At 44.0% G+C, this 43,955-nt stretch carries 43 protein-coding genes; 21 read left to right on the top strand and 22 right to left on the bottom strand.

Annotated elements, in window-relative coordinates; genetic code table 11:
* Positions 1–151 precede the first annotated feature (151 nt).
* Positions 152–1,360, top strand: coding sequence for a hypothetical protein (locus JHD69_RS09625; protein WP_233165829.1), 1,209 nt, complete (start codon positions 152–154; stop codon positions 1,358–1,360).
* 78 nt (positions 1,361–1,438) lie between these two features.
* On the opposite strand, the gene JHD69_RS09630 is transcribed toward JHD69_RS09625, so the two are convergent.
* From JHD69_RS09630 to rpsT, 14 genes are all read right to left on the bottom strand, one after another.
* Complete coding sequence (locus tag JHD69_RS09630; RefSeq protein WP_199139728.1) at positions 1,439–2,881, bottom strand: hypothetical protein; 1,443 nt, start codon at positions 2,879–2,881, stop codon at positions 1,439–1,441.
* 85 nt (positions 2,882–2,966) lie between these two features.
* Positions 2,967–5,759, bottom strand: coding sequence for a TonB-dependent receptor (locus tag JHD69_RS09635; RefSeq protein WP_233165831.1), 2,793 nt, complete (start codon positions 5,757–5,759; stop codon positions 2,967–2,969).
* 112 nt (positions 5,760–5,871) lie between these two features.
* Positions 5,872–6,372: an Mpo1 family 2-hydroxy fatty acid dioxygenase gene (locus tag JHD69_RS09640; protein WP_199139730.1), complete on the bottom strand. Its 501-nt coding sequence runs from the start codon at positions 6,370–6,372 to the stop codon at positions 5,872–5,874.
* 161 nt (positions 6,373–6,533) lie between these two features.
* Positions 6,534–8,096 carry a ribonuclease Y gene (gene rny, locus JHD69_RS09645; protein WP_199139732.1) on the bottom strand — a complete coding sequence of 521 codons (1,563 nt, stop codon included), beginning with the start codon at positions 8,094–8,096 and terminating at the stop codon, positions 6,534–6,536.
* Positions 8,097–8,348: 252 nt separating this feature from the next.
* Positions 8,349–8,639, bottom strand: a complete 291-nt coding sequence (locus tag JHD69_RS09650) for a cell division protein ZapA (protein WP_173272232.1) — start codon at positions 8,637–8,639, stop codon at positions 8,349–8,351.
* A gap of 31 nt (positions 8,640–8,670) precedes the next feature.
* Positions 8,671–8,961, bottom strand: coding sequence for a hypothetical protein (locus JHD69_RS09655; protein ID WP_199139734.1), 291 nt, complete (start codon positions 8,959–8,961; stop codon positions 8,671–8,673).
* 120 nt (positions 8,962–9,081) lie between these two features.
* Positions 9,082–11,478 carry a phenylalanine--tRNA ligase subunit beta gene (gene pheT, locus JHD69_RS09660; protein ID WP_199139736.1) on the bottom strand — a complete coding sequence of 799 codons (2,397 nt, stop codon included), beginning with the start codon at positions 11,476–11,478 and terminating at the stop codon, positions 9,082–9,084.
* A 149-nt stretch (positions 11,479–11,627) separates the two neighbouring features.
* A complete protein-coding gene (locus JHD69_RS09665) occupies positions 11,628–11,837 on the bottom strand; it encodes a hypothetical protein (protein ID WP_199139738.1) in 210 nt (69 codons plus the stop codon).
* A 9-nt stretch (positions 11,838–11,846) separates the two neighbouring features.
* Complete coding sequence (locus JHD69_RS09670; RefSeq protein ID WP_199139740.1) at positions 11,847–13,238, bottom strand: radical SAM protein; 1,392 nt, start codon at positions 13,236–13,238, stop codon at positions 11,847–11,849.
* On the bottom strand, positions 13,235–14,011 hold the full coding sequence (locus JHD69_RS09675; RefSeq protein WP_199139742.1) for a prolipoprotein diacylglyceryl transferase: 777 nt from the start codon (positions 14,009–14,011) through the stop codon (positions 13,235–13,237). The genes JHD69_RS09670 and JHD69_RS09675 overlap by 4 nt, the downstream gene beginning before the upstream one ends.
* A gap of 9 nt (positions 14,012–14,020) precedes the next feature.
* Entirely contained in the window at positions 14,021–14,857 is an 837-nt protein-coding gene (locus JHD69_RS09680) for an endonuclease/exonuclease/phosphatase family protein (protein WP_199139743.1), read from the bottom strand.
* Between the two features lie 184 nt (positions 14,858–15,041).
* The gene (gene radC / locus JHD69_RS09685) at positions 15,042–15,740 is read right to left on the bottom strand and encodes a RadC family protein (RefSeq protein ID WP_199139744.1); all 699 of its coding nucleotides are present in this window, start codon (positions 15,738–15,740) and stop codon (positions 15,042–15,044) included.
* A gap of 5 nt (positions 15,741–15,745) precedes the next feature.
* Positions 15,746–16,792, bottom strand: a complete 1,047-nt coding sequence (locus JHD69_RS09690) for a TlpA disulfide reductase family protein (protein WP_199139745.1) — start codon at positions 16,790–16,792, stop codon at positions 15,746–15,748.
* A gap of 55 nt (positions 16,793–16,847) precedes the next feature.
* Positions 16,848–17,102 carry a 30S ribosomal protein S20 gene (gene rpsT, locus JHD69_RS09695; RefSeq protein ID WP_199139746.1) on the bottom strand — a complete coding sequence of 85 codons (255 nt, stop codon included), beginning with the start codon at positions 17,100–17,102 and terminating at the stop codon, positions 16,848–16,850.
* Between the two features lie 365 nt (positions 17,103–17,467).
* Between rpsT and purN the strand changes: the two genes are divergently transcribed.
* From purN to rodA, 10 genes are all read left to right on the top strand, one after another.
* The gene (purN, locus tag JHD69_RS09700) at positions 17,468–18,046 is read left to right on the top strand and encodes a phosphoribosylglycinamide formyltransferase (protein WP_199139747.1); all 579 of its coding nucleotides are present in this window, start codon (positions 17,468–17,470) and stop codon (positions 18,044–18,046) included.
* 35 nt (positions 18,047–18,081) lie between these two features.
* Entirely contained in the window at positions 18,082–18,375 is a 294-nt protein-coding gene (locus JHD69_RS09705) for a hypothetical protein (protein ID WP_199139748.1), read from the top strand.
* Positions 18,372–19,037 carry an ATP-binding cassette domain-containing protein gene (locus JHD69_RS09710; RefSeq protein ID WP_199139756.1) on the top strand — a complete coding sequence of 222 codons (666 nt, stop codon included), beginning with the start codon at positions 18,372–18,374 and terminating at the stop codon, positions 19,035–19,037. The genes JHD69_RS09705 and JHD69_RS09710 overlap by 4 nt, the downstream gene beginning before the upstream one ends.
* A gap of 100 nt (positions 19,038–19,137) precedes the next feature.
* A complete protein-coding gene (gene purH, locus JHD69_RS09715; protein ID WP_199139758.1) occupies positions 19,138–20,664 on the top strand; it encodes a bifunctional phosphoribosylaminoimidazolecarboxamide formyltransferase/IMP cyclohydrolase in 1,527 nt (508 codons plus the stop codon).
* A gap of 198 nt (positions 20,665–20,862) precedes the next feature.
* On the top strand, positions 20,863–21,885 hold the full coding sequence (locus JHD69_RS09720; RefSeq protein WP_055132282.1) for a rod shape-determining protein: 1,023 nt from the start codon (positions 20,863–20,865) through the stop codon (positions 21,883–21,885).
* Positions 21,886–21,921: 36 nt separating this feature from the next.
* Positions 21,922–22,290, top strand: a complete 369-nt coding sequence (locus tag JHD69_RS09725) for a four helix bundle protein (protein WP_199139760.1) — start codon at positions 21,922–21,924, stop codon at positions 22,288–22,290.
* Between the two features lie 34 nt (positions 22,291–22,324).
* Entirely contained in the window at positions 22,325–23,164 is an 840-nt protein-coding gene (gene mreC, locus JHD69_RS09730; RefSeq protein WP_199139762.1) for a rod shape-determining protein MreC, read from the top strand.
* Positions 23,154–23,669 carry a rod shape-determining protein MreD gene (locus JHD69_RS09735; protein WP_199139764.1) on the top strand — a complete coding sequence of 172 codons (516 nt, stop codon included), beginning with the start codon at positions 23,154–23,156 and terminating at the stop codon, positions 23,667–23,669. Before mreC ends, JHD69_RS09735 begins: the two co-directional genes overlap by 11 nt.
* Positions 23,669–25,660 carry a penicillin-binding protein 2 gene (gene mrdA / locus JHD69_RS09740; RefSeq protein ID WP_199139766.1) on the top strand — a complete coding sequence of 664 codons (1,992 nt, stop codon included), beginning with the start codon at positions 23,669–23,671 and terminating at the stop codon, positions 25,658–25,660. Before JHD69_RS09735 ends, mrdA begins: the two co-directional genes overlap by 1 nt.
* The gene (gene rodA, locus JHD69_RS09745) at positions 25,644–26,906 is read left to right on the top strand and encodes a rod shape-determining protein RodA (RefSeq protein ID WP_199139768.1); all 1,263 of its coding nucleotides are present in this window, start codon (positions 25,644–25,646) and stop codon (positions 26,904–26,906) included. Before mrdA ends, rodA begins: the two co-directional genes overlap by 17 nt.
* A gap of 173 nt (positions 26,907–27,079) precedes the next feature.
* On the opposite strand, the gene JHD69_RS09750 is transcribed toward rodA, so the two are convergent.
* Positions 27,080–28,162, bottom strand: a complete 1,083-nt coding sequence (locus JHD69_RS09750) for a hypothetical protein (RefSeq protein ID WP_199139770.1) — start codon at positions 28,160–28,162, stop codon at positions 27,080–27,082.
* 97 nt (positions 28,163–28,259) lie between these two features.
* Here JHD69_RS09750 and JHD69_RS09755 point away from each other — a divergent pair, with 97 nt between their 5' ends.
* The 3 genes from JHD69_RS09755 to JHD69_RS09765 all read left to right on the top strand — a co-directional run bounded on the left by JHD69_RS09755 (position 28,260) and on the right by JHD69_RS09765 (position 30,057).
* The gene (locus JHD69_RS09755) at positions 28,260–28,835 is read left to right on the top strand and encodes a thymidine kinase (protein WP_199139772.1); all 576 of its coding nucleotides are present in this window, start codon (positions 28,260–28,262) and stop codon (positions 28,833–28,835) included.
* A 181-nt stretch (positions 28,836–29,016) separates the two neighbouring features.
* Positions 29,017–29,430 (top strand): VOC family protein, encoded by a 414-nt coding sequence (locus JHD69_RS09760; protein ID WP_199139774.1) that lies wholly within the window; start codon positions 29,017–29,019, stop codon positions 29,428–29,430.
* A 180-nt stretch (positions 29,431–29,610) separates the two neighbouring features.
* Positions 29,611–30,057, top strand: coding sequence for an SRPBCC family protein (locus JHD69_RS09765; RefSeq protein ID WP_199139776.1), 447 nt, complete (start codon positions 29,611–29,613; stop codon positions 30,055–30,057).
* A gap of 17 nt (positions 30,058–30,074) precedes the next feature.
* On the opposite strand, the gene JHD69_RS09770 is transcribed toward JHD69_RS09765, so the two are convergent.
* Positions 30,075–31,346 (bottom strand): hypothetical protein, encoded by a 1,272-nt coding sequence (locus JHD69_RS09770; RefSeq protein ID WP_199139778.1) that lies wholly within the window; start codon positions 31,344–31,346, stop codon positions 30,075–30,077.
* A 154-nt stretch (positions 31,347–31,500) separates the two neighbouring features.
* Here JHD69_RS09770 and JHD69_RS09775 point away from each other — a divergent pair, with 154 nt between their 5' ends.
* Entirely contained in the window at positions 31,501–31,866 is a 366-nt protein-coding gene (locus JHD69_RS09775) for a hypothetical protein (RefSeq protein WP_199139780.1), read from the top strand.
* A 97-nt stretch (positions 31,867–31,963) separates the two neighbouring features.
* Positions 31,964–32,494, top strand: a complete 531-nt coding sequence (locus JHD69_RS09780) for a ferritin (RefSeq protein ID WP_199139782.1) — start codon at positions 31,964–31,966, stop codon at positions 32,492–32,494.
* A 126-nt stretch (positions 32,495–32,620) separates the two neighbouring features.
* On the opposite strand, the gene JHD69_RS09785 is transcribed toward JHD69_RS09780, so the two are convergent.
* Positions 32,621–32,890, bottom strand: coding sequence for a hypothetical protein (locus JHD69_RS09785; protein WP_199139784.1), 270 nt, complete (start codon positions 32,888–32,890; stop codon positions 32,621–32,623).
* A 382-nt stretch (positions 32,891–33,272) separates the two neighbouring features.
* On the opposite strand from JHD69_RS09785, the gene JHD69_RS09790 reads away from it, so the two are divergent.
* Genes JHD69_RS09790 through JHD69_RS09810 form a run of 5 tightly spaced genes read left to right on the top strand, consistent with a single transcriptional unit; the run spans position 33,273 to position 37,999 of the window.
* The gene (locus tag JHD69_RS09790) at positions 33,273–34,763 is read left to right on the top strand and encodes a L,D-transpeptidase family protein (protein WP_199139786.1); all 1,491 of its coding nucleotides are present in this window, start codon (positions 33,273–33,275) and stop codon (positions 34,761–34,763) included.
* Between the two features lie 11 nt (positions 34,764–34,774).
* On the top strand, positions 34,775–35,647 hold the full coding sequence (locus JHD69_RS09795; RefSeq protein WP_199139788.1) for a universal stress protein: 873 nt from the start codon (positions 34,775–34,777) through the stop codon (positions 35,645–35,647).
* Positions 35,648–35,672: 25 nt separating this feature from the next.
* Positions 35,673–36,458, top strand: a complete 786-nt coding sequence (locus tag JHD69_RS09800; protein WP_199139790.1) for a DUF6920 family protein — start codon at positions 35,673–35,675, stop codon at positions 36,456–36,458.
* Positions 36,459–36,465: 7 nt separating this feature from the next.
* The gene (locus JHD69_RS09805) at positions 36,466–37,245 is read left to right on the top strand and encodes a TIGR00730 family Rossman fold protein (RefSeq protein ID WP_199139792.1); all 780 of its coding nucleotides are present in this window, start codon (positions 36,466–36,468) and stop codon (positions 37,243–37,245) included.
* A 1-nt stretch (position 37,246) separates the two neighbouring features.
* Positions 37,247–37,999, top strand: coding sequence for a sulfite exporter TauE/SafE family protein (locus JHD69_RS09810; protein WP_199139794.1), 753 nt, complete (start codon positions 37,247–37,249; stop codon positions 37,997–37,999).
* Between the two features lie 134 nt (positions 38,000–38,133).
* Here JHD69_RS09810 and JHD69_RS09815 read toward each other — a convergent pair whose 3' ends face one another.
* From JHD69_RS09815 to adhP, 5 genes are all read right to left on the bottom strand, one after another.
* On the bottom strand, positions 38,134–38,802 hold the full coding sequence (locus tag JHD69_RS09815; protein ID WP_199139796.1) for a BON domain-containing protein: 669 nt from the start codon (positions 38,800–38,802) through the stop codon (positions 38,134–38,136).
* Positions 38,803–38,916: 114 nt separating this feature from the next.
* The gene (locus JHD69_RS09820; RefSeq protein WP_199139798.1) at positions 38,917–40,365 is read right to left on the bottom strand and encodes an MBL fold metallo-hydrolase RNA specificity domain-containing protein; all 1,449 of its coding nucleotides are present in this window, start codon (positions 40,363–40,365) and stop codon (positions 38,917–38,919) included.
* A 62-nt stretch (positions 40,366–40,427) separates the two neighbouring features.
* Positions 40,428–41,000, bottom strand: a complete 573-nt coding sequence (locus JHD69_RS09825) for an HdeD family acid-resistance protein (RefSeq protein WP_199139800.1) — start codon at positions 40,998–41,000, stop codon at positions 40,428–40,430.
* A gap of 27 nt (positions 41,001–41,027) precedes the next feature.
* Entirely contained in the window at positions 41,028–41,891 is an 864-nt protein-coding gene (locus tag JHD69_RS09830) for a universal stress protein (protein WP_199139801.1), read from the bottom strand.
* A 4-nt stretch (positions 41,892–41,895) separates the two neighbouring features.
* Complete coding sequence (gene adhP, locus JHD69_RS09835; RefSeq protein ID WP_199139802.1) at positions 41,896–42,930, bottom strand: alcohol dehydrogenase AdhP; 1,035 nt, start codon at positions 42,928–42,930, stop codon at positions 41,896–41,898.
* Positions 42,931–43,955 lie beyond the last annotated feature (1,025 nt).

The following is a 43,955-nucleotide window of genomic DNA, read 5'->3' on the forward strand; positions in this document are numbered from 1 at the left end:
ACTGTCTCGTGGGCTCGGAGATGTGTATAAGAGACAGATATAGGAATCGGCAAAAAATGATTTTTTGTCAGATTTAACATTTTTTGGACAATAAATGCTAGGCTGGTAGGTTAAATTTATATATATTTAATATTATCACTATGTTAAGGCATTGAAAAGCAGAGTCCAACATATCGCCTATAAGCTTCTCATCATCATCGGATTAGCGTTTTCTTTTGCAAGTGCAAGAGCCCAGCGCCATAGCTTTGAATTTTATGAGGGCACTTTCAATTTTGAAGCTGATTCTACCGTCGATATTGCTTTTCAATTGCCACTTACCAATCAGTCGGTTAAAGATTTTTACAACAAGGTAAATTCTGGGCATTACCAGGCGCTTGTACAGGCCTTGCTCGATTACCGCGACAATTACAAGCTGAACGACTGGCTCTATTACCAACTGGTTAGAAAAACAGCGCAGGAAATTAGTCCGAAGGCCGAAAACTATGGTCGTTATACCTTGTATAAATGGTTTTTAATGACCAAATCGGGCTACGATGCCAAGGTGGCGGTGGGCAACGACCAGATTATTTTCTACATCCGCAACAACGAAGACATTGCCGATATCCCGTTCTTTATGGTCGACGACAAAAAATATACCTGTCTCAACTACCACGACTACGGCAAGTTATTTAAGCGCGAAGACACCTACAAGCCGGTAAATATTGCGATTGCGGAAGCCAAGAACGCTTTCAGTTATAAGGTAACCCGCATGCCCGAGTTCAAGCCTGAAGATTATACCGAGAAGCAACTGGCTTTTAACTACAAGCACAAAGCCTACCACTTTAAGGTAAAGCTGAACAATGAGGTAGATAAGATTTTTGCCAACTATCCGGGCGTAGATTTCGGGACTTATTTTAATATTCCGCTGAGCAGGGAAACCTATCAATCGCTTATTCCGATATTAAAGGAGAACCTTAAAGGCATGAGCACCAAAAACGGCGTGGATTACCTCATGCGCTTTACCCGCTATGCTTTTCTTTACGAAAACGACGAAGATAATTTTGGCAAGGAAAAGCGCCTATCGCCAGAACAAACCCTATTGAATAAGTACAGCGACTGCGACGACCGCGCGGCCTTGTTTTTCTTTTTGGTAAAGGAAATCTACAACCTGCCCATGATTGCCATGCTCTACCCTACGCATATTACCATGGCCGTACAGTTCGATAAGCCCATTGGCAATGCCATTATCTACAACGGCAAATCGTACACCGTTTGCGAACCTACGCCACAGCAGCAGAACCTCAAACTGGGCGAACTATCGGCCAGCCTGAAAAACAAGCCTTACGAGGTGGTATACCATTACGACCCGCTCAACAAATAATCCTCCCATATTTGAGGGCATAAAAAAACCGTCCCGAAGCTAATCGGAACGGTTCGAAATAAACAATTTAATATCTTATTATTTTACAGCACCCGGCGTGGTGTAAGCCAATGATTGTGCATCAACTTCTGCCCAACCAGCTGCCCAGTTATCCGTACCAAAAGCGCCTTTGTAAGCAACAGGCGTGAAGAACGAACCCGATACTTTTGCGTTGGTGAATGAAGCACCAGTTGCGGCAACCGAACCCGCAGCCAAAGTAAAGTTAGCTGTGCCTAGGGTTGCACCCGATCCGAAATCAGTTGCATATAAATAAGGGTTTACAAACAAGTTAGCTGCAAAAAGACCGTTGGCAAAAACGTTATCGGTACGAAGCTTAGCTTCAACAGTTGCCAAGGCACCAGTGTTGCTCATTTTAACTTCTTGTGTTCTTGTACCATAAATCAAGTTGTTGGCAATAACCATCGAACCTGAGTTGAAGTTTGCGGTAGTAGAATTTGCCGTTTGAACGGTTGTATCGTCAATGTACAAACCAATTGGATAACCAGCGATAACCGAGTTCAGGATGCTGATCGAAGAGTTACGACGGATTTGTGCACCATTTTGGAAATTGGCATTGAAAGAACCTGTAGCGGCTTTGCATGGACCAATGATGGTTACGTTTGAGAAAACAGCCGAAGTTTTAGGTGTTTGGTCGGTACCTGTTGCATTGTTATCTGATTCGAAACCGTTTGAACCTGATTGGTCGGCCACAGTAGATACACGTTGAGCCAAAGCAAACTGAACATTGCCTGAATAACCGAAATCTGTATCGAAATCATCATCCCAAGTACCGATAGCCAATAAGTGTTTTGCATTTACTGTACCGCCGAACCACTCGAAAGCATCGTCGCCAGAACGATAAACTTGGATATAATCCAAAGTAGTACCATTACCAACACCGCCCATGGTCAATCCGTTGATTTCGTTATCAACTGAATAAGCGATACCGGCAAACTCGATACGTACATATTTCATTGTACCAGAGTTGTCTGCTGGATCTGTACCGCCGTAAAAAATATAGGCTTTTTCGTCTTTACCAGTAGGCTGTACCAAACCACCTTCTATTTTAACATCGGTACCTTGGTTTACAGGGGCCTTACCCAAAAGGATTACACCGCCCCAATCGCCTTGGCTACGTGCGCCAGCTGCCAAAGCAGAAGTAAATACAATTGGTTTATCAACAGTACCAGTAGCATTGATCTTGGCGCCGCGGGTGATGATCAAAGTACCTTTAGTTGCTTTATCGCCTTTAACGATTGTTCCAGGCTCGATAGTTAAGGTAGCACCATTGCTTACATAAACAAAGCCTTTTAACAAATAGATCTTGCTTGCAGACCAAGTTGTGTTGGCAGAAATCTCGCCGCTAACCTCTACTACATTTCCTGCAGCAGGAGTTGGCTCGTCATCAACAACGCTGTTCTTCTTGCATGAGGTTGCGAACAAAACAACCGATAATGCTAATAATAAAATTTTGATTTTCATTTTTCTTGTTTTCTTTTTGAATAGTGCAAATAGATTGATTTAAGTTTGCTTTACCGTTAACCTCACATTAACAATATGTTAAGTATTAAAACGAATAACTAAATGACAATGAGACATTTGTACCTGGCTTATACGACATAATCGTCTCGTCGCCACCGGTATTGGTATCGTATTTTTTGTTCTTGTTGTAATCGAAGTAAATGGTATTGCGCTGGTTTAGGATATCGCCTACGTTCAGTTTGATTTCGCCTCTCGACTTGATTACTTTATAACCAGCCTGAAAATCGATCACGTCGCGCGGGGCCTCCCAAGTGCTTGGGAAAGTAATGCCGCTGGCTTGGATAATCCTTCTGCCAATTCTGTTGTAAAGTACGTTGAGGCTCAATTTGTTGTTCAGTGCCGTATGCTGCAAACCTGCATTCACTACATAAGGCGATTGGCCAACCATCGGGCGGGTTTTATCGATGTAGTTCTGGTCTTCAGGGTTTTTGATTTTCGACTTCACCAAAGAAACGTTGGCATAGGCCGTAGTGTTTTTAAGAAACTGGCCCCCACCGATAAAACCGAGGTTTTTCCTCACTTCAAATTCCAAACCATAGCTGTAGGCTTTTGCGGTATTGAAATAAGAGATGTCTGGTGTTGACAACACATCGTAGCGGTACGATTCGATCGCATTGTTAAAGTTCTTGTAGAAAGCCGATACCGATAGGATCTCGCCTGCACCCGGATAGATTTCGTATCTTAAATCGGCATTATCGATCAAGGTCCTCTTCAGGTTGGGGTTACCCGATTGGTTGGCCAGCAATTCGTAATCATAGTATGAAGACAAAGTCAGCTCCCTGAATTCTGGCCTGGCCAAGGTACGGTAGTAAGAAGCCCTCAAATTGCTTTTTGCCGTTAGGCTGTAGGTTAAGTTAACCGAGGGCAAAACGTCGAGTTGGGTATCGTCAACATAGGTTTTTTTCACATTCGATAATTGGACATTATAGTTTTCTACCCGCACGCCATACACCGCACGGAATTTCTCGCCGAATTTCTGGTCTAACATGGCATAACCATAATTGGTAAACGAATTGGCATCGTAGCTGTCAACATCGCTTCCGATTTCGTTGAGCTTGTAAACGCCCGATTGAATAAGCGAAGGCGAGAAAATCTGGTTAACTGGCAGCGCCCTGATGCGTTGCATTTCGTCGGCATCGTTAGAGTGCAGTTCTGCACCAATAAACCTGGCGTTAAACGTACGCTCGCGGTATTGCGAACCCAAGCCTGCCTTAAAGGTGCTTGAGGCGTTGAACAATTTAACCGGGGTGCTGTAGTTTACATCACCTGCATAAATATTTTCGTTCAGGTTAGAAAACAAGCGGGTGTTTTCTTTACCTAATGAAGTAATATTGGCTTGATAAGGCACACTTGGATCGTTTTGCGAAGCCAAGGCCTTTGCATAGTTTATTTTCAACTGGTTAGGCTGATCGTTGGTTACGTTACTGAACGAGGCCGACCATTTTAACTTGCTGCTTTTACCACCAATCTGGTGCTCGCCTTCCAAGGTAGACTTGAACAGCGACTTTTGCATAACATCGTAGGCATAAAACCTGTTGATGGTTGTCGACCCTTGGTTGATACCGGTACGCTCGGTATAGTTGTCGTCGTAGTTTTTATTGTAGATGTTCTTGAAGCTGATCTTGTTTTTGCCAAAGCTGTAGGCAAAGTTGGCCAAGGCGCCCAAGTTGGTCGAGAACTTATATTGGTTATCGTTATAATCATACACATAAAATGCACGTTTCACATCTTCGCCAATATTTTGCGAGTTGCGGTAGGTTAAAGAAACCAAGGCACCAAAACGGCTATCGTCTTTAAAGTGTTTTACCCTGCCCATGCTAAACTGGTAGTTCTGGCTAGGCAAAGCCGAATTGTTGTTGATGGTGAAATCGTTTGGCAATGACTTTAAGGCGCCTACGTTTCTGGCCGGTGTCAACCCGCTCAGGATTTTGTTTCTCGAAGGAAAATTATCGGCCAGTTGTTTAGAACCATCGTCAAAGCCCAAATAGTTCAGGGCATTTTTGCTGGTGGCCAAAAAGTCTTTGAAAGTTGATTGGCTGTTGTAGCCATAGCCTACGCCAAAAGAGATAAAGTTATCGTCTGGAATATCTTTGGTGGTAATCTGAACGGCTCCGCCAGCAAAATCGGCAGGAAGGTCTGGAGTGGCGGTTTTGCTGATGGTAATTTTGTCTACCAAGTTGGCCGGCACAATATCGAACGAGAAGGCCTTCCGGTTAGGCTCGGTGCTCGGCAACGTAGAATTGTCTAAGGTAGCTGTATTGTAACGATCGCTCAAGCCCCTTACCACAACAAACTTATTGTCTTGGATGGTAGCGCCGCTTACACGCCTCAAGGCTTCTGAAGTATTCTTATCTGGCGATTTCTTGATCTGATCGCTCGAAATACCATCAGAAATTACAGAACTGTTTTTTTGCTGTGCATAAAGCGAGTTAACCGATTCCTGTTTAAAGTTGGCGGTAATCACCACCTGTTTTAGGGTTTGCGAGCTGGCTTCTTCCATTACCACGTTTAAGGAAGTGGTAACGCCGCTTTTAACTTCCACATCGGTAATCCTTTTGGTGGCATAGCCTACGTAAGAAATCTCGATGATATGCTTGCCTTCGGTAAGTCCCGGAAGCACATATTTGCCGTCAACATCGGTACCTACACCTTTGGTGGTACCTGCCAATTTAACGGAAACGCCGATCAGTGTTTCGCCTGTTTTCTTGTCTGATACGGTTCCTGAAATTTTGCCTGTCCCCTGTGCGAAAACAGCCGCTCCCATCACCAAGAATAGCAATGTAAAAAGCGCTTTTTTAAGAGTTAATTGTGAGTTCAATTTGCCTGATTATTTGTTTAGGCAAAACTATTACCACAATGTTAGCTCTATGTTAGCGCCAAATTACCATTCGTTTATGCAAAGGTTAACTAATTGTTAAATGGCCGCCATATCAATATTTTAGCCCTACTTTTTTGCAAACAAAATGCAACAACCAAATCGGGCCGATTAACAAAAACTTAACATCATCTAAAAATGAGGGCTTTTTGCCTTCTATTTTATGGCCAATAAACTGCCCAATCCAGGCTACCACGAAAATGATGGCGAATACCAGCCAGGCTGCCGGTCCGCCCGCCGTTTGCCAATGCTCCAGCTTTACAATGCCATAGCTCATCAGTCCGATAATCCAGATCATTAAAAAGAACAGCACCGGCGACAAGGTGAAGTAATAATACATGGCAAAGGCAATCAGAAAAGAGGCCCAATTGAAATAGCCGTTATACTGGCCCAGAAAATCCAGATGCGGAAAGGGGATTTGCCATACCAAGCCCAATAGGCTGAATACAATTAAGGGAACACAGATCCAGTGGATTAGTTCGTTGGTATGGTTTTGATGGCTCTCGCCATATTTATCAAAATAGATGTCGACCGGACGTTTAGCTAGTTTTTCCATGTTGCTTATTTTTTCAACCAAGGCTTATGATTAAGCCTGCTACAGCCATAAGACCTAGCCAGCTCAATTTTTCGATGGTTTTAGTCTATAAAAATAAAAAAAGCGGTAGACAAATCTACCGCTTTTTAAATAATTTAGCTTGCTCAGCTACCAATGCACTGTTATTTGGCAAAGGCTACCGAGCGGGTTTCCCTGATTACCGTAACCTTGATCTGGCCCGGATAGGTCATTTCGGTTTGGATGCGGTTAGAGATATCGGCCGCCAACAGTTCGGCTTGCTGATCGGTTACCCTTTCGCTTTCTACCACTACCCTTAGCTCTCTACCTGCCTGGATGGCAAAGGTTTTTTCTACGCCTGGGTAAGAAAGCGCCAGTTCTTCCAGTTCTTTTAAACGTTTGATATAGCTTTCCACTACTTCGCGACGTGCGCCCGGACGTGCACCCGAAATCGAGTCGCAGGCCTGGATGATCGGCGAAATCATAGAAGTCATCTCGATCTCGTCGTGGTGGGCGCCAATGGCGTTGCACACCTCTGGGTGTTCCTTATATTTTTCGGCCAGTTGCATACCCAAAATAGCGTGTGGCAATTCCGGATTATCATCAGGCACTTTACCTATATCGTGCAATAAGCCGGCACGTTTGGCCAACTTGGCATTCAAGCCCAACTCTGCCGCCATGGTGGCACAGAAATTAGCCACTTCGCGCGAGTGGTGCAACAGGTTTTGTCCGTACGAAGAACGGTAACGCATGCGGCCTACCATCCTGATCAGCTCAGGGTGCAAACCATGGATGCCCAAATCAATTACCGTACGCTCGCCGATTTCTACGATTTCGTCTTCGATTTGTTTCTTGGTTTTGGCTACGACCTCTTCAATACGGGCCGGATGTATACGGCCGTCGGTTACCAAGCGGTGTAGCGCCAATCGGGCAATCTCTCTTCTTACCGGATCAAATCCAGATAGGATAATGGCTTCTGGGGTATCATCAACAATAATTTCGATCCCGGTTGCCGCTTCTAAGGCGCGGATGTTCCTGCCTTCTCTACCAATTACACGACCTTTGATTTCGTCGTTGTCGATGTGGAAAATAGATACCGAGTTCTCGATGGCCGCCTCGGCAGCTGTACGCTGAATAGTTTGGATAACCACTTTCTTAGCTTCTTTGCTGGCGGTGAGCTTGGCTTCGTCTACGATATCTTTTACCTGCATCAGGGCCTGCGAACGGGCTTCTGATTTCATATTTTCTACCAGTTGGTTTTTGGCTTCTTCGGCGCTTAAACCGGCAATGGTTTCTAGTTGCTTTACGTGTTGTTGCTTCAACACATCTACTTCTTCCTGTTTTTTAAGAGCCAAGGCCGTTTGTTTTTCCAGGTTGTTACGTTGGTTATCAAGCTCCTGCTCTTTGCGGTTGGCGTTTTCGAGCTTTTGGTTTAACGATTGTTCTTTTTGCTTGATGCCGTTTTCGCGTTGGTTTACCTCGTTATTTCGTGCATTTACCTGTTGTTCGTGTTCTGCCTTCAGCTGCAGGAATTTTTCCTTGGCCTCCAGCAGTCGGTCTTTCTTCATGATTTCGGCTTGGCTCTCTGCATCTTTCAGTATTTTCTTCGCTTTGCTTTGCGCGGCTACCTCTTGTTGTTTAAGCAGGTTCCGCAACAGGTATCTGCCAATTGCTATACCAACAATCAAGCTGGCCAGCACGCATCCTGTTATCCCTAGTATTTCCATTGTTTATGTTTAGTTTTTAATTGGTGATGGAGCCATCCTTTAAGCTTCATGATTCCATCGTTTTTTGTTTATAAAAAAACCGTAACTTAATTATTATGTCCGTGCATGCCTGCTTTCATCTGCCGGCAAAAGCCGAAAAAAGATAGCCAGGAAACATTGAAACATAAAAATTTAGCTACGGCCAAATTCTATTAGCTTATACGGCTCCCGCTTGAAGTTGTAGCTTCAATTAAGGCCGTTATAAGAACGTTTTTATTTAGCGAAAAATCCGTTTAGCAAACTATCCAACTCCTCCACCTTCTCGGCAACGGCAGTATCTTGATTCTGGACTTTATGTTCTGTTCTCAACACCGCCGTTGCATAATGCAACACCGCCATCGAAAGCAGATCTTGTTTATCTCTAACCGCATAATTTTCTTGGTAGTCTTTTATGCGCTCGTTGATAATCTTAGCAGCCCGCCTCACGATCTCTTCTTCTTCCATGTTTACCTTTAGGGGGTAAATACGGTCGGAAATAGTTATTTTAATCGAGATTTCTCCCATTTTTTAAGCTTTGTTTCAATTTTTTGCGCCGCTATTTTTTTAGCAACACCACACACTTATCAATTTCACGCACAAATTCGTTAATTTTTTGCTTTATATCAAGTGTCTTTTCACTTGTGCCTTCAATACTCTTCGCTAATTTGAGCACGCGCAGCTTTTCGGTAAGGTCGGCTTCGTTAATTTTAGCTCGGTCTAACGTGGCCTTTACGTGCTTGTTTTCTAACTTTAAAAGTTCATTTTCTTCTTGCAGGGCATTGCAGAGCTCGATAAGGCGAGCTGTTTTGAGCAATACGTTATTTAATTGGTCGGCAACTGAAGACATGCTTTTAAGTTTTAATTATTGAATGAAAGAATTTCGAGTGATTGAATGTGGACGTTCCGATTAAAAAACTTAGCTCCCCATTCTTTCATTCCTTCATGCGATCATTCCATCATTTCTTTATTATCTAATTTCTGCTTTTGCGTTTTGGACTAAGTTAGCTATAATCTTTTGCATCACCGCATCGATTTGCTTATCGGTTAAGGTTTGCTCCTCGTCTTGCAGCGTAAAGTTCAGGGCGTACGACTTTTTGCCTTCCGGAAGCTTGTCGCCTTCGTACACGTCAAATACCTGCACCTGCTTGATCAATTTCTTCTCTGTTTTAAAGGCAATCGTCTTTAACTCGTCGAAAGTAACCTTTTTGTCGACCAACATCGACAAATCCCTTCTTACCGATGGGTATTTCGGAACTTCTTTGTTGATGATCTTGTTTTTGCGAACCGCATCCAACAATCCAGCCCAATCAAAATCGGCATAAAACACTTCCTTGTCGGTTCCGGCTTGTTTTCTATCGGCCAGCGTGGCTGCGCCAAACGAAACCAGGGTTTGTGCGCCTCTGAAATATTTCAGTCCGTAAGCAAAATTTTCGTCGCTAATTTCTTCCGATTGGAAATTGGCAATGCCCAAACGGCCAATAATGGCATCTACGGCTGCCTTCAAGTTGTAAAAAGTAGAAGGACCATCGTTTTGGTTCCATTGTTCGCTTTGCTTGCTGCCAGTAACCAATACCAGCAAACGCGGACGCTCTATATACTCGCCATGAATTAAATGATAGGTTTTGCCAAACTCGTAGCATTTCAGATCGGCATTTCTGCGGTTCTGATTGTACACCACGCTTTCCAAAGCCGGCTGCAACAAACTTTGACGCATGACGTTCAAGTCGGAGCTCAACGGATTTAAAATCTGTACGGCTTCTTCTGGCTTTTTAGAAAAGGCCGAACGGGTAAGCGAATTGCACCAGATTTCTAAAAAGCCGTTTGCAGTAAGCATATCGGCAATCAGGTTCTGGATATTTTCTTTATTTGGCTTGGCGGTATAGGCTAATGAGGCATTTACCTTGGTAGGGATAACAATATTGTCGTAGCCATAAATACGCAATACCTCTTCGGTAATGTCGCATTCGCGGGTTACGTCTACCTTGTAGGCCGGCACTTTTAGGCTCAGGCCTTTTTCGGTTTCTGCCGCAACGGTAATGCCCAGGGCCACAAGGATGGCTTTGATTTCGGTGTTCGGAATGTCCTGTCCGATCAAAGCAATGATGCCTTCATAAGTCATCTCTACATCGAATGGCTGTGCAGGAGCGGGATAAATATCAGCAATGGCCGAAGAAATCTCTCCACCAGCCACTTCCTTGATCAGCAAGGCCGCACGCTTAAGCGCCGTTACTGTAATTTCTGGATCTGTACCGCGCTCGAAACGGAAAGAAGCATCGGTTTTTAAGCCATGTCTTTTTGAAGTTTTACGAACCGATACCGAATTGAAATAAGCACTTTCTAAGAAGATATTGGTGGTTTGCTCGCTTACGCCAGAGTTCTTGCCGCCAAATACGCCGGCAATGCACATCGGCTTGGTGGCGCTGCAGATCATCAGGTCTTCGGCCGAAAGCTTGCGCTCCACATCATCAAGCGTTACAAACGGCGTGCCTTCAGGGCATTGTTTTACGATGACTTGCTTGCCGTCAATTTGGTCGGCATCAAAGGCGTGCAAAGGCTGGCCCAACTCGTGCAGCACATAATTGGTAACGTCTACGATATTATTGATCGGTCGGATACCGATTACTTTTAATTTGTCTTTTAGCCAATCGGGCGATGCCTTAACGGTTACGCCGCTAATGGTAACGCTGCTGTAACGCGGACAAGCTTCGGTATCCTCTACCGTAACCTCGATCTTTAACGATTCGTTGTCGGTTTTAAAGGCCGAAACATCAGGCATTTGGTAAGAAGTACGCAAATAAGCCGCCAAATCCCTGGCCACGCCCAAATGCGAAGCGGCATCGGCGCGGTTTGGCGTTAATCCGATTTCGAACATGAAATCATCTTCCATCTTGAAATACGACTTGGCAGCGATCCCTATTGCAGTATCTTCTGGCAATACCATGATACCGGCATGTGAAGCGCCCAAACCGATCTCGTCTTCGGCACAAATCATACCGGCCGACTCTTCGCCCCTGATTTTAGATTTGTTGATTTTAAAAGGCTCGCCTTCGTTGGGATAAACGGTTGTGCCCACCGTAGCTACTACTACCTTTTGTCCGGCTGCCACATTTGGCGCACCACATACAATTTGCAGCCATTCGCCGGTACCGACGTCAACCTTGGTTACGCGCAAACGATCGGCGTTGGGATGCTGGACGCATTCAACTACCTGGCCAATGACCAAACCCTCTAAGCCGCCCAAAACAGGCTGCACTTTTTCAAGGCTCTCTACTTCTAAACCAATATTGGTTAAAATAAGCGAGATTTCCTGTGGCGTTTTATCGGTTTGTATAAATTGCTTGAGCCAGTTGTATGATATTTTCATGTTTCAGTATCGAGTATGGCGCATTGCATGTAGCGTGAGGTTTTTCGCACCTCTCAATTCTCGCTATGCAATACTTTGCTATTAAAACGCAAAGATATTATTTAATGCCGAAAGCAGAAAGGCAGGCGAATAGTTTGACAAAGAAAAAATCAATGCATGCCGCCACCAATGCCACTGAGAATGGCTGCACAGGCACCGGCGCCAACCACTACCATAATTACGGAAATGATGATGAGCCTCAAACCCGGCTTAACGGGCTGACTGCTGGAAGATTTTGCAATGACCATGATCAAACCAACCAGGAAAAGTATCCCTGTGAAGGCCCAATACAGTAAGGATAATACAATTATTCCGTCCATAGCTTAAAGTTAATCAATTGGTGTCAATTTTTGCCTGATCGCATCAATTTTATGATCGCGGTAAAAAATATTCATGGTTTCGAAAGGCACCATCTTGTATTTATCGCTCACAATGTGGACACAGGATTTCTTTACGGCGCGCACATCAAAATCCAATGGATCCATAAAATTCATGATGATGATTCGAAACAGGTTGTCGTACTTTAAGCCATCGGCCTGCACCCTTGGCAAACAGCACATCAGTTCGCCAAACGTACCTTCGGCACAATCGACCGAAACACCGGTACTGAACAAATTGATCATGTGTTCTTTCAGTTTCTCATCATGCTCAAACACGATTGTATTTTTCGAATTGTTGAGCAAGTCTTCCGGGTTGATCAGGTTGGTCATCGGGATAACATCATCATCTATTTTTAAGGCATAGGCCATACACAGCGCATCAGGGTTACAAGGTACCGGAATCAGGTCTTGAGGGGTAAAAATAGACTGTTCGTAAATTTTGCGGCGTACTTCGGTTAAGGTAATCCGACCGGCCTGATCGTTGTAATTGTCGTTACGACCGGCAACCTGGGTAGGCTGAAAAGTGACGCCCCTTACGCATTTTTGTTTGAGGGCGTAAGCCAGAATATCACCAATTTCGTGATCGTTAAGGCCTTTTTGCAAAGTAACCACCAAGGTAGTAGACACATTGAATTGGTTGAGGTGGTCGATGGCCTTTCTTCTCACCTCGGTCAGGTCTTCGCCCCTTAATTGCGTAAGCACTTCGGGACTGAAACTATCAAACTGCAGATAGATTTCGAAATCGGGCATATAGCTGGCCAGCTTCTCTACAAAACCAATGTCTTTGGCTAGGCGGATTCCGTTGGTGTTGACCATCAGGTGTTTGATGGGCTTGGTTTTGGCCAGATCGAGGATGGCAAAAAAATCGGGATGCACGGTGGGCTCGCCGCCCGAAAGCTGCACCACATCGGGCTCGCCTTCATTGGCCACCACTACATCGAGCATTTTGTCGATTTCTGCCAAAGTACGGTGCCTGCCGTAATGTGGCGATGACATGGCATAACAGGTTGGACAGCTCAGGTTGCATCGGTCGGTTACCTCAACAACGGTCAGGCACGAATGCTGTTCGTGGTCGGTACACAACCCGCAATCGTAGGGGCAGCCATAATGCACTTTGGTGTTAAACTTCAAAGGCATTTCCGACTGCTTGTTATAGTTCCTGATCTGCTTGTAATATTCCACATCATCGGCAATCATGACCTTGCTTTCGCCATGCGTGCGACAGTTTTTAAGCATATAAACCTTCGCATCCTGAAAAATGATCTTGGCATCGCAAAGCATCAGGCATTCGGGGCAAAGGCTTTTCGTATAGTCGTAATAGATGTAATCTCTTGTTTTCATGGGCTAATCGGTTTCTCGGCAAAAGCTGCCTTGCACATTCGGATCAAAAACTTATAGTAATATAGGAATATAAATAGAGCCGACCAATGAATGCTGCTCAATTCTAAAAACAAGGGCTGATAGGGTTTTAAAAACTCGACCAGAAATCGATACAGGAAATAAAGCACCATGAAGAGTTTAAATCTATCGCCATTGCGCATTTCTTTATGACGTATACTTAGGAACAAAGCGAACAACAGCACCAAATAGATCATTTCATAAAGTGCCACCGGATGTCTTTTGATTCCGTCGCCCAAATCCATTCCCATCCAAAACCGGGTCTCTATGCCATAGGTAGGTTCGGCTACGCCCATTAAAAAACAGCCAATGCGACCAATAAACAGGGCTGTTAAAATCGGGATTACATATAAATCGCCAGAGGCAACTCGTACCCCGATAAACTTTTTGATGAGCTCTACGCCCAAAAGTCCGCCCAACAAGCCACCCGCAATGGTTTTGCTGGCATACAAAATGCTAAAGGTAAGGTGAGGCAGTTGGTCTGGGGTTTCCAAAATGGCAATCAGCCTTGAGCCCACTAGCGCCCCAAGCATTGCGCCCAGCATAATCCACAGGCGGTTCTCATCCGAAATCGGGTCTTTTACGCCTTTCCGCAGGTAATAATAAACCCGAATACCGACTATAAAAGCCAGTGTTTCGAGCAGGTAATGCCAGTGATAGAGCCTACCGCCTAATGCGAACTGGACCGGAAAGCCAAGCCATAAGAATCTGCCCAAAACCAGCACCTAAAAATAAAGCCTTACAAAAACAGGCAAGTGATCTGAGTAATAACGTTGGTCTTTGCTGTCGGATAATACCGCAAACTTTTGCACCTTGAAAGCCTTGTTTACAAATACGTAATCTATTTTGTCTTTTAGAGGGCTATCCCATTTAAACGCGTTGAAGGTACCGGTTGGCCCATAAGGTGGCTCAACGGAAATGTCTTTGGTATCTGTTAAAAACGATTTGATGGTAGCGATGGCTTCTGTTTCGGGCGTTACGTTCAAGTCGCCGGTAAAAACCACAGGCAGCGTTGGCGCAATTTCCTGTATTTTCTTCTTGAGCAGCTTAGCCGATTCTATCCTCGCCTGCACGCCCACATGGTCGTAATGCGTGTTGAAAACCAGAAATTCTTTTTTATTGGCCTTATCGTACAGTTTTACCCACGAACAGATTCGGTTCAGGGCGGCATCCCAGCCTTTGCTTGGCACATCGGGCGTGGTTGACAGCCAAAAAGTACCGCCGTCTTTTTTCACGAAACGGTTTTTGTTAAAATATACTGCCGAAAACTCGCCTTTGCGCTTGCCATCGTCGCGACCTACACCTACCGCATCAAAATTGGAATTGGCCAACAAATCGTCGAACTGCTCGGGTAGCGCCTCTTGTACGCAAAGAATATCGGTATCGTAAAAACGAACCAGGGCTTTTACATTGTCTTTTCGGTTGGGCCATGCGTTAATGCCATCAGAAGCTAAATTGAGCCTGATGTTATAGGTAATGATATTGATCGGCTGATTTTTCTGGGCAAAAGTTGCCGTAGCCACACACAGGCCAACAAACAACACGGCTAAGGTTTTTCTCATCATGCCCCTAAATTACGAATACTATGTTAAATTAGTGTTGCGCGGCGATAGTCAATGGTTGATAGTTGATAAACTACAGGTTGAGTTGAAGCTTTTTCGAGCAACATAAAAACAAGCTGTCGATTAAGAAAAGAAACCCATAAGCTACTCATCTAACGCCTAACCACCTAATTCAGCCAACGAACTACATATAACCTTCGTCGGCTAAGCTCATGAAAGAATTATCGGCTATGATCAGGTGATCAATAACCGGCAGTTCAAGCACCAAGCCTGCGGCAACTAGCTTCTGGGTAATTTCAATATCCGATGCACTCGGCTTGAGATTGCCCGAAGGATGGTTATGGGCCAGAATTATGGAAGAGGCCTTATGTTCAAAAGCAATCTTGAAAACCACTTTCGGATCGACCACCGTACCCGAAAAACCTCCTTTGCTCACTAATTGAGTGCCAATGACAAAATGGGCACGGTTAAGCAGCAAAATCCAAAATTCTTCGTGTGGCAGATCCGACAGTTCGCCCTGCATTACGGCAAAGGCATCTTGGGAAGAAACAACCTTTCTTGGCCTATCGGCTACGGCTTCCTTGCGCCGCCTGCCCAATTCGAGCGCTGCAATAATGGCAATAGCTTTGGCCTCGCCAATGCCATTAAACCTGGACAGTTCTTTGATTTCAACTTTTGCCAATCGGGCCAGGTCGTTGTGGTAAAACCTGAGAATGCGCTTGCTCAGGTCGACAGCCGTTTCGGTTTTGTTGCCCGATCCAACCAGGATGGCAATCAATTCGGCATCTGTTAATTGCTTACGGCCTTTGGCCGCGAGCTTCTCTCTGGGGCGATCGGCTTCTGCCCAGGCTTTGATGCCTAGTTTTTGCTCATTCTTTTTCATGACACCTATTTCGTTCCGCCAAAAACTTCCGCCAGTTTTTTGTCGAGTTCTTCTCCGCGGAGGTTGGTGGCCAAAACTATCCCGTTACCGTCTATCAAGATGTTGCTCGGAACGCTCCGTATGTTGAACATCCTCGAAACCGTATTTTCCCAGCCCCCCAAATCAGAAACATGTGTCCATTTTAAACCATCGGCTTTGATAGCCTTAAGCCATGCCTTTTTGTTGTCGTCCAAAGAAACACTTAAAATTTCAAATCCACGATTTTTATATTGCTGGTAGGCCTTCACTACCGTTGGGTTTTCTTGTCTGCAAGGCACGCACCACGATGCCCAAAAATCAACCAGCAGGTACTTGCTCTTAAAATCGCTAACCGAAACCGGATGTCCAAACTGGTTGCGCTGTTCAAAATCGGCTATTTTCTGGCCCACAACCACATCAACGGGCTTGATGTTATTGTTCTTGATCGCCAAGGCATAACTGGTTGTTTTTAGTGTTGGACTTAACGAAGCATAGACCTGCTGCAGTTCGTCGTTATCAAAATATTGCTGATATCCGCTCAAAATATAAAGCGAAATCATAGAATTAGGGTATTGACTCAACAGTTCGGCTACGCCCTGTCGGATGTTCTTTTTCTTTTCGTCGTCGGCAATTGGCGACTGGATGATTTTAGAAAACTGCTTCGTAACCGAATCGATCACTTGGTGGGCATGCCCAGCCTGAATGATTTTTCCTTTTACATCCAATCCGCTAAACCTGTTGTTTTTAAAAGAGGCCGTATCCAATTGGAGGATAGTTTGGCCAGCATCGATCCAAAAAGGCGTAAGGCCTACCGGTTTAGCAAAGGGAACAGCAATATAGGCATAGGTAGGAATGCTTACCTTTCCCTTAAACAGGAAGCTTCCGTTTGTGGTATATACCGAATCTTTTTTGCCGTAGTAGAGGTAAACCTTACCGGCGTAGTTGTTGATTTTGCCCCGAACGGAAAAACGGTGCTGGGCATTGAGTTGGCTAAATAGGGATAGAAAAAAAACGAAAGCGAAGATTTTTTTCATAAAAAAAGCGGTATAGCATAGGCTACACCGCTCTAATATAGTTAAAAAAAAGCGACTATTTTAAACCGTTAACGAATTTCGTTAATTTGGATTTATTGTTAGAAGCCTTGTTTTTGTGGATTACATTTTTCTTGGCCAAACGATCTAGCATAGATACTACCTTAGGTAATAACTCTAAACCAGTTTTTTTATCTTCAGCAGCACGCAATCTTTTGATGAAAGTACGTGTAGTTTTTGCTTGATATCTGTTACGTAGACGTTTTGCTGCGTTTGCTCTAATTCTCTTTAAAGACGATTTATGATTTGCCATTCTTTTTCAGCCTTTTTGCTATTTTTATTATTTCGGACTGCAAATATAGAGTTATTGTTTTAAAATTCCAAAATGGTTTTGAAAATATTTTTTATTTAAACTCCTACTTTTTAATCACTTGCCAAAAACAAGCCTGGGAACGCATTTATATTACCCTAAAGTTAAGCCATTTAAAAAAAACGACAAAACTATTTCTTTAAAGGGGTAAAATGCTATTTTTGGAAAAACATCGGGATTTCGGGGCAAAAATCAGCAAACCGACCAGGTTTGGTTTAGTTTTTGTTCGGCGAATGTTAAAAAACTAAGGAACCGGCTAGGGCATATCCCCAAAACCCTGCCGTTTATTAAACGACTTCAAACATTAAATGAAAAAAAGGATCGCAATTTTTGCTTCGGGTTCAGGATCGAATGCGCAAAAGATAATGGAGCACTTTAAGCGCAATACGGAAGTGGAAGTTGCCTTGGTATTGACCAACAATCCGGATGCCTATGTATTGCAGCGCGCCGACAGCTTTGAAATACCTTCGCATATTTTCGACAAGCAAGAGTTTTACAAAACCGACAATATCCTCGACCTGCTCAAAAACCTCGATATCGACCTGATTGTGCTGGCTGGCTTTTTATGGCTCATCCCCAAAAACCTATTGCAGGAATATCCGGGCAGGATCATCAATATCCATCCCGCCATTTTGCCAAAGTTTGGCGGAAAAGGCATGTATGGCGACCACGTACACCAAGCCGTAATGGAAGCCAAGGAAACCGAAGGAGGCATCACCGTCCACTACGTGAACGAGCACTACGACGAAGGCGAATATATTTACCAGGCCAAATACCGCATCGATAAGGACGACAACCTCGAAATGATCAAGTTCAAAGGCCAGCAACTGGAACACCTGCATTATCCGCGCATTGTAGAAAGCATCATCAAAAAGATCAAAAAATGATTTGCCAACCAGGCAAATCATCATTATCTTGACCTATGTTCAAAACCATCAGGTCGCTCTATACTTTTTACCTCAGCCATTTCTTTGCGGGGCTGCTCATCAGCCTGAGCTGCATGTACCTTTACCATGCCTTAGGCAACCGGGCCATTCCGGCCATTTGCTGGTACAAGGTCCTTACCATGGCCATTTTCTTCTACGCCGTTAATATCCGCAAAAGAAAGGAATTTGTTTATTACCAAAATTTGGGCATTTCAAAAAAACTGCTCTGGAGCGTTACCTTGGGCTTCGATTTCTTGTGGTTTGTAGCCCTAATGACATTAGCCAAATGATGCACAAACTGGAAGCCGATGGCATAGAACTCTCTTTTGGCACCCGAAAAATACTGCGGAGCGTTTACCTTAACTGCGAAACCAATAGGGTTACCGGCCTGCTGGGCCGTAACGGCGAGGGCAAATCCTGCCTGATGAACATCATCTACGGATCGCTCAAAGCCGATATCCGTTCGGTAAGATTTAACGGCAAGAGCATGCCGCAAGCTTTTAAAAGACCCGACCTTCTCACCTATTTGCCCCAATTCAACTTTGTGCCCGCTTCCCTCGCTTTAAAAAGGGTATTTAACGACTTTGGACTGGCATTTGCCGATTTCGAAGCGGCTTTCCCTGAATTTGTTGGCAGGAATGGCGCCAAAGTAGGCCAGCTTTCCGGAGGCCAGCGGCGCCTGCTGGAAGTGTACCTCATTGTACAATCCGAATCGCAGTTCTCTATGCTCGACGAGCCTTTTTCGAACGTCATGCCTTTGCACATCGAAAAGATAAAGGAACTGATCCTAGCCGCGAAACCACGCAAGGGCTTTATCATTACCGACCATTATTACCAGCACATTGTAGAACTCGGCGACCAGCTTTACCTGCTGAGGGAAGGTCAAACCCACCTCTGCCAAAGCCATGCCGATCTAGAATGGTTTGGCTATGTAAGCCAACTGACTCAATAGCGCTAAAAACGTCTTTTTACGGCTTCTCAATTTTATTCAAAAACACCTTCAAAAAACACCCAAGTTTTCTTAACTTTGCGGCTTAAAACAATACCCTTCAATGAGCCAGCCAGTAAAGATCAAAAACGCTTTAATTTCAGTATATTATAAAGATGGTTTAGCGCCATTAGTTCAACATTTAGCCGAGCAGGGCGTTACCTTATTTTCTACAGGTGGCACCGAGCAATTTATCAAGGATCTGGGATTGCCGGTAACGGCGGTAGAAGACCTGACCAGCTACCCTTCTATTTTGGGTGGCCGCGTAAAAACCCTGCACCCGAAGGTATTTGGGGGCATCTTAAACCGCAGGGGCCTAACTGCCGACCAAGAACAGATTACCCAATACGAAATTCCGGAAATAGATTTGGTCATTGTTGACCTTTACCCTTTTGAGGAAACCGTAAAAGCTGGCGGAACCGACGAAGAAATTATCGAGAAAATCGATATCGGTGGCATTTCGCTGATCCGCGCGGCGGCCAAAAACTTCAACGATGTGGTAATCATTGCCTCGAAGGCAGATTACGGCACCTTATTGCAGCAATTACAGGAACAAAACAACAGCACTACCTTGGCGCAGCGTAAGGCTTATGCCAAAAAGGCTTTCCATACTTCTTCGCATTACGATACAGCCATCTTCAACTATTTCAACAACGAGGAGCCTTTAAACGTGTTTAAACAGAGCATTGCACAGGCCCAAACTTTGCGCTACGGCGAAAACCCGCATCAGCAAGGTACTTTTTACGGCAATCTGGAAGAAATGTTTACCAAGCTGAACGGCAAGGAACTGAGCTACAACAACCTGGTTGACGTGGATGCCGCAGTAAGCTTAATCGACGAATTTACCGAGCCTACTTTCGCCATTTTAAAACACACCAATGCCTGTGGCGTGGCTTCGCGACCAACCATTTTACAGGCCTGGATCGATGCACTGGCCTGCGATCCGGTTTCGGCCTTTGGCGGCGTACTGATTGCCAACCGCGAAATAGACCTGGCTACCGCTACGGCCATCAACAACCTGTTCTTCGAAGTGCTGATTGCCCCTTCTTACCAGCCCGAAGCTGTAGAACTGTTCAGGGAAAAGAAAAACAGGGTGATTTTGCAAAGAAACGAGGTTGAATTGAGCAACAAGCAATTCAAAACCTTATTGAACGGCGTTATTGAGCAAGACAAAGACCTGAGCTTGGAAGGTGCCGAGCAAATGACTACCGTTACCGAAAAAGTGCCTAGCGCCGAATCGATCCAGGATTTGATCTTTGCCAACAAAATTGTAAAGCATACCAAATCGAACACCATCGTTTTCGTTAAAAACAATGTGCTTTTGGCGAGTGGCGTTGGACAGACCTCGAGGGTGGATGCCTTGAAGCAGGCCGTTGTAAAAGCCAATTCATTTGGCTTCGATTTGAATGGTGCCGTAATGGCCTCGGATGCCTTCTTCCCTTTCCCAGACTGCGTAGAATTAGCAGCCGAAGCCGGAATTGTTGCCGTATTGCAACCAGGCGGTTCAATCAAAGACAAGGATTCGGTGGAGATGGCCAACCAAAAAGGCATTGCCATGGTAACAACGGGCGTAAGGCACTTTAAACATTAACCAATACAACACTTGCGAAGTCTTCTATGCTTCGCAAGCGCCTTTTTAATCCCTGAACACAGGATATTGATTTTCAAACGATTTTGAACAAAATAAATACCTGGTGTCAAGGATTTTTTAGATTAAAATATAATAAAAAGACTATTTTTACATTTGAAATAGTATACATTAACAAGCATAAGATAATATACGACATAAATGGGTTTATTTAATTGGTTTACACAAGAGGTAGCTATAGATTTAGGCACCGCAAACACCCTCATCATACATAACGACAAAGTAGTAGTTGACGAACCTTCTATCGTTGCCTTCGACAGGCAGACTAACAAAATCATCGCCATTGGCAGACAAGCCATGCAGATGGAAGGCAAAACCCACGACAACATCAGAACGGTAAGACCTTTAAAGGACGGTGTAATTGCCGACTTTAATGCGGCAGAAGCCATGATCAAAGGCATGATACGCATGTTGAACGGCGGCAAAGGCTGGATGTTCCCTTCGCTAAGAATGGTGATCTGTATTCCGTCGGGCATTACCGAGGTAGAAAAACGGGCGGTTAGAGACAGTGCCGAAATTGCAGGCGCCAAAGAAGTTTACCTGATTCACGAACCGATGGCTGCCGCGGTGGGTATCGGCATTGACGTAGAAGAACCCATGGGCAACATGATCATCGATATCGGTGGCGGAACAACCGAAATTGCAGTTATTGCGCTTTCGGGTATCGTTTGCGACCAGTCTATCCGCGTTGCGGGAGACAACTTCGACTCTGACATTGTGAATTACATCCGTCGCCAGCACAACATCATGATCGGCGATCGTACCGCGGAAAAAATCAAGATCGAAGTTGGCGCTGCCTTGCCAGAGCTTTCCGACCCGCCGGCAGATTTTGCCGTTCAGGGCAGAGATTTGATGACCGGCGTACCTAAACAGATTACCGTTTCGTATACCGAAATTGCGCACTGTTTGGATAAATCGATTTCGAAAATAGAAGAAGCGATTTTAAAGGCCCTGGAGATTACGCCACCTGAGCTTTCGGCCGATATTTACCAAACCGGCATCTATTTAACCGGTGGTGGTGCCCTTTTGCGTGGCCTGGACAAACGTGTGGCAGCCAAAACCAAACTGCCGGTACACGTAGCCGAAGATCCGCTTCGTGCCGTAGTACGCGGCACCGGCATTGCCCTGAAAAACATTGGCAACTTTAAATTCTTAATGCAATAAAGTTAATTTAGATCGTAGATTTACGATTTTAGATTAATGAATAGCGAGATTTTAAAAAAACGGACAAAGACCTATGCAATATCAATCGGCAAATTGATTATTGATTTGCCTAATAATGTATTAAATAAAAACTATTCAAATCAACTGGTTAGAAGCTCAAGCTCTGTTGGCGCAAACTACAGAGCGGCCTGCAGGGCCAAATCGACAGCAGATTTTTTGAATAAATTAAAAATTGTTGAAGAAGAATTAGATGAAACGATGTTCTTTCTAGAATTGCTGGAAGAATTCAATCCTGAAAAGAAGTCCATAATACAAGAAAACTGGAAGGAAGCGAATGAGCTGCTGGCCATCATGGTGGCATCAATAGTGACTATTCGTAAGAACCTGGAAAATCGTAAATCTTAATTTGTCAATCGTCATTCTAAAATCGTAAACCAAGATGCGTAACCTTTGGCTTTTTATCAGTAAATACAACGCATTCTTCTTTTTCATTATTTTCTTTGCGGCGGGCATCGTATTAACCCTAAAAAACAATGCCTACCAACGAAGTATTGCGCTTAATTCTACAAACGAAGTGGTTGGCAGCGCCTACGAGCGTTTAAACGTACTGAAAAGATACCTGAACCTTGGACAGGTAAACGATAGTCTGGCGCAGGAAAACGCCAAGCTCAGAACCGAGCTGATTGCCCTCAAAAACATCGACAGCAGCCAAACCACCAAGGTTAAAGACAGTGCCAACAACGAGCAATATACTTTGGTAGCGGCCAAAGTGATCAAAAATTCCATTACCAGCCGCAATAACATCATTACCATTAACCGGGGCAGCTTAAGCGGCATTGAAAAGGATATGGCTGTTATTTCGCCCAACAAGGGTGTGGTTGGTTTCGTACAGGATGTTTCGCCAAACTTTGCCACTATCCGTTCCTTATTGCACAAAGGCACTTCGATTAGCGTAACCTTAAAGAAAAACAACGTATTTGGTTCTTTGGTATGGGGCGATGGCAATTTTGATTTTAGAAAAGCCTATGTGAAGGAAATCCCTAACCACATCAAGGTAAACCTGCGCGACACCATTATTACTTCGGGTGCCGGCGATTTCCCCAGGGGCATAGAAGTAGGCCGCATCAGCAAAACACGCGTGGCCAGTGGCGACAGCTTTATGCCGTTAGAGATCGTACTCTTTAATGATTTCAGTACGTTGCAATATGTTTACGTTGTGAAAGACCGCTTGGCCAAAGAACAAAAAACCTTAGAAAGCAATTTGCCCAATGAACAGTAGAACCATATTCATTAACATTTTCAGATGGTTTGTACTTTTGTTCGTACAGATTTTCCTGTTGCGCAACATGGGTTTTTACAACCTTTCTACCCCATTCGTTTATGTCTTGTTTTTATTGGTATTGCCATTTGGCATCCCCAACTTCCTGCTGTTTTTGATCGCTTTTGGCACCGGATTAACCCTCGATGCTTTTTATGATACGCTTGGCGTACACACCTCGGCCTGTGTGGCCTTGGCTTTTGTGCGCATCCTCTTTATATCGGTCAGTGTTACCCGCGATGCCTTTGACGAACCCGAGCCTTCTTTGGGCAATATGGGCTTCAAATGGTTCAGCATTTACGCCATCCTGTGTATTTTGGCACATCACCTGGTTGTATTTTTCCTAGAGGCTTTTAAGCTGAACGAAATTTCATACACCCTGGTGCGTTGCCTGATCAGTGTGGCTTTTACGCTTTTTTTGGTGCTGTTGGTCGAATTTATTTTCCATAACAGAAAGGCAAACTAATGGAGCAACTGTTTAACCGAAAATATACTATCCAAGGCCTTTTTATCGTGCTGGCCTTGATCTTGCTTGGCAACCTGTTCTATATCCAGGTAGGAACCGACAAATATTTTACAAGCGCCAATAACAATGCCTTGCGCAGGTTTTATGTGTATCCGGCAAGAGGAGTGATTATGGACCGCAACAATAAGGTATTGGCGCAAAACCAACCCACCTACGATCTTTTGGTGACGCCCAATGAAGTCAAAGACTTCGATACACTCTCGCTTTGCAATGTAATTGGCATCAGCATGGAGGATTTCAGGAAGAAATTCCACAAAGCGGTAGTCCAATCCAGGTACCAAGCTTCCATTTTCCAGAAATTGCTATCTGTAGAAACCTATGCTTCGCTACAGGAAAAGATTTATAATTATCCAGGATTTTATGTGCAACAACGCACCATCAGGTACTATCCTGATAGCATAGCCGCACAGTTTTTGGGTTATTTGCGAGAGGTAAACCCAAAAGACATCGAACGTTATGGTGGCTACTATCGTTCGGGCGATTACATCGGCAAGAGCGGCATTGAACGTGAGTACGAACCCGTACTAAGAGGTACTAAAGGCGTAAAGAATATCCTTTATAATGCCAAAAATATACCCCAAGGCAGCTATGCCAATGGCAAGCTTGATTCAATGGCAGTATCTGGCGACCAATTGATATCGACCATCGATAGCCGGATACAAAAACTGGGCGAGCAGCTATTGGCCAATAAGGTAGGCAGCGTAGTAGCCATCGAGCCTAGCACAGGCGAAGTGCTGGCTTTTGTAAGCAGTCCAGGCTACGATCCGAACAAGCTTGTGGGAGGTAATTTTAGTCCTAATTACCTTGAGCTCTATGCAAACCCTTACCGGCCTTTTATCATCAGGCCGCTTCAGGGCAAGTATTCTCCGGGTTCGGCCTTTAAGCCCCTAGACGCCCTGATTGCCTTGAGCCAAGGTGTAGTAGATATTAATACCACTTTCAATTGTCCGGGTTATTACTGGGCAGGTGACCGTAAATTCAAATGCGAACACGTGGATGGCAACATTAGCCTCAAAAGGGGAATTGCCCGCTCTTGCAACACCTATTTCTACAGTATTTTTGCCAAACTCATGACCAAAAACGGGTCTTCGAGCGCCAGTCAGCAAGCTACCTACGAAAAATGGCAGAACATGGTACGCAAATTTGGCATTGGAGATACTTTAGGCATCGATCTTCCGGCAGAAAAAGCCTACAAGCTTTTCAGAAGAGAGGATTATACCAAAATGCACGGCAAATACTGGGGCAATACCACTATTTTATCGGTGGCTATTGGCCAGGGCGAAATTACCACTACCCCCCTACAAATGGCCAACATCATGGCTATTATTGCCAACCGGGGCTATTACATCAAGCCACATGTGGTCAAAGGCATCGGCAGCGACAGACATATCGACCCTAAATACAAGGAAAAACACTATGTTGACATTGATGCGAGGTATTTTGATCCGGTAATCGATGGCATGCAAGACGCGGTAAACAGCTCATGGGGAACTGCCACCGAATCGCGCCTGCAGAATATCATCATGTGCGGCAAAACGGGTACCGTTCAAAACAACCGTGGCAAAAACCACTCTGTATTTATTGGCTTTGCCCCGCGCGACAATCCGAAAATTGCCATTGCTGTTATTGTTGAAAATGGAGGTTACGGCGGCGCCTATGCCGCGCCAATTGCCAGTTACATTACCGAAAAGTACCTAACCGATACGTTAACAGGGCGAAGGATTAACGGCAGCACCATCGACATGTACAAGGCTACTAATTTGTTGCCAGAACTCAAGGCCGCAAAACCTGCCACTAAAATAATCAATAAAACCGATAGCCTGCACCAGGCAGACAGCCTGAAAAAAGCGGCACCAAAACAAGCTATACTCCATAACAGCCCATTTAACAAAACAGCCATTAAGCCGAAGAACAATGCAGCAACAAAGTAACCGCTTCTTTTTTAATGTAGACTGGGTAACCATCCTCATTTATATGGCTTTGTGCATCATTGGCTGCGTAAGCATCTATGCCAGCGTTTATGACCCGGCCAGACCAATGGATTTTAGCTTTGCCACCATTTATGGCAAGCAATTGTATTTTGTGATTGCCGGTTTGGTGGTAGGCTTCTCTATCCTGTTATTTGATGCCAAGTTTTTCAGTGTATTTGCACCCATTATTTACGGGGTAACCATGATTTTGTTGCTCGTGGTATTGGGTGTTGGCCGTAACGTTGGCGGCAATCAAGCCTGGATTCCAATCGGTTCGTTTCGTTTGCAACCTTCCGAATTTGCCAAATTTGGTACGGCTTTGCTCCTGGCACGGTATATCAGCACTTTTAACGTCAAGCTCAATTCGCTTAGGCCGATTATGATCTGCGCGGCCATTATTGTATTGCCTATGGCCCTCATCATGCTGCAACCCGATGCGGGCTCTACCCTGGTTTTCCTGTCGTTTATGTTCCCGTTGTACCGCGAAGGCCTGCCTGGCTATTTGTTGATCATTTTTTGGGGAATGGTGTTGCTCTTTATCCTGAATCTGTTTTTAAGTCCGGCTTTGTTAATTGGCGGCATCCTGGCCTTGGGTGGCCTATTTATCTACTACAACAGAAAGCGCCAGCAAAAAATCATCAGCATTGCCGTTATCACCTTGATATCCGTGGGTTACTTGTTTGTAGCCAAATTCTTGTTCAACAATGTACTGCAGCCACACCAACGTGCGCGTATAGAACTTATTCTAGGTCTTAAAACCGACAATAAAGGTGTAGGCTACAATGTAATCCAATCTAAAATTGCCATCGGCGCCGGCCAGTTTAAAGGCCGGGGCTATTTAGAGGGCACCCAAACCAAGTTTGGCTATGTACCTGCCAAAAGCACCGATTTTATTTTCTCAACCATTGGCGAAGAATGGGGTTTTATTGGCTGCTTCGTAGTTATTGGGCTTTATGTTTTTCTTTTGCTGCGTATTATCAATATTGCCGAACGACAACGCTCTGCTTTTTCGAGGGTGTACGGCTATTGCGTGGCCTGTATTATTTTCTTCCACGTGTTTATCAATATCGGCATGGCCATCGGCATTATGCCCGTAATTGGCATTCCCTTGCCTTTTATTAGTTATGGTGGCTCTTCTTTATGGAGCTTTACCATTCTTTTGTTCATCTTCCTCAAACTCGATTCAAACCGGATGGGCTTCATCTAGCTTGAAGCGATTAGGGTTGGAAAGTTGAAGGTTGGAAGGTTGAAGGTATGAGGGTTGGATGGTTAAGACATTAGATTTTTCATGGCGTCAAGCCAGAATCTTCCACAGGTGAAATTTTGAATCAGCCTTGCACAACGACTTGCAATAAACCAATCCACGAATAACCAATGACCTTAAGCCTTAAACCGCTGGTTTAGCAAGGCGTAGAACTTATCAACCGTAGCTTGTTTTTCGGCCCAGTTGTTTTTAACGGCATAGTTTTTTTGGAAAAATGCATCTGCAGCCTCGAAACTCTGCATTTTATTGGCCAGATCAATGGCTTCGGCATAGGCCAGGTTATAGCCATTAAACAAATCTTTAATATAAAGCAATTTATCGTTAAGGCTAATGGCTTGCTTCAAATCTTTAATGGCGGTTGTATTGGCGCTGGTATTGATGTTGCTTGACGCTGTCTTACCGGCCAAGATATCGTTTAAAGTAGGTTTATAGCTTGGGTCTTCAACTGGTTCAGCAGTATTGACCTTGGTTTCGGCAACCGGGGCTTCTTGAAGGTCGAGATCGGCGGCAACAATCGGAAACTCTTCTTTTGCTTCCTCCTTGTGCACCAAAAATGGCTCTGGCCCAATTTCGTCTTCTTCCTCGTTGGCCGGCTCTTCTTCAGTTTCTGTCAATTCTATTGCTTGTGCCTCTGCAGCTGCCTGCTGGCTCAGCTTTTTCTTTTGGGCCAGGATGCGTTCTTCTTCCTCGCTTAATGGTCGGTCGAAAATCTCGTCTACGCTTTTCTCCTCAAAATCGAACTGCTCATGCTCGGCGTGGTCGTTAAGGATAAACTCAAAAGTTGAGGGTTCGTTGTCCAGTTTAAAAATTTCTTTTTCTATGGTTTCGAGCTTAGGCTCAGGGGCTGGCTCAACTTCTTCTTCTTCCGGCTCGGCCACAGGGGCTTCGGCGATTTCCTCGGCAAAAGCTACGGCCTCTATTTGCTGCGCTTCCTGCACATCGTTACCAATGGCCAGTTCTTCGCTTTGAGGTGTTTCAACAACTGTTTCGTTGGCCGGTGGGATAGCCAAAGGTGTTTGCGGCGCCTGGTTTATTTTTTTGATGATCTGCACATGATCGGCTAAGAAATTGGCATTGGCATGGAAAAGCTCGAGCTCTAACTCATTGAGCTGTTGCGGGTTTTGAGCCAAAAACTGATACTGATCGTTTAGCTCGTTTAGTATCAGTCCTAATTTCTTGAAAAGATCTTCCTGCTTCATCATAGCTTTTTAACGAAAAATTGAAGGTTTTATGTTAGTAAATGACAATCAAAAGTACTATAAAATTCTTTTATATTTGGCTAAAATACCTTTACAAATGTTATTCAGCGAGCAGAATTTTAGAAGAGGCGAATTTAGCGGGAGCATCGAAGTAATTTGCGGTTCCATGTTTTCGGGAAAGACGGAAGAATTGATCAGGAGATTGAAACGCGCACAAATTGCCAAGCTGAACGTAGAGATATTTAAACCCAAAACCGATACCCGATACGATGAAACTGCCGTGGTTTCGCACGATTTGAATTCGATTCCTTCTACTCCTGTCGACAGCTCTTCGGCTATTCTGCTCTTGGGTACCAACACGCAAGTGGTTGGGATTGACGAGGCACAGTTTTTTGACGACGAGTTGCCCGAAGTTTGCAACAAACTCGCGCTAAAAGGTATCAGGGTGGTCATTGCAGGTTTAGATATGGATTTTTTGGGCAAGCCTTTTGGCCCCATGCCAGCGCTCATGGCCATTGCCGAACATGTTACCAAAGTAAACGCCGTGTGCATGCAATGTGGCAGTCCGGCGGTATATTCTTACCGTACCGTGGCCAGCGAAGCCAAAGTGCTGTTGGGCGAAAAAGAAAGCTACGAGCCCCGTTGCCGGGCCTGCTACCATGCTTTAGGCTAAGAGATGTACGATTTTATATTGACGATTTTAGATTTAAATGATCTTGAATCAAATTATCAATCGTAATTCGTAATTGTCAATCAAGCTGTCGTCTTTGCACCTTAAATTTGTCTCATACTGCCTGCCTTTCTTATCCAAGATTTTTTGAACTTTAGGCATTGAAACTTAAAACAGAAAAATCATGACCAAAGAAATATGGCTGAACCTGCCCGTTAACAACATTAAACGTTCGGTGGCTTTTTTTACCCAAATTGGATTTACGCTTAACCAGAACCAGCCAGTTACCGAAAACATGGCTTCTCTGCTTGTTGGCGACAAGAAATTCGTTATCATGCTGTTTACCAAAGAGCTATTCGAAGGTTTTTGTAACGATCGTACCGCCGATCCTAAAAACGGAACCGAGGTACTTTTTTCTATCGATGCCGAAAGCCGTGATGAAGTTGATTCGCTCTTGCAAAAAGCCGAAGATGCCGGGGGAAGCATTTATGCCAAAGGTGGCGAAAAAGACGGCTGGATGTACGGTGGCGGATTTATTGATCCCGATGGGCACCGCTGGAGCGTATTGTACATGGATTTTAGCAAACTGCCAAGATAGCTCGCCGTACAACGTTTAATCCCTTAAGAAGTTAAGGGGGCGCTTTGAACCAGCAAAACAGGTTTACTTGTAACCCAACTCGGCGATCCTTTACGATTCACCACAGCTAACTTCCCAATCTCACATCTCAAATCTCATATCTCACGTCTCATATCTCAAGCCTCACCAAAACCTACAATCATGGAAAAGATGAAATTTAATGTCGAAATTAATGCTCCCGCCTCAAAAGTCTGGAACGTACTTTGGGACTCAGCCAGCTATCCGCTTTGGACCGCTGTCTTTGCCGAAGGCTCACGCGCCGAAACCGATTGGCAAAAAGGCAGCAAAGTCTTGTTTGTTGACAACAGCAACCGTGGCATGGTTTCGCGCATTGTGGACAATATACCCAACCAATTCCTATCTATCGAACACCTGGGCGGTTATGACAACGGTGTAGAAGACTATGAAAGCGAGCAGATCAAACAATGGGCCGGTGCGCAAGAAAACTATACGCTTAAAGAAACCAATGGTGCCACAAACCTGCTCATTGAAATGGATTTAAGCGGTGTTGACGCAAAAATGATCGAATATTTTGAAAACACCTGGCCAAAAGCCCTTCAAAAAGTAAAACAGCTGGCAGAGCAATAAACTGCCAGCTTAAACTCTTATCGGTTATAGGGCCTTTCGTTAATCCAGTTCAATTTGCGTTCGGTAAGCTCGAATCTCATTTTCTTCAGCGTAATTTCTACGGAATCGCCAAACAAAACACCTTTTAGCCATAGTTTGTTAGAATCGGGCAAACGATAATCCAGCGTACTCGGAGAAGTCATCTCCTTCGAAGTGCTGAATATCATTTTCCTTTTAGCCGTATCGATGCGCGCGAAGGGATAGCTGTATTCGCCATTGGGCATTTTAATGGCAGCCTCACCAGGGCGCTCCAACAGCAACATCTTCCAACGGTCTGCCCTTTCTGTTTCTTTTGGAATGGTTTGTCCGTTTTTTACAAAAGTTTCCACTTCATAGGCACCATACAGCAAAGATTTAGGTGCATCCCTTCCGTACACCGGTCTTAACGATACCACTTCCCAAACGCTACCGAACACTACGAAAGCAATCAAAAGGTATTTCAGGGTATATTTTGCTATGTTTTTCCATTTTTTTGCAACCACCGGCGAAGCTAGGGTTCTCAGCGTAGTTCCATGCCCCCTCACAAAAAAATTAAACAAACGCACAAAATTCGGCGCCAACAAAAAAAGACACATCACCACCAAAGCGGTCGAAATGATCTTAACCGGTACATCATAAAAATAGTTTACCGCCATCACGTTGACCGTAGTCATGAGCGAAATAATGGCACCTAAGGTAACCGTCTTCCTAAAAAACAGCAAACCTGCCGAGACTTCGGCTACTCCCATAAAAAGATTATAACCTTTAGAAAAACCAAGGAAAGTCCAGGCCAGGCCCATAGGCGAAGATTCGCCATACGTAGTAATCAAACGAAACAGATTTGGTGCCGGGAACTGCAGCTGGACAACCTTTACCATGCCGTAATTAATGAGCATGATGCCCACATAAAACCGAACGGCTACGCTGAGCCAATAGAACAAGCGGTTGTAGTTTGTGCGGCTCCGATCCAGTATACTCCAAACAATCGTTCCAACAGCGGCCACAACAGCCACGCAGAGCAAAACCACATAATCGTACGTGGTATCGCCACTGCCATTAGTAAATTCTGTAATCGGATAAGGAAGTTTGAGCCAGGCCTTGCCCAGCCAGGGAATAAAAACATGCAATAGCGATAAGGGATATTTCATGATTGCATAGAACATGGGCAAGGTTCCATTGTTAAAGAAAACCATGAACAGGCCAAGCAACAGGAAAGCGAATCTAAAAACCAGCTTTTCCGAGGTGGACCATTTTTGCAGGGTATTTTCCATAAATATTTGGTTGATAAGCTAAAGAAACCGATTTTATTTCAAAAATCGAATAGCCGACCAGAGAAAATTCAGTGCTGAATTTATTTTGTATTTTTATTTGGAATAAATCCAAATAAACGTCATTTTTGTAGCTGTTAATTGAGCAGGCCAACAAATGCAGGAAACATTGTCAATCCCTTCCATCAAATTTGCCGAAGTATTTAGTACTGCCGAAGGTGCTATCTATCAATCCGACAGCGAAAATTGCTGGTACATTGATTTTGCAGGCAAAATGGCCCGTTTCGACTACCGCAACCTCTTGAAGCTCAAAAAAGCAGTTTACCAAATCGATATTGAAGGTCTTTTGCTCAACAGTGATAAAACTGCCGATGTGGAAATCCTCTTTATCTGTGCCTGCGATCATTGCTATGTGCTCTCGCTGCTGCAGATCATCAAACTGAAAGAACTGCTGCAAGGCACCTTTACCATGCTCGAACTGAACCATATCATTTACGACCGGCTGCACCGACTGGCCTGTTGATGATTGGACTTAGAATCTTTCCATATTGCCTTTAAATTCTTTGCGCCAACATATTAGCGCTATTTTTGTTATATAGTTTTACCCAAAGACAAAGATCATGAAAGACATTATGCGTGTAAAATGTTTGCTTTCTGCCGATATAGAAATGCTCATTAACCAACAGATCAAAAAAGAAGCCCACTCTTCGGCCATTTACCTTTCAATGGCTTCATGGTGCAACCAAAACGGCTATGATTTTTCATCGGATTATTTCTTTAAACAAGCCGAAGAAGAAAGACAGCACCAGTTGAAATTTTTTAAATATGTACTGGATATGGGCGGCAATGCGGTTTCGCCGGAAATTACCAATGTAAAAGGCGAATACAACTCGTTCCGCGAGGTTTTTGAAGAAGCTTTGGACCAAGAGATCGCGATTACCCAATCCATCAAAAACATTGCGGCCCGATGCCACAAGGAGCAGGACTATGTAACCTTAGAGTTCTTGAACTGGTTCTTCAGAGAGCAGCGAGAAGAAGAATATAAAGCGCGTCGTGCCCTCGAACTATTTGATGTAATCGGCGAAGAAGGCACCGGCAGATGGCAGATAGATAAACATGTAGGCCAAATCAGCTACGACAGCGAAGCCTAGGCTACGTTGATTGAACCAATAAAAGGCATGTATTGAAACAATATGTGCCTTTTTTGTTTTATATTGATGAAGAAATGAAAAGCCATGTCTAAAAAAGACAAAAAGAAGAAAAAAGACAAGCACAAATCAAAAGACAAGAAGAAAAAAGAGTGCTGCGAAAAGTACCTCCGGGGCAAGAGGTGCAAGAATTGTCCTATGGAATGAGGCTATTTCCTTCTGCTCAGTCCAGTTTAGCTGCGCTGGCAGTTCCGGGTTTGAACACGCTAAACGCCGCCCTATGCTCATCCAGTCAGTTGTGTTGTTCAGAACTATGCCAAAACCCATCACCACTCCTTTAAAAACTATCTCCTCATCAAAGGGCAGCCGCTTTCCTGAAGTTTTTCTTATTGCTCTCATCTCCGCCAATTAGAAATCATCTTCTTATCTTCTCTTCGGTAAAGCTCATGCTTCCTTCAAACTGCCTACCAAAGATATACCGGTATTTCGAATAACCTTGCGTCTTTATCTTTTGTGGATTGCGAAAAATCCTGAATGCCGTCGCGTTCGAAGTTTACCAAGTTATATGCGCTTCCAAGGCAGCACCAATTTGGCTCAAAAAATGATCAATATCACTTTTTGACCTGCAACAAATTTCACGATTCGGCCAATTAGCCCTAAAACGGGCAATAAACGCATTTTAACGCCAAAAGCAACATGGCTTATAATCATTATTGAAAGTGATGGTAATCAGCATTTTAAAAACCAGATTTACAGAACTTTACTTCATAAATCAAACGGCATGAAAGCTCAAATCAAACCTCAACCTGTTAGTGCGGCAAACCATAGGCGCTATATCTATCTCGGCCTGCTTATTCTCATTTTACAGCTCATTTTTCATTTAGCCGCTGATGCCTTGCCTATAGCTCAAAAAAGAAATTTGCAAAAGGATACGTTGGACGCAACTATAGAAAGGCTTTTGAACGATAGCCAAACCCTAGCCAATTTAAAGTTTCCCAGTACGGTAAAAAGATTCTACGCTCAACGTTCGTTTGATGAAGCATGGGTTAAAGACGATGAAAATATTAAACCGGCTACAGATGCCATGCTCTTATTGGATTGTGTAAGGCAATATGGGCTCAACAAAGAAAATTATCACCCAAAAGAATTGACTTATGGTTTGTTGCATGATGTTTTAAGCAAAGAGAATTTAGCCAGCAATGAACAAAAAGCAGTATTCGATATTCTGCTAACCGATGCCATGGTAAGCATGATATATCATTTACATTATGGTGCATTTAACCCTGTGCTAACCGACAAAATATTAGACACTGGAAGTTTGGGCGATTTACAGGCTGCAAGCTTTTTAAGCGGAGCTTTAGAGCAAAAGGATTTAATGGCAGCCATTCTCACGGTACAGCCTCAGGTTAAAGACTATATCGAACTGCAAAATTATATGCGCCTGATTACCGGCCAGTATATCTGCGACTCCTACGAAGTTCCACAAACTGAGGTACAAAACATTGCCATTAATATGGAAAGACTGCGCTGGGTAAATTGGAACAGCGGTTCGTTTCTGCACATCAATATCCCATCGTTTAGCTTAAGCTACCAACAAGCGGATACGACCTACGAGTTTAAAGTGGTGGTGGGAAAAGGCAAAACGCCAACCCCAACATTGGAAAGCCAAATCAAATACTTAGAAACGGCTCCTGATTGGAAAGTACCGCAAAGCATTTTTGTCAAAGAATTTATTCCCAAAGCATTCAAAGACAGCACTTATTTTGATCAAAACCATATGGCGGTTTACGATAGCCAAGAGAATTTTGTAAAAATAGGCAAAAGCACATTGGAAAAAATCAAGCTGCATCCTGAAAACTATCATGCCAGACAAACTGCCGGTTGCGATAATGCATTGGGCAAAGTGGTATTCCGTTTCCCAAATGCCTACGACATTTATTTACATGACAGCCCCGAACAACAGCTTTTTAAAAGTACAAGCAGAGCCTACAGCCATGGCTGCATTAGGGTGGCAAATGCCGAACTGTTGGCCGAACTGCTCTTGAAAGCCGACCAACAACCGACAAAAATAGCCACGTTGCAAACCGCCATGAAAGCGTACACCAAAAAGACTTTTTTGCTCAAAAAACCTGTACCTATTATAATTACCTATTTAACCTGTGCGGTAAAAGACGGCCTGCTTCAATACTATGATGACGTTTACCAATTAGACAGCAGCCTAAGCCTAAAAATGTACGGCAATACAAATCAACTCACTAAAAATCAACCCTAAAATATATCGCAATGAAAAAGATTCTTGTTCCAATAGATTATTCGCCCTGTGCTGATAATGCTGTACGCTATGCCATTCAAATGGCTAAAAGAATTGACGCATCGGTTCATTTGTGCCATAGCATAATGGTTCCAGAACTTATTCCAATGGCAGGACTTGTAGTTTGGCCGGTAGAAGACTATGGCCATATCAAAAAAGATGCTGATGAGGCGCTAAAAAAATATGCAGAGAAAATACGCAAGAACGAGGGGCTAAACAAAGCCGATCTGCCCATCATTACCTACAGCAGCGATATGGGCTCGGTAAAAGATACGGTAACTACGATTGCCGCTTCAGAAAAAATAGACCTTGTGGTAATGGGAACCGCCGGAGCCGGCAATATGGAGCGCTTCTTTTTAGGCAGCAACAGTAGAGATGTGATAGAGAAACCCACTATTCCGGTACTCCTCATCCCCAAAGAGGCTAATTTTACAGCGATCAGCAAAATTGCCTTTGCCACAGACCTGAGCGAAAGCGATCTTAATTCCATTCAGGCTTTAGCCAGACTTTTCTGCCTCTTTGATCCAGAAATCCTGCTTACCCATGTCAGTAACGAACCTTCCGATTTTCACGACCCAACCACCGAAGCCAATAAATTCTTAAATAGGGTAACCTGTAACATCAACTATACTAAAATTTACTACAGGCACCTCACTGAAGCGGATGTTGACAAAGGCCTAAAATGGATCGTTACGCATGGACGAATAGATATGCTGGCCATGATCCATCGTCAAACCGGTTTTTTCTCGAGACTAATTACCGGAAGCCGTACTCAAAAAATGGCCAAACTAGCTACGCTTCCCTTGCTGGTATTGCCCGAAAATAACCAACCCATAGGATGGTAGCGCAAAACAAACCAATAACCGAAGCATGACGATGACATTGGGCAGTTTAAAATCGAAATTTTTAACAGACCTGGCTCAGGCCAAGGACTTTGCCAAAAAAATAAGCGCGAGTCGCCATAAGCTCGAAACGCTGCCAATGGCACTGCAACGCTCTATTCTTCGATCAGGCATGCCTCTACAGCCGATCGTAGATGTAAATATCGAATGGATAAATGCAGGGCTCAGATTTTCAGAAAAATCAACCTGGACTGCCGTTTCCTGCATTCAACATAATTTCTTACCAGATCCCATCAGGTTAGTTTACATGAAAGCCAGAAGATTTGGCTTACTGAGCCTGGAAGCGATGGACAGTTTTCAGCATGGGTATGGCCAAATGCTAGTTAAGGCATTTGGCTTGATTACCCTTGCCAATGCCAAAGGATACGAAATAGATAAGGCCGCGCTGGTAACCATTTTGGCAGAAACCATGATCATTCCAGCCTATGCCCTTCAAAGTTATATCCATTGGGAAGAAATAGGCGATAAGACCTTAAAAGCCACCATCAGCTTCCACGGGGTCAAAGCATCGGGAATTTTTTACCTCAACCATAACTTTGAAATGGTAAAGTTCGAAACTTATGATAGGTACTACACTGATAGAAAGGGAATGTACCATCAAATACAATGGACTGCCGAGGCCCGCAATTACGCCACCAAAGATGGCCTTTCGCTACCCACTTCCTTTAAAGCTACCTGGAATAAACACGAAGGCGATTTCGACTATTTCAAAGGCGACATCAGATCCATTAGTATCAATCCCTCCCTAATTTAAAATGAATATGACCGCTCCCGCTGCTTCAACGCCCTCTGATCACCTCTTAGCAGAATCAGCCTTGGCAAGTACCAACAAAGACAATGAAAAAGTATTTCTGGAAGGGCCGAGGTCTAGGTTTAGAGAATTTGTTTTTTCATTAAAAGTGCTGTTCGAGTTTATTGCGGGCTTTAGGATACTACATTTCTTGAACCCCTGCGTTGCCGTTTTTGGATCGGCCCGCATCAAAGAAGATTCGCCCTATTACGAAAGTGCCAGAAAAATTGGGGCCGGGCTGGCTAAATTAGGCTTTACGACCATTACGGGAGGCGGACCTGGACTGATGGAAGCCGCCAATAGAGGCGCAAAGGAAAATAATGGTGCATCTGTGGGCTGCAATATTTTGTTACCCAAAGAGCAGCGCCCCAATCCATATCTGGATAAGTGGTTTAGCTGCAACTATTTTTTTGTACGCAAGGTGTTGATGTTCAAATACTCTGATGCCTTCATTATTATGCCCGGAGGGATTGGCACTTTAGACGAGTTTTTTGAAGCCTTAACCCTGATCCAGACCCGAAAAATACTCGATTTCCCGATCATACTCTTTGGCAAAGAATTTTGGGAACCCCTACGCCCCTTGTTCAACTCGATGATCAAAGCAGGAACAATTGCGCCAGAAGACCTAAATTTGATTCTTTTTACAGATTCTATCGACGAAACATTGACCTATATCAAAACCACTGCTTTGAAAAAGTATTCGGAAAAACGCAGGCAAAGCTTCCACCGATTCCGGATTTTAGGAGAATAGCATGGAAAGATATTATCTGTTTTATGCCTTGGCCTTAATGGCCGAAATCATTGGTACCATCAGCGGTTTCGGTTCATCTATCCTATTTGTGCCCATTGCCTCCCTATTCTTCGATTTTAAGGTTGTGCTGGGCATTACGGCCATCTTCCATGTGTTTAGCAATCTTTCCAAGATTTACCTGTTCCGTAAAGGAATTGACAAACAAATTGCCTTTAAAATGGGCTTGCCAGCCATTGTTTTTGTAATTATAGGTGCTCTGCTCACCAATTTGTTTCCGCAAAGAGAACTGGAGCTTATGATGGGGCTACTGGTTTTCTTACTGGCCATTTATCTCTTGCTTCACCAGAAAAGCACCATCGCACAAACCAACGGTAATTTGATCAAGGGTGGCGTAATATCAGGGTTCTTAGCTGGTTTGGTTGGTACAGGCGGTGCAATTAGGGGCCTAACTTTAACCGCCTTTGGCCTAGAGAAGGATATTTTCATTGCTACCTCGGCTTTAATCGATTTGGGTGTCGATTCGAGCCGGGCAATTGTATACACCCTCAATGGCTATGTCCACCAAGAAATGCTGCTTACTATTCCTTTCTTGCTCGCCATTAGTTTTGTGGGGACATGGATTGGCAAGCTTTTGCTCAATAAAATTTCTCAACAGCTCTTTAAACGCTTGGTTTTATGGCTCATTATGCTTACCTCCCTGGGTCAGATAGCGGTTCAGCTTTACAAACTCATAGCACCACACGTCAATGCCTAAATTCTTCACATCAATTAAAAACGAAAAATGGCCGTAGCTGTTATGGGTCTAATAAGGAGCGCTTAAATTGTGGCTTAAACATAAAAAACCGCGTCAAAACCTTTGGCGCAGTTTCAAGCTCAAATACGACTTGATCAGAAGATCATTTCCGGCACTTCAATCTCCAACTGATTATCAATGGCAAGTACTCCTGGAGCCGCCCAGGCTGCATTCTCCGCATCTTGTTTTTCGGCAAACGAACGAACTTTTCCGTGCAATACTACCTTACTTCCAATTACATCAACACTAACCTTTTTACTGTCGACAGTAGCGCTCCTTTTAAAGGCAGCTTCAATTTTCTGCTGAATATCGACAGGTTCGGCATGTGGTTTTAAGGTGATGAAATTAAGCACCGTTTTTACGCCCGCCAATTTTTCGATGGCTTTTTTGGCTTGAGTACGCTGAAAATCCCATTCCGCCTCCCCGTCAAGTCTGACCACGCCATTTTCTACTTTAATTTTGATGCGTTCGTGCTGCACGGCCGAATTCCATTCGAGCGCCCTAAGTATAGCCATGGCAATTTCAGTATCAGATTTCGCAGATTTAGCGGGCATTCTAACCTCAATATCTTCTGCTACGGCCTTTACGCCTGCGATATTTTTGGCCGCACGCTCTGCTGTAGCTTTTTTAATAAAGCTCTCTACCTGGCCTGAAAGGGTAACCACCCCGTTTTTTACAGCCACTCCAATTTCAGCTGAGCTTAAACTTGGTTGCCATTTCAGTTCAGCCAGCACATCTTTTTGAATTTCAGCATCGCTTTTCATAACTTATTGATTTAAAAGCAAAAACACCATTGTTTTTACCTCTCTAATTTCGAACTTAATTTGTTATTGCAACGTGAACCCCGTCACCAATAATTATGATACGCATCAGTTATTTTAGTATTTGCCGAATGGGTTTTGATCGTTAGGGACCAGTGTTGCTACCGGATGGGATTCATCGCCTTCGTCATGGCACGCAAACAGAATGACGTCCTGGTTTTGCTTCATCACCTTAACCGGCACATGCAGCTCGTCCTGTAGCTTAACCCTAAGCATTTCTTGGGCACAGGGCTCACCATGCACGAGCATTAGCTGTTTGGGCACAGGGTTTAGCTTTTTAACCCAGGCAATAAGTTCTGCTTGATCAGCATGGGCAGACAAACCCAATATTTCGATGGCTTTGGCCTTAACAGGATAAAATTTGCCATGTATCTTCAGCTCATGGGCGCCGTTTAGCAAAGCCCGGCCACGGGTACCCTCAGCCTGAAAGCCAATCATTAAAATCGTGTTGTTTTCATTGCCCAAATAGTGCTTGAGGTATTCGAGTACGCGCCCACCTGTAAGCATGCCACTTGCGGCAATCACTATTTTACACTGTTTGTCGTTGGCCAAACGCTGCGTATTGCTAAATTCCTTGTTAATTTTTAGGTGATGCATCATTTCGAGCCAATTGATTTTGGGCACCGTGAGGTAGTTGTCAGAAAAATTAACCGCTATTTCGGTTGCAGCTGCCGCCATTGGACTATCCATTATGATGGGGAGTGCTGTCGGAATTCTGTGTTGCTTTTTCAGCGAGCTTAGCATGTACATCAATTCCTGCGCCCTGCCCACCGCAAAACTCGGAATAAGCACATTACCGCCCTTTTTTAACGTATGGTTTATCCAGTATTCCAATTCAAGGTAAGGATCGTCATTCCCATGCAAACGATCGCCATAGGTAGATTCCATAACCACATAATCGGCCTCTGTAAAAAAATGGGGTGGTGGCAGGATTTCACTATGGGTTCTACCAATATCGCCCGAAAAGAGTATCTTTTTTCCATAGCAGGCAATCAGGGCCGAACAGGCGCCTAAAATATGTCCACAACGCCTAAAAACAAAACTGATATGCTCGCTCAATTTAAGGGATCTATCTTCCTCTACTTCTGCAAAATATTTAAAACAGGCCTGGGCATCAGCGACGGTATAAAGCGGCTTTGCCGGATGATGCTTGGTATAGTGATGCCTGTTGGCACTTGCCGCATCTTCTTCCTGAAGTTTGGCACTATCGAGCAAAATCAGCTTGGTTAAAGCTGCTGTAGGACTTGACATATAAATTTTACCTTTAAAACCATTCTTTACAATTAAAGGGATATAGCCACAGTGATCTAAATGGGCATGGGTAAGGATGATCAGGTCTATTTTTGAAGCATCGAAAGGCAAAGATTGCCAATTCTGTTCCCGCAGCGATTTAATGCCTTGAAAAAGTCCGCAATCAACCAGTATGTTCAACTCTGGCGTTTTGAGCAAATGTTTTGAGCCGGTTACCGTTGCGGCGGCGCCAAGCGATTGTAAAATGACATTCATGATCTGAGATTAAATTTTATTAATAAGACAGTTACCTGCGATCCAGCCGGATCAGCAAAACCTCAAGATATTTTTGCCTGATTGAGCCTTCTGAGTTGCTGAGCAAAGTAAATCCTGAATATACCGGCGATTATAAAGGCAATACCGGCACAAAGCACAATGTTTACCAACCTGAAAAAGGGATTGATTAAAATAACCAGCGAAGGCAAGATAAGCACCATACTGGTTACCAATAACCAAATCCAATCCCATAGGCCGGCGGCCTTTAAATTTACCGGACTGCTAACCGTCATAAAAGATTTGAACAACATCCATAAGCCTATTACCATAGGCATCAAAACCATGGCAAGCAAGGGGAACGAGAATAAGTAAATACCCAATATGAGGTCTATAAATCCGCTCATAAATATCCAGCCCCAATCTTTAATGGCTTTGCGGTTAAACAATGAAAACAGCGTTTCGAACACGCCGGTGATAAACAGGCCTATGGCCAGCAACAAGCTCAAAAACAGGTACGATTTTTCGGTCGACAAGCAGATCCACAAACCCAATCCTATAAAAAGAACACCAGATAAAAAAGTATTCCACCAATACCTCATATCGTAGCCTATTACATTATAACTTTTACTTTTCATCTGTCTATCGACTTAAAAAAACGTCCACTATTTTTCAGGAAACACCAAGAGCGGTATTTGCGTACGCCTGGCCAGCTTTTGCGTATGGCTGCCGTTAAAAATACGATCCAGCAACCGGTGCTGCTGATGAACTACGGCAATCAGGTCAACATCTTTTTGTTCGGCCATCCATGCCAGGCCATTATCGAGGTTGGTATTCCAAACGTATTCGTACTTCACTTTTGGATAGCTTATTTTGGTGCTTACCGCTTCAAAAAAATCTTCTAACCTATGCTGGTCTTCCTCATTCTTTTGGGTTTCATAATCGGTAATGTGCATCACTACAATTACCGCATTGCAACAAGCGGCAATGCCTATTAAAAACTTAAGGGGTTTTAAATCGTCAACGTTAAGATCGGTAGCAAAAACTATTTTCCTGATTTTTTTAAAAGAAGCCTCATAAGGCACCAAAAGCACGGGGTAGCTCAATCTTTCGATCATGGCTCTGCTATTGCTTCCCAATACAAATTGGACTAGTCCGCCAGCTCCCGCCATACCCATCACGACCAGATCTATTTGCTTTTCTTCAACCAAGCGGTCAACCACATCGCAAACGGTGCCTAGGTCGCTTTCACAGCTTAGTGCTGGACAGTATATATCGGTATCACGCTCACACGACGAGGCAGTAAGTTTTTCTACCTGTTTATCCAACTCGCTGGCCGCATACTGTTGCATATCGGTATAATCTAGCAATGGCCAAGCTACCTGTGCCGCCATCGGCGCCTCTGCCGGAACTTTAAAAGCATGGCAAAGTATAACCTCAGCTTTGGCCATCTTTGCCAATGCAATACCGTAATGCGCCGCATTTTCTGCAGGCACTGAAAAATCGGTGGGTATCAATATCTTTTTCATCATGTTATGGATTGGCTATTTCAAGTACAATTCTTCCTTCTATTTCTCCTTTTTTGAGTTTATCGAAAACAAGGTTAATGTCTTCGAGCTTAGCTACATGGACCGTGGCCTTAACTTTCCCTTCAACGACAAAAGCAATAGCTTCCTGCATATCTTTTCTGGTTCCCACAATAGATCCTCGTATGGTATATCTGTTAAGCACCGTATCGAAAATAGGCAGGTCAAAATTTCCCGGAGGCAGGCCATTTAAGGAAATGGTTCCTTTTCTTCGGAGTGCAGCCAGGGATTGGCTAAATGCAATTGGAGAAACAGCGGTAACCAAAACGCCATGCATTCCGCCGGTTTGTTGCTTGAGAAATTCTCCAGGCGCTGTAGTCCGTGCATTAACAGTTAGGTCGGCCCCCAGCTCTTTGGCCAAAGCCAGTTTATCGTCAGCAACATCAATGGCAGCCACATGCAGCCCCATTGCCTTTGCATATTGAACAGCCAGATGGCCCAATCCGCCTATGCCCGAAATGGCTACCCATTCGCCAGGCTTGGTATCTGTTTCTTTTAAGCCTTTGTATACAGTTACTCCTGCACAGGTAATGGGTGCCATTTCGGCGAAGTTTATACCGGCTGGAAACCGGGCCATATAGCGGGCATCGGCAACTACATATTCGGCGTAGCCACCGTCTACGCTATAACCCCCGTTCTGTTGCGTTTCGCAGAGTGTTTCCCAGCCCGTTATGCAATACTCGCAGCAACCACAGGCACTAAACAACCACGGTGCACCTACAATATCGCCTTCTTTAACATTGGCAACTCCTTTGCCAAGGGCAACAACATAGCCAATAGCCTCATGCCCAGGCACCAAAGGAAGTTTAGGTTTTACAGGCCAATCGCCCATGCAAGCATGCAAATCGGTATGGCAAACCCCACTGGTAATTACCTTAACCAGCACCTGATTTTCTTTGGGTTCCTTTACCGCTATCTGTTCTATCTTTAAGGGCTGGCCAAACTCATGGAGTACGGCGGCTTTCATTGTTTTGGGAATCATGACTATTGATTTGGATGAATAATTAATTTTCTGGCCAACACCTCTTATTATACCGACAGGGTAAAGGGTTAAAATAAGCTAGCCAATGTACTAACAACCTTTGTTTTTACGACATAAAGCTATTGGTTATGAACAACTTAAATAATGACAGCAATCATTTTTAAAAATGATTGTAGACGCAGCAATGCCAATAAACACGATACAGACAAGTCAAGGTGGATACGAATTTCTCACGTACAATGAACAGGGATATTCAACATTCCGATCAACAGCAAGGTATATCAGTTCAACGGATGTTGTAAAAGGCAAACAGCTTTAGAGCCATAGCAATATGGCTCTTTTATTTAGATACCGGAAGTATGGATGCAAATGTTCTAATTTTTTACATACACTGACAGAGACGTATAATCATCAATATTATTTATACCTTGAATGAAGGCTTTGAATCATTAATAAAACTGCCGTTTTACCTTGGAACCCCGGTTATGGGCTTTTCATTTAGAGCATTAGAGTTCTCAAACGAATGTTTGGAGCTTTAACACCAACAACCCGCATGATATTGTAAAAGCTTGCCGTTTCTGTCTTTACGTGGTAAAAAGACAACAAACCTAAAATCAATAAAAATGAAAACAGCGTCAACGCTCAGCAAAGCTGAAATGAAAAAAGTTACTGGTGGGGTTATTTAGATGTTCCAATCTCATATGATGGTTAGCTTAATGACGAAATTCGCCAAGCAATTAACGAATCTATATGTGAAGACGCGTATGATAATATGCCTGACTAAAGAAGATTATTTCTAAGATTAATTTAAGAAGGTCGTCTTCAACCGAGATGGCCTTTTCTTTTGATTGTATTGATTAATTGCTTTGCTTTAAACTGTAAGATATATTTAAAGACAACTACATAATGAAAAAAATCATGTTAGTGATCGTTCTGTTTACATTATTCCTGTCTCTTATACACATCTAAAAAAGGGGGGGGGGGGGGGGGGGGGGGGGGGGGGGGGGGGGGGGGGGGGGGGGGGG

The sequence above is a fragment of the Pedobacter sp. ASV12 genome, assembly GCF_016429155.1.
Taxonomy (GTDB): Bacteria; Bacteroidota; Bacteroidia; order Sphingobacteriales; family Sphingobacteriaceae; genus Pedobacter.

Bases quoted from the DNA above. Each gene is read 5' to 3' on its own strand.
- JHD69_RS09630 (WP_199139728.1), bottom strand. From the start codon at position 2,881: ATGAAAATCAAAATTTTATTATTAGCATTATCGGTTGTTTTGTTCGCA.
- JHD69_RS09640 (WP_199139730.1), bottom strand. From the start codon at position 6,372: ATGGAAAAACTAGCTAAACGTCCGGTCGACATCTATTTTGATAAATAT.
- rny (WP_199139732.1), bottom strand. From the start codon at position 8,096: ATGGAAATACTAGGGATAACAGGATGCGTGCTGGCCAGCTTGATTGTT.
- JHD69_RS09650 (WP_173272232.1), bottom strand. From the start codon at position 8,639: ATGGGAGAAATCTCGATTAAAATAACTATTTCCGACCGTATTTACCCC.
- JHD69_RS09655 (WP_199139734.1), bottom strand. From the start codon at position 8,961: ATGTCTTCAGTTGCCGACCAATTAAATAACGTATTGCTCAAAACAGCT.
- pheT (WP_199139736.1), bottom strand. From the start codon at position 11,478: ATGAAAATATCATACAACTGGCTCAAGCAATTTATACAAACCGATAAA.
- JHD69_RS09665 (WP_199139738.1), bottom strand. From the start codon at position 11,837: ATGGACGGAATAATTGTATTATCCTTACTGTATTGGGCCTTCACAGGG.
- JHD69_RS09670 (WP_199139740.1), bottom strand. From the start codon at position 13,238: ATGAAAACAAGAGATTACATCTATTACGACTATACGAAAAGCCTTTGC.
- JHD69_RS09680 (WP_199139743.1), bottom strand. From the start codon at position 14,857: ATGAGAAAAACCTTAGCCGTGTTGTTTGTTGGCCTGTGTGTGGCTACG.
- radC (WP_199139744.1), bottom strand. From the start codon at position 15,740: ATGAAAAAGAATGAGCAAAAACTAGGCATCAAAGCCTGGGCAGAAGCC.
- JHD69_RS09690 (WP_199139745.1), bottom strand. From the start codon at position 16,792: ATGAAAAAAATCTTCGCTTTCGTTTTTTTTCTATCCCTATTTAGCCAA.
- rpsT (WP_199139746.1), bottom strand. From the start codon at position 17,102: ATGGCAAATCATAAATCGTCTTTAAAGAGAATTAGAGCAAACGCAGCA.
- purN (WP_199139747.1), top strand. From the start codon at position 17,468: ATGAAAAAAAGGATCGCAATTTTTGCTTCGGGTTCAGGATCGAATGCG.
- JHD69_RS09705 (WP_199139748.1), top strand. From the start codon at position 18,082: ATGTTCAAAACCATCAGGTCGCTCTATACTTTTTACCTCAGCCATTTC.
- JHD69_RS09710 (WP_199139756.1), top strand. From the start codon at position 18,372: ATGATGCACAAACTGGAAGCCGATGGCATAGAACTCTCTTTTGGCACC.
- purH (WP_199139758.1), top strand. From the start codon at position 19,138: ATGAGCCAGCCAGTAAAGATCAAAAACGCTTTAATTTCAGTATATTAT.
- JHD69_RS09720 (WP_055132282.1), top strand. From the start codon at position 20,863: ATGGGTTTATTTAATTGGTTTACACAAGAGGTAGCTATAGATTTAGGC.
- JHD69_RS09725 (WP_199139760.1), top strand. From the start codon at position 21,922: ATGAATAGCGAGATTTTAAAAAAACGGACAAAGACCTATGCAATATCA.
- mreC (WP_199139762.1), top strand. From the start codon at position 22,325: ATGCGTAACCTTTGGCTTTTTATCAGTAAATACAACGCATTCTTCTTT.
- JHD69_RS09735 (WP_199139764.1), top strand. From the start codon at position 23,154: ATGAACAGTAGAACCATATTCATTAACATTTTCAGATGGTTTGTACTT.
- mrdA (WP_199139766.1), top strand. From the start codon at position 23,669: ATGGAGCAACTGTTTAACCGAAAATATACTATCCAAGGCCTTTTTATC.
- rodA (WP_199139768.1), top strand. From the start codon at position 25,644: ATGCAGCAACAAAGTAACCGCTTCTTTTTTAATGTAGACTGGGTAACC.
- JHD69_RS09750 (WP_199139770.1), bottom strand. From the start codon at position 28,162: ATGAAGCAGGAAGATCTTTTCAAGAAATTAGGACTGATACTAAACGAG.
- JHD69_RS09755 (WP_199139772.1), top strand. From the start codon at position 28,260: ATGTTATTCAGCGAGCAGAATTTTAGAAGAGGCGAATTTAGCGGGAGC.
- JHD69_RS09760 (WP_199139774.1), top strand. From the start codon at position 29,017: ATGACCAAAGAAATATGGCTGAACCTGCCCGTTAACAACATTAAACGT.
- JHD69_RS09765 (WP_199139776.1), top strand. From the start codon at position 29,611: ATGGAAAAGATGAAATTTAATGTCGAAATTAATGCTCCCGCCTCAAAA.
- JHD69_RS09770 (WP_199139778.1), bottom strand. From the start codon at position 31,346: ATGGAAAATACCCTGCAAAAATGGTCCACCTCGGAAAAGCTGGTTTTT.
- JHD69_RS09775 (WP_199139780.1), top strand. From the start codon at position 31,501: ATGCAGGAAACATTGTCAATCCCTTCCATCAAATTTGCCGAAGTATTT.
- JHD69_RS09780 (WP_199139782.1), top strand. From the start codon at position 31,964: ATGAAAGACATTATGCGTGTAAAATGTTTGCTTTCTGCCGATATAGAA.
- JHD69_RS09785 (WP_199139784.1), bottom strand. From the start codon at position 32,890: ATGAGAGCAATAAGAAAAACTTCAGGAAAGCGGCTGCCCTTTGATGAG.
- JHD69_RS09790 (WP_199139786.1), top strand. From the start codon at position 33,273: ATGAAAGCTCAAATCAAACCTCAACCTGTTAGTGCGGCAAACCATAGG.
- JHD69_RS09795 (WP_199139788.1), top strand. From the start codon at position 34,775: ATGAAAAAGATTCTTGTTCCAATAGATTATTCGCCCTGTGCTGATAAT.
- JHD69_RS09800 (WP_199139790.1), top strand. From the start codon at position 35,673: ATGACGATGACATTGGGCAGTTTAAAATCGAAATTTTTAACAGACCTG.
- JHD69_RS09805 (WP_199139792.1), top strand. From the start codon at position 36,466: ATGACCGCTCCCGCTGCTTCAACGCCCTCTGATCACCTCTTAGCAGAA.
- JHD69_RS09810 (WP_199139794.1), top strand. From the start codon at position 37,247: ATGGAAAGATATTATCTGTTTTATGCCTTGGCCTTAATGGCCGAAATC.
- JHD69_RS09815 (WP_199139796.1), bottom strand. From the start codon at position 38,802: ATGAAAAGCGATGCTGAAATTCAAAAAGATGTGCTGGCTGAACTGAAA.
- JHD69_RS09820 (WP_199139798.1), bottom strand. From the start codon at position 40,365: ATGAATGTCATTTTACAATCGCTTGGCGCCGCCGCAACGGTAACCGGC.
- JHD69_RS09825 (WP_199139800.1), bottom strand. From the start codon at position 41,000: ATGAAAAGTAAAAGTTATAATGTAATAGGCTACGATATGAGGTATTGG.
- JHD69_RS09830 (WP_199139801.1), bottom strand. From the start codon at position 41,891: ATGAAAAAGATATTGATACCCACCGATTTTTCAGTGCCTGCAGAAAAT.
- adhP (WP_199139802.1), bottom strand. From the start codon at position 42,930: ATGATTCCCAAAACAATGAAAGCCGCCGTACTCCATGAGTTTGGCCAG.